Annotated in this window: 50 protein-coding genes, 1 tRNA gene and 2 pseudogenes (1 of these 53 cut by a window edge); 27 read left to right on the top strand and 26 right to left on the bottom strand. The window is 71.5% G+C overall.

Annotated features, from left to right (window positions below; genetic code table 11):
* Positions 1-100 carry the end of a M18 family aminopeptidase gene (locus ACWCPF_RS26730; protein ID WP_451047631.1) on the top strand. 1,199 nt of this gene lie to the left of the window's left edge, so the window shows 100 of its 1,299 coding nt (coding positions 1,200-1,299); its start codon lies beyond the left edge, outside the window; it ends in the stop codon at positions 98-100.
* Between the two features lie 80 nt (positions 101-180).
* Entirely contained in the window at positions 181-429 is a 249-nt protein-coding gene (locus ACWCPF_RS26725) for a DUF6458 family protein (protein ID WP_451047630.1), read from the top strand.
* Between the two features lie 116 nt (positions 430-545).
* Here ACWCPF_RS26725 and ACWCPF_RS26720 read toward each other — a convergent pair whose 3' ends face one another.
* Together ACWCPF_RS26720 and ACWCPF_RS26715 are read right to left on the bottom strand one after the other, a co-directional pair.
* Positions 546-1,109 carry a hypothetical protein gene (locus ACWCPF_RS26720; RefSeq protein WP_451047629.1) on the bottom strand — a complete coding sequence of 188 codons (564 nt, stop codon included), beginning with the start codon at positions 1,107-1,109 and terminating at the stop codon, positions 546-548.
* Between the two features lie 116 nt (positions 1,110-1,225).
* Positions 1,226-1,609: a cupin domain-containing protein gene (locus ACWCPF_RS26715; RefSeq protein ID WP_451047628.1), complete on the bottom strand. Its 384-nt coding sequence runs from the start codon at positions 1,607-1,609 to the stop codon at positions 1,226-1,228.
* Between the two features lie 52 nt (positions 1,610-1,661).
* Between ACWCPF_RS26715 and ACWCPF_RS26710 the strand changes: the two genes are divergently transcribed.
* A complete protein-coding gene (locus tag ACWCPF_RS26710; RefSeq protein WP_451047627.1) occupies positions 1,662-2,663 on the top strand; it encodes a helix-turn-helix domain-containing protein in 1,002 nt (333 codons plus the stop codon).
* Positions 2,660-3,154: an LURP-one-related/scramblase family protein gene (locus tag ACWCPF_RS26705; protein WP_451047626.1), complete on the top strand. Its 495-nt coding sequence runs from the start codon at positions 2,660-2,662 to the stop codon at positions 3,152-3,154. The genes ACWCPF_RS26710 and ACWCPF_RS26705 overlap by 4 nt, the downstream gene beginning before the upstream one ends.
* A gap of 7 nt (positions 3,155-3,161) precedes the next feature.
* Here the strand turns inward: ACWCPF_RS26705 and ACWCPF_RS26700 are convergent, their stop codons facing one another.
* Entirely contained in the window at positions 3,162-3,968 is an 807-nt protein-coding gene (locus ACWCPF_RS26700; protein WP_451047625.1) for a carbon-nitrogen family hydrolase, read from the bottom strand.
* A 232-nt stretch (positions 3,969-4,200) separates the two neighbouring features.
* On the opposite strand from ACWCPF_RS26700, the gene ACWCPF_RS26695 reads away from it, so the two are divergent.
* Positions 4,201-5,025, top strand: a complete 825-nt coding sequence (locus ACWCPF_RS26695; RefSeq protein ID WP_451047624.1) for a maleylpyruvate isomerase family mycothiol-dependent enzyme — start codon at positions 4,201-4,203, stop codon at positions 5,023-5,025.
* A 139-nt stretch (positions 5,026-5,164) separates the two neighbouring features.
* On the opposite strand, the gene ACWCPF_RS26690 is transcribed toward ACWCPF_RS26695, so the two are convergent.
* A complete protein-coding gene (locus ACWCPF_RS26690) occupies positions 5,165-6,070 on the bottom strand; it encodes a D-alanyl-D-alanine carboxypeptidase family protein (RefSeq protein WP_451047623.1) in 906 nt (301 codons plus the stop codon).
* A 223-nt stretch (positions 6,071-6,293) separates the two neighbouring features.
* On the opposite strand from ACWCPF_RS26690, the gene ACWCPF_RS26685 reads away from it, so the two are divergent.
* Together ACWCPF_RS26685 and ACWCPF_RS26680 are read left to right on the top strand one after the other, a co-directional pair.
* On the top strand, positions 6,294-7,001 hold the full coding sequence (locus tag ACWCPF_RS26685) for a GntR family transcriptional regulator (RefSeq protein WP_451047622.1): 708 nt from the start codon (positions 6,294-6,296) through the stop codon (positions 6,999-7,001).
* Between the two features lie 62 nt (positions 7,002-7,063).
* The gene (locus tag ACWCPF_RS26680) at positions 7,064-8,311 is read left to right on the top strand and encodes an MFS transporter (RefSeq protein WP_451047719.1); all 1,248 of its coding nucleotides are present in this window, start codon (positions 7,064-7,066) and stop codon (positions 8,309-8,311) included.
* Positions 8,312-8,446: 135 nt separating this feature from the next.
* Here ACWCPF_RS26680 and ACWCPF_RS26675 read toward each other — a convergent pair whose 3' ends face one another.
* Genes ACWCPF_RS26675 through pdhA (ACWCPF_RS26665) form a run of 3 tightly spaced genes read right to left on the bottom strand, consistent with a single transcriptional unit; the run spans position 8,447 to position 12,165 of the window.
* Positions 8,447-9,967, bottom strand: coding sequence for a dihydrolipoamide acetyltransferase family protein (locus ACWCPF_RS26675; protein WP_451047621.1), 1,521 nt, complete (start codon positions 9,965-9,967; stop codon positions 8,447-8,449).
* 10 nt (positions 9,968-9,977) lie between these two features.
* Positions 9,978-10,970 (bottom strand): alpha-ketoacid dehydrogenase subunit beta, encoded by a 993-nt coding sequence (locus tag ACWCPF_RS26670; RefSeq protein WP_451047620.1) that lies wholly within the window; start codon positions 10,968-10,970, stop codon positions 9,978-9,980.
* Position 10,971: 1 nt separating this feature from the next.
* Positions 10,972-12,165 (bottom strand): pyruvate dehydrogenase (acetyl-transferring) E1 component subunit alpha, encoded by a 1,194-nt coding sequence (gene pdhA, locus ACWCPF_RS26665; RefSeq protein WP_451047619.1) that lies wholly within the window; start codon positions 12,163-12,165, stop codon positions 10,972-10,974.
* A 500-nt stretch (positions 12,166-12,665) separates the two neighbouring features.
* On the opposite strand from pdhA (ACWCPF_RS26665), the pseudogene ACWCPF_RS26660 reads away from it, so the two are divergent.
* A pseudogene (locus tag ACWCPF_RS26660) lies at positions 12,666-13,713 on the top strand (phosphotransferase).
* A gap of 124 nt (positions 13,714-13,837) precedes the next feature.
* On the opposite strand, the gene ACWCPF_RS26655 reads toward ACWCPF_RS26660, so the two are convergent.
* Entirely contained in the window at positions 13,838-15,409 is a 1,572-nt protein-coding gene (locus ACWCPF_RS26655; RefSeq protein ID WP_451047618.1) for a protein kinase domain-containing protein, read from the bottom strand.
* Between the two features lie 361 nt (positions 15,410-15,770).
* On the opposite strand from ACWCPF_RS26655, the gene ACWCPF_RS26650 reads away from it, so the two are divergent.
* On the top strand, positions 15,771-17,414 hold the full coding sequence (locus ACWCPF_RS26650; protein ID WP_451047617.1) for a protein kinase domain-containing protein: 1,644 nt from the start codon (positions 15,771-15,773) through the stop codon (positions 17,412-17,414).
* 92 nt (positions 17,415-17,506) lie between these two features.
* Here the strand turns inward: ACWCPF_RS26650 and ACWCPF_RS26645 are convergent, their stop codons facing one another.
* Positions 17,507-18,052 carry a bacterial proteasome activator family protein gene (locus ACWCPF_RS26645; RefSeq protein ID WP_363166130.1) on the bottom strand — a complete coding sequence of 182 codons (546 nt, stop codon included), beginning with the start codon at positions 18,050-18,052 and terminating at the stop codon, positions 17,507-17,509.
* Between the two features lie 164 nt (positions 18,053-18,216).
* Here ACWCPF_RS26645 and ACWCPF_RS26640 point away from each other — a divergent pair, with 164 nt between their 5' ends.
* A complete protein-coding gene (locus tag ACWCPF_RS26640; RefSeq protein WP_451047616.1) occupies positions 18,217-18,813 on the top strand; it encodes a hypothetical protein in 597 nt (198 codons plus the stop codon).
* On the opposite strand, the gene ACWCPF_RS26635 is transcribed toward ACWCPF_RS26640, so the two are convergent.
* Complete coding sequence (locus tag ACWCPF_RS26635; protein WP_451047615.1) at positions 18,810-19,835, bottom strand: NAD(P)H-quinone oxidoreductase; 1,026 nt, start codon at positions 19,833-19,835, stop codon at positions 18,810-18,812. The genes ACWCPF_RS26640 and ACWCPF_RS26635 overlap by 4 nt on opposite strands.
* Positions 19,836-19,986: 151 nt before the next feature.
* On the opposite strand from ACWCPF_RS26635, the gene ACWCPF_RS26630 reads away from it, so the two are divergent.
* Positions 19,987-20,982 (top strand): ATP-binding cassette domain-containing protein, encoded by a 996-nt coding sequence (locus ACWCPF_RS26630; protein ID WP_451047614.1) that lies wholly within the window; start codon positions 19,987-19,989, stop codon positions 20,980-20,982.
* On the top strand, positions 20,979-21,830 hold the full coding sequence (locus tag ACWCPF_RS26625; RefSeq protein ID WP_451047613.1) for an ABC transporter permease: 852 nt from the start codon (positions 20,979-20,981) through the stop codon (positions 21,828-21,830). Before ACWCPF_RS26630 ends, ACWCPF_RS26625 begins: the two co-directional genes overlap by 4 nt.
* Before the next feature lie 13 nt (positions 21,831-21,843).
* On the opposite strand, the pseudogene ACWCPF_RS26620 reads toward ACWCPF_RS26625, so the two are convergent.
* Positions 21,844-22,542: pseudogene (locus ACWCPF_RS26620) on the bottom strand (potassium channel family protein); the annotation flags it as partial.
* Positions 22,543-22,716: 174 nt separating this feature from the next.
* Here ACWCPF_RS26620 and ACWCPF_RS26615 point away from each other — a divergent pair.
* Positions 22,717-23,835: a potassium channel family protein gene (locus tag ACWCPF_RS26615; RefSeq protein ID WP_451047612.1), complete on the top strand. Its 1,119-nt coding sequence runs from the start codon at positions 22,717-22,719 to the stop codon at positions 23,833-23,835.
* A 63-nt stretch (positions 23,836-23,898) separates the two neighbouring features.
* Here the strand turns inward: ACWCPF_RS26615 and ACWCPF_RS26610 are convergent, their stop codons facing one another.
* The 5 genes from ACWCPF_RS26610 to pdhA (ACWCPF_RS26590) form a co-directional block, all read right to left on the bottom strand.
* On the bottom strand, positions 23,899-25,275 hold the full coding sequence (locus ACWCPF_RS26610) for a molybdopterin molybdotransferase MoeA (RefSeq protein ID WP_451047611.1): 1,377 nt from the start codon (positions 25,273-25,275) through the stop codon (positions 23,899-23,901).
* Positions 25,272-26,228 carry an NTP transferase domain-containing protein gene (locus ACWCPF_RS26605; protein ID WP_451047610.1) on the bottom strand — a complete coding sequence of 319 codons (957 nt, stop codon included), beginning with the start codon at positions 26,226-26,228 and terminating at the stop codon, positions 25,272-25,274. Before ACWCPF_RS26605 ends, ACWCPF_RS26610 begins: the two co-directional genes overlap by 4 nt.
* Before the next feature lie 110 nt (positions 26,229-26,338).
* Complete coding sequence (locus tag ACWCPF_RS26600) at positions 26,339-27,829, bottom strand: dihydrolipoamide acetyltransferase family protein (protein ID WP_451047609.1); 1,491 nt, start codon at positions 27,827-27,829, stop codon at positions 26,339-26,341.
* Positions 27,829-28,833, bottom strand: coding sequence for an alpha-ketoacid dehydrogenase subunit beta (locus ACWCPF_RS26595; protein ID WP_451047608.1), 1,005 nt, complete (start codon positions 28,831-28,833; stop codon positions 27,829-27,831). The genes ACWCPF_RS26600 and ACWCPF_RS26595 overlap by 1 nt, the downstream gene beginning before the upstream one ends.
* Positions 28,830-29,966 (bottom strand): pyruvate dehydrogenase (acetyl-transferring) E1 component subunit alpha, encoded by a 1,137-nt coding sequence (pdhA, locus tag ACWCPF_RS26590; protein ID WP_451047607.1) that lies wholly within the window; start codon positions 29,964-29,966, stop codon positions 28,830-28,832. The genes ACWCPF_RS26595 and pdhA (ACWCPF_RS26590) overlap by 4 nt, the downstream gene beginning before the upstream one ends.
* A 362-nt stretch (positions 29,967-30,328) precedes the next feature.
* Between pdhA (ACWCPF_RS26590) and ACWCPF_RS26585 the strand changes: the two genes are divergently transcribed.
* Positions 30,329-30,784 (top strand): Lrp/AsnC family transcriptional regulator, encoded by a 456-nt coding sequence (locus ACWCPF_RS26585; RefSeq protein ID WP_451047718.1) that lies wholly within the window; start codon positions 30,329-30,331, stop codon positions 30,782-30,784.
* A gap of 11 nt (positions 30,785-30,795) precedes the next feature.
* On the opposite strand, the gene ACWCPF_RS26580 is transcribed toward ACWCPF_RS26585, so the two are convergent.
* Together ACWCPF_RS26580 and ACWCPF_RS26575 are read right to left on the bottom strand one after the other, a co-directional pair.
* A complete protein-coding gene (locus tag ACWCPF_RS26580) occupies positions 30,796-31,398 on the bottom strand; it encodes a TetR/AcrR family transcriptional regulator (protein ID WP_451047606.1) in 603 nt (200 codons plus the stop codon).
* A complete protein-coding gene (locus ACWCPF_RS26575) occupies positions 31,395-32,909 on the bottom strand; it encodes a 3-hydroxyacyl-CoA dehydrogenase (protein ID WP_451047605.1) in 1,515 nt (504 codons plus the stop codon). Before ACWCPF_RS26575 ends, ACWCPF_RS26580 begins: the two co-directional genes overlap by 4 nt.
* Positions 32,910-33,068: 159 nt before the next feature.
* Here ACWCPF_RS26575 and paaN point away from each other — a divergent pair, with 159 nt between their 5' ends.
* Positions 33,069-34,760, top strand: coding sequence for a phenylacetic acid degradation protein PaaN (paaN, locus tag ACWCPF_RS26570; RefSeq protein WP_451047604.1), 1,692 nt, complete (start codon positions 33,069-33,071; stop codon positions 34,758-34,760).
* A gap of 9 nt (positions 34,761-34,769) precedes the next feature.
* Here the strand turns inward: paaN and ACWCPF_RS26565 are convergent, their stop codons facing one another.
* The 3 genes from ACWCPF_RS26565 to ACWCPF_RS26555 are packed head-to-tail and all read right to left on the bottom strand — an operon-like array spanning position 34,770 to position 37,821.
* Complete coding sequence (locus ACWCPF_RS26565; protein ID WP_451047603.1) at positions 34,770-35,600, bottom strand: TrmH family RNA methyltransferase; 831 nt, start codon at positions 35,598-35,600, stop codon at positions 34,770-34,772.
* Positions 35,597-36,811 (bottom strand): HTTM domain-containing protein, encoded by a 1,215-nt coding sequence (locus ACWCPF_RS26560; protein WP_451047602.1) that lies wholly within the window; start codon positions 36,809-36,811, stop codon positions 35,597-35,599. Before ACWCPF_RS26560 ends, ACWCPF_RS26565 begins: the two co-directional genes overlap by 4 nt.
* Positions 36,808-37,821 (bottom strand): DUF5819 family protein, encoded by a 1,014-nt coding sequence (locus ACWCPF_RS26555; protein WP_451047601.1) that lies wholly within the window; start codon positions 37,819-37,821, stop codon positions 36,808-36,810. The genes ACWCPF_RS26560 and ACWCPF_RS26555 overlap by 4 nt, the downstream gene beginning before the upstream one ends.
* A gap of 284 nt (positions 37,822-38,105) precedes the next feature.
* Here ACWCPF_RS26555 and paaA point away from each other — a divergent pair, with 284 nt between their 5' ends.
* From paaA to ACWCPF_RS26525, 6 genes are all read left to right on the top strand, one after another.
* A complete protein-coding gene (gene paaA, locus ACWCPF_RS26550; protein ID WP_451047600.1) occupies positions 38,106-39,119 on the top strand; it encodes a 1,2-phenylacetyl-CoA epoxidase subunit PaaA in 1,014 nt (337 codons plus the stop codon).
* The gene (gene paaB / locus ACWCPF_RS26545) at positions 39,116-39,403 is read left to right on the top strand and encodes a 1,2-phenylacetyl-CoA epoxidase subunit PaaB (RefSeq protein ID WP_054242083.1); all 288 of its coding nucleotides are present in this window, start codon (positions 39,116-39,118) and stop codon (positions 39,401-39,403) included. Before paaA ends, paaB begins: the two co-directional genes overlap by 4 nt.
* Positions 39,400-40,170 carry a 1,2-phenylacetyl-CoA epoxidase subunit PaaC gene (paaC, locus tag ACWCPF_RS26540; RefSeq protein WP_451047599.1) on the top strand — a complete coding sequence of 257 codons (771 nt, stop codon included), beginning with the start codon at positions 39,400-39,402 and terminating at the stop codon, positions 40,168-40,170. Before paaB ends, paaC begins: the two co-directional genes overlap by 4 nt.
* Complete coding sequence (gene paaD, locus ACWCPF_RS26535) at positions 40,164-40,721, top strand: 1,2-phenylacetyl-CoA epoxidase subunit PaaD (RefSeq protein ID WP_451047598.1); 558 nt, start codon at positions 40,164-40,166, stop codon at positions 40,719-40,721. Before paaC ends, paaD begins: the two co-directional genes overlap by 7 nt.
* Positions 40,721-41,782 (top strand): 2Fe-2S iron-sulfur cluster-binding protein, encoded by a 1,062-nt coding sequence (locus tag ACWCPF_RS26530; protein WP_451047597.1) that lies wholly within the window; start codon positions 40,721-40,723, stop codon positions 41,780-41,782. Before paaD ends, ACWCPF_RS26530 begins: the two co-directional genes overlap by 1 nt.
* A gap of 120 nt (positions 41,783-41,902) precedes the next feature.
* Positions 41,903-43,057, top strand: a complete 1,155-nt coding sequence (locus tag ACWCPF_RS26525) for an acyl-CoA dehydrogenase family protein (protein ID WP_451047596.1) — start codon at positions 41,903-41,905, stop codon at positions 43,055-43,057.
* A gap of 50 nt (positions 43,058-43,107) precedes the next feature.
* On the opposite strand, the gene ACWCPF_RS26520 is transcribed toward ACWCPF_RS26525, so the two are convergent.
* The 5 genes from ACWCPF_RS26520 to ACWCPF_RS26500 all read right to left on the bottom strand — a co-directional run bounded on the left by ACWCPF_RS26520 (position 43,108) and on the right by ACWCPF_RS26500 (position 47,612).
* Positions 43,108-43,437: a rhodanese-like domain-containing protein gene (locus ACWCPF_RS26520; protein ID WP_451047717.1), complete on the bottom strand. Its 330-nt coding sequence runs from the start codon at positions 43,435-43,437 to the stop codon at positions 43,108-43,110.
* 97 nt (positions 43,438-43,534) lie between these two features.
* Positions 43,535-44,332: a J domain-containing protein gene (locus ACWCPF_RS26515; protein WP_451047595.1), complete on the bottom strand. Its 798-nt coding sequence runs from the start codon at positions 44,330-44,332 to the stop codon at positions 43,535-43,537.
* Positions 44,333-44,457: 125 nt separating this feature from the next.
* Positions 44,458-45,966 (bottom strand): DUF2252 domain-containing protein, encoded by a 1,509-nt coding sequence (locus ACWCPF_RS26510; protein ID WP_451047594.1) that lies wholly within the window; start codon positions 45,964-45,966, stop codon positions 44,458-44,460.
* Positions 45,967-46,099: 133 nt separating this feature from the next.
* On the bottom strand, positions 46,100-47,284 hold the full coding sequence (locus tag ACWCPF_RS26505; RefSeq protein WP_451047593.1) for a histidine kinase: 1,185 nt from the start codon (positions 47,282-47,284) through the stop codon (positions 46,100-46,102).
* Between the two features lie 241 nt (positions 47,285-47,525).
* Positions 47,526-47,612, bottom strand: a tRNA-Leu gene (locus ACWCPF_RS26500).
* A 411-nt stretch (positions 47,613-48,023) separates the two neighbouring features.
* On the opposite strand from ACWCPF_RS26500, the gene ACWCPF_RS26495 reads away from it, so the two are divergent.
* From ACWCPF_RS26495 to pknB, 6 genes are all read left to right on the top strand, one after another.
* Positions 48,024-48,872 (top strand): FhaA domain-containing protein, encoded by an 849-nt coding sequence (locus tag ACWCPF_RS26495; RefSeq protein WP_451047592.1) that lies wholly within the window; start codon positions 48,024-48,026, stop codon positions 48,870-48,872.
* 10 nt (positions 48,873-48,882) lie between these two features.
* Complete coding sequence (locus ACWCPF_RS26490; RefSeq protein ID WP_451047591.1) at positions 48,883-49,395, top strand: FHA domain-containing protein FhaB/FipA; 513 nt, start codon at positions 48,883-48,885, stop codon at positions 49,393-49,395.
* A gap of 92 nt (positions 49,396-49,487) precedes the next feature.
* Positions 49,488-51,071, top strand: coding sequence for a Stp1/IreP family PP2C-type Ser/Thr phosphatase (locus ACWCPF_RS26485; protein ID WP_451047590.1), 1,584 nt, complete (start codon positions 49,488-49,490; stop codon positions 51,069-51,071).
* A 27-nt stretch (positions 51,072-51,098) separates the two neighbouring features.
* Positions 51,099-52,538 carry an FtsW/RodA/SpoVE family cell cycle protein gene (locus tag ACWCPF_RS26480; RefSeq protein ID WP_451047589.1) on the top strand — a complete coding sequence of 480 codons (1,440 nt, stop codon included), beginning with the start codon at positions 51,099-51,101 and terminating at the stop codon, positions 52,536-52,538.
* Positions 52,535-54,004: a penicillin-binding transpeptidase domain-containing protein gene (locus ACWCPF_RS26475; RefSeq protein ID WP_451047588.1), complete on the top strand. Its 1,470-nt coding sequence runs from the start codon at positions 52,535-52,537 to the stop codon at positions 54,002-54,004. Before ACWCPF_RS26480 ends, ACWCPF_RS26475 begins: the two co-directional genes overlap by 4 nt.
* Before the next feature lie 169 nt (positions 54,005-54,173).
* Positions 54,174-56,153 (top strand): Stk1 family PASTA domain-containing Ser/Thr kinase, encoded by a 1,980-nt coding sequence (gene pknB / locus ACWCPF_RS26470; protein ID WP_451047587.1) that lies wholly within the window; start codon positions 54,174-54,176, stop codon positions 56,151-56,153.
* The last annotated feature ends 143 nt before the right edge of the window (positions 56,154-56,296 follow it).

Genomic DNA, 56,296 nt, shown 5'->3' with positions numbered 1-56,296 from the left:
CGGCGTGGCCATCCTGTCGATGCACAGCGCGCGGGAGTTGTGCGGCGACGCCGACCCGTATCTGCTGGCCAACGCCCTGGTGGCCTTCCTGGAGGGGTAGTTGAGGGGTACTCGGCGCAGGGCGGGGTACCCGGAGGCGGTGGCCGGAACGTCCGGCTCACCGACAGAGAGGCGACTGCCATGGGCCTCGGAGGGTGCATCATCCTCATCGCCGTGGGAGCCATCCTGACGTTCGCGACCGACTGGGACATGCAAGGCGTCAACCTCGACCTGGTCGGCGTCATCCTGATGATCGTCGGCCTGATCGGCGTGACGACGTTCAGCAGCATCGCCCGGCGACGGCGCGTCCTCATGCCGCCCACCGCACCGGTGATCGACGAGGACGCGCGTCGCCGCCGGGACGGCTACAGCGACGGGTACGGCGTCTGACGACGCAACAGGCGGAACGGATCGGGCATCGCCGGGCATTCCAGGACACCGGGTGCGTCGTGCCCTGTGTGAATATCGTGAAGACTTGGGGGCCTTGAGACCGGGCTCAGAACCCGTCAGGACCGCCCCGGCCAGCTGTAGTCGTAGGCCAGGGAGAAGGTCCGGGAGACCCAGTCCCGGATCGGCTCCCCGGGGGCCGGCCGGACGGCCGTGGCGGCGATGTCCGCCCGCACCGCGGCCAGTTCCGAGGAGCAGTCGTCGGCGGCGAGCAGCGCCCCGGCCCGCAGGGTGAGTTCGTGGACCTCCCGGAACGTCCACGCGGGCGCGAATCCCATATGCAGATAGGGGAGATCGTCCGCGCTGTCGCGGCCGATGAGCAGGCGTCCTGTGAAGGCCGTCGGCACGTCCGTCCCCTCGTAGCGCCACGCACCGTCCCGCCGCCGGGGGCGCACACCGTCCAACGGGGGCGGCTTGGCCTCCGACCCGAGGTGGAGTCCCCGCAACGCCAAGCGCCCGTCGACGACGGCGTACTTGCAGATGTGGCCGCGATAGCAACCGGTGTGGAGGGGGCCCGGCTCAAGGCCGTGCTCGGCGGGGTCGAACAGACCTGCGCCGTCGACGGCGGTCACCCAGAACCGTCTTCCGCCGAAGAGCACCTCGTCGGGTTCCTGCGCTGTCATGCCGGCAGGCTACGCGTCCCGGCCCACGGCGAGAACGAGGACGTCCGTCAGGAATCCGGCCGCCGCCCTCGCGTCCACCCCGCCGCCCTGAACGCGCTGCTCACGGCGGTGAAGGGTCAGGCCAGGGCGTGGCCCGTCGTCGCGTCCACATGTGCCGGGACGGCCTCGTGGCGGTCGCCGACCGTTGAGGTGCCGGACGGTTCGAGGACGAGGATCTCCGTCGGCACCGGGGCGTACGGCTTGTGCTCCGTGCCGCGCGGGACCGTGAAGACGCTGCCCTGCGGCAGAACAACCGTCCGCTCGCGAAGCGCTATGTGCAGCTCGCCCGTCAGGACCAGGAAGAACTCGTCCGTGTCGTCGTGGACGTGCCAGAGGTGCTCGCCCTCGACCTTGGCCACGCGGACGTCGTAGTCGTTGACGGTCGTGACGATGCGGGGGCTCCACTGCTGGGTGAAGGACGCGAGGGCGGCGGAGAGCGCGATGGGTTCCATGGGTTCCATGCGCTCATCGTCGGCCGTGACGAGGAAGCCCTGCGAGTGCTAGGAATCGCATATGCCGCAAGGATCCTCGCACCACACCCCGCACAGGGTGGCCGTCATCGTCGACGAGGGGACGAATCCCTTCGAGGTCGGGGTCGCGACCGAACTGTTCGGGCTCCCGAGGCCCGAGCTGGGGCTGTCCGGCCCGCTGTACACGGTGACGCTCTGCGCGCCCACCCCCGCCGTGCGGATGAACCACGGCTTCTTCACCGTCACGGGAGTGCCGGGGCTGGACGCCGTGGACGACGCGGACACCCTCGTCGTGCCCGGCCGTCCCGACAACGTCGTCCCGCGCGGGGACGACGTCCTCGACGCGATCCGCCGCACCCACGCGCGCGGGGCGCGCGTGATGAGCCTGTGCACCGGCAGCTTCGCGCTGGCCGAGGCGGGGCTGCTCGACGGGCGGCGGGCCACGACTCACTGGATGTGGGCCGACCTCTTCCGCACGCTGCACCCGGGCGTACGGCTCGAACCCGACGTCCTCTTCATCGACGAGGGCGACGTCCTGACCGCCGCCGGCAGCGCCGCCGCGCTCGATCTCGGGCTGTACGTCGTGCGGCGCGACCACGGCGTCGAGATCGCGAACGCCGTGTCCCGGCGGCTGGTGTTCGCCGCGCACCGGGACGGCGGGCAGCGGCAGTTCGTGGAACGGCCGCTGCCGGACGTGCCCGACGAATCGCTGGCGCCGCTGCTCGCGTGGGCGCGGACGCGGCTGGGGGAGCCGCTGACGGTGGCCGGGATGGCGGCTCGCGCGGCCGTCTCCTCCGCCACCCTGCACCGACGGTTCCGCGCCCAGCTCGGCACGACACCGCTGGCCTGGCTCACGGGGGAACGGGTGGCGCTCGCCTGCCGGCTGATCGAGCGGGGCGAGGAGCGGCTGGACGTGGTGGCGGCCAGGAGCGGGCTGGGGACGGCCGCGAACCTACGCGCGCGCGTGCGGCGCGAGACGGGACTCAGCCCATCGGCCTATCGACGGCGTTTCGGACCGGCGTCCGGGGAACCCCTGGTCACATGAGATTCCTCGTGCGCGACCGGCTGCTCGGCCTCGGTGACGACTACTGGATCGAGGACGACCGAGGCGACAGGGTGTACCTGGTCGACGGCAAGGCGATGCGGCTGCGGGACACCTTCGAGCTGAAGGACACCCAGGGACGGGTTCTGATCGACATCCGCCAGAAGATGTTCGCCCTGCGGGACACCATGGTGATCGAACGGGACGGCGCACCGCTGGCCACCATCCGGCGCAAGCGGCTGTCGCTGCTGCGCAACCACTATCGGGTCGCCCTGGCGGACGGCCGCACCGAACTCGACGTCAGCGGCAAGATCCTCGACCGCGAGTTCGCGGTCGAGTACGACGGCGACCTCCTGGCCGTCGTCTCCCGGCGCTGGCTGCACGTCCGCGAGACGTACGGCGTCGACGTCGTCCGGGAGGACGCGGATCCGGCACTGCTCATCGCGGTGGCGGTCTGCGTGATCCACCTCGCGGAGAAGGACCGGGGGGAGTAGGGCGGCCTTACAGGCCCTGACGTGTGGGGGTTCGCAGGCCGAGCACCCGGTCCTTGAGGGCCGGGAACTGCTCGCGGGTCGCGGCGACCCTGGCCGGGTCGAACTCCACCCTCAGGACCTCCTCGCCCGGTCCCGCCTGCGCCAGCACCTCGCCCCAGGGATCGACCACGATCGAGTGACCCGCCTGCGGAACTCCGGCGTGCGTGCCGGCCGTTCCACACGCAAGCACGAACGCCTGGTTCTCGACCGCCCGCGCCTGGGCCAGCAGCGTCCAGTGCGCCCGGCGGCGCTCCGGCCAGCCCGCGGGGATCACGAGGGTCTCGGCGCCGGCGTCCACGAGACCGCGGAAGAGTTCGGGGAAACGGAGGTCGTAACAGGTGGCGAGGCCGACGGTCGTCTCGGGAAGGCGGACCGTCACCAGTTCCTCGCCCGCGCCCATCAGCACGGCCTCGCCCTTGTCGAAGCCGAAGCGGTGGATCTTGCGATAGGCGGCGACCCGCTCACCGGAGGGGGAGAAGACGAGAGACGTGTTGTACAGACGGCCCTCCGGGTCCCGCTCCGGGATCGAGCCCGCGTGCAGCCACACGCCCGCGTCGCTCGCGGCCTTGGCCATCGCCTCGTACGTCGGCCCCTCCAGGGGCTCGGCCTCGCTGCCGAACTCCTCATAGGCGAACGCGCCGGTCGTCCACAGTTCCGGCAGCACCACGAGGTCGGCGGCGCCGGCCTGCTCTCGCACCGACGCGGCGACCCTCGACCGCCGCGATTCGACCGATTCGCCCTCTTCTACGGCGATCTGGATCAGAGAGGCGCGCACAGTACCACCGTCCTGGCATTCGAGTAGTCCACACAGGCCTACGATCGTCACACGAAAGCACTGCCGGGGTGCCTCACAGCAGCGTAACTTAGCGTTTCAAAACATCCGCCGACATCCCCCCACACCCGTCCTCCCCCACCCTCCCCCGCCCTCACCGCCGAGAGCAGCCACCTCCCGCTGGCAACGCCGCCACAACCCACCCGAGTACCGACCGCCGAGGGGTCCCGTTTCCGTGAGTCTGCATCCCACCCTCCAGCCCTACGCCGACGCCTGGACCCACTCCATCGAAGCGATATCCGAGCTGGTGCTGCCGCTGGTCGAGGCGGACTGGAACCGCCGGACACCGTGCCCCGGCTGGTCGGTACGCGACATCGTGTCGCATGTCATCGGGCTGGACTGCGAGATGTACGGCGACCCGCGCCCCATCCACACCCTCCCGCGCGACCTGTACCACGTCACCAACGACATCCAGCGCTACATGGAGATGCAGGTCGACGTCCGCCGCCACCACACGGCGCCGGAGATGACGTCCGAGCTGGAGTACACGGTCATCCGCCGCAACCGGCAGCTGCGCAACGAGACGCGCCAGCCCACCCAGGTGGTGCGCGGCCCGCTCGGCACCGAGCTCACGCTCGAGGAGTCCATGCGGGGCCACGCCTTCAACGTGTGGGTGCACGAGCAGGATCTGCGCGCCTCCCTCGGCCGCCCCGGCAACCTCGACTCCCCCGGCGCGCACATCACCCGCGACGCGCTGCTGGCCGCGCTCCCGACGGTCGTCGCCGAGAGGTCCGGCGCCCCGCGCAGCTCCGCGGTCGTCTTCGACGTGCACGGCCCGATCGAGTTCCTGCGCACCATCCGCGTCGACATCAACGGCCGCGGCACCCTGGAGACGGCCCCCGCGCTCGGCCCGGCCGCCGCGTTCACCCTCGACTGGGAGACGTACGTCCGGCTGGCCTGCGGCCGGGTGACGGCGGACGCGGTCGCGGACCGGGTGAAGGCGGAGGGGGAGCCGGAGCTGACGGCGGCGATCCTGCGGAACTTCGCGGTCACGAAGTAGCACGTGCTCACCGTGGGCCGTGGGGGGTGCGGTGGCGAACAGAACGGGCCCGTCGTGAGGATCACGACGGGCCCGTTCTGATCTGGCAAGACCAGCCGACGACCGGTCGACCGACCGGTCAGCGCTGGTCGCCGAGGCGTCAGCCCAGCTTGGCGAAGCCGTAGTTCAGCAGCTTCGTCGCGTCGGTGGCGCGCACCGAGGCCGACGTGGACGCCAGCACCGTGCCCACGACGGTCTTGCCGTTGCGGGTGGCCGCGAAGACGAGGCAGTACTTCGCCTCGGGGCCGGAGCCCGTCTTCAGGCCGATCGCGCCGCTGTAGCTGGTCAGCAGCGTGTTGGTGTTGGTCCAGGCCGCCATGGTGCGGGTGGAACCGGTCTTGGTGATCGTCTTCGCCGTGTACGACTTGGTCTTGACGATCGCGCGGAAGTTCGCGCCCTTCATCGCGTTGATGCCGAGCTTCGTCAGGTCCTGCGCGGTCGAGTAGTTCGCGCCGTTGCCGATGCCGTCGAACGAATCGAAGTGCGTGTTCGTCATGCCCAGGGCCTTCGCCGTGGTGTTCATCTTGCCGAGGAACGACTTCACGCGAGCGGCGCGGGTCGAGCCGGCGCCGAACTTGTCGGCCAGCGCGTACGCGGCGTCGCAGCCGGACGGCAGCATCAGCCCGTAGAGCAGCTGACGGACGGTGACCTGGTCGCCGACGATGAGTCGGGCCGAGGACGCGCCCTTCGCCACGATGTAGTCGCTGTAGGCCTTCTGAATGGTGACCTTGGCGTCCAGGTTCAGGTTCGCCTGGGACAGCACGACCTTGGCGGTCATGATCTTCGTGGTGGAGCCGATGGAAAGCTTGGTGGTTGCAGCCTTGTTGTAAAGGGCGGCGCCGGTCGCGCTGTTGGCCACGAAGCCGGTCTTGGCGGCGATCGTGGGGACCGTGACAGCAGCTTGCGCGGGCGCCGTCGTGAGCGCTCCGGTCGCGAGCACTGCGCCGGCGGTGAAGGCAACGGCTGCGGCCCTGCGGACTCGGATGCCCTTGGTGGCGGTTATCAACTTAAATACCCCGATTACGTCGGAATGTTCCAGCAATGCGGCCGAGTTGGAAAGCAAAAGAAGAAGGGGCCGCATGTGTAAGACACGTAAGTAGCACACAAGGTTGTGCGTCTGCCGGGTCGAATTTCCGACTACTCGCGGAAAGTGTTATCTATCACTCGCCGTTGGTCCCGCATCCTGGACCGATCCCCCGATGCGTACGTGTTGTATCTATCCTGTGGGCATGCAGTCCTCCGCCCCGCCCGTCCCCGCTCCCACTGCCGTGCCCACTCCCGCGCCCGCTCCCGTCGCCATCAAGCAACCGCCCGCCGCCGACCGGGTGTACGCCCACGTCAAACAGGGTGTCCTGGACCGCCGTTACCAGGGCGGCACCCTCCTCACCGAGGGAGAGCTCGCCGAGGCCGTCGGGGTCTCGCGCACCCCGGTGCGGGAGGCGCTGCTGCGGCTGGAGGTGGAGGGGCTGATCAAGCTCTACCCCAAGAAGGGCGCCCTGGTCCTGCCGGTCTCCGCACAGGAGATCGCGGACGTCGTGGAGACCCGGCTGTTGGTGGAGGAGCACGCGGCGCGCAAGGCCGTCCCCGCGTCGGCCGCTCTGATCGAGCGGCTGGAGGAGCTGCTCGCGCAGCAGAAGGAGCAGGCCGCGGCAGGCGACCTGGCCGCCGCCGCCGTGACCGACCGCTGCTTCCACGCGGAGATCGTCCGCAGCGGCGGCAACGAGATCCTGTCAAGGCTCTACGACCAACTCCGCGACCGTCAGCTGCGGATGGGCGTCGCCGTCATGCACTCGCACCCCGACCGGATCGCCAAGACGCTCACCGAGCACGAGGAGATCCTCTCGGCGCTGCGCGCCGGCGACGCCGAGCGGGCCGTCGAGATCGTGCACCGGCACGTCGACTGGTTCTCCCACCTGGCCCGCGGGCAGGTCCGGTGAGCGCCGGCGCCCGCAGCGCGAACTCCACCCTTCCGGGTGACCCTCCCGGCGGACGGCGCGCGATCGCCGTCTGGAGCATCGGCGTCTCGGTCTACTTCGTCGCGGTCATCTTCCGTACCTCGCTGGGCGTGGCCGGTCTCGACGCCGCCGACCGCTTCCATGTCAACGCCTCCGCCCTGTCGACCTTCTCGATCCTCCAGCTCCTCGTCTACGCGGGCATGCAGATACCGGTGGGCCTGCTCGTCGACCGGCTCGGCACGAAGAAGGTGCTGACCATCGGCGTCGTGCTGTTCACGGCCGGCCAGCTCGGCTTCGCCTTCTCCCCCTCCTACGGCACGGCCCTCGCCTCACGCGCGCTGCTCGGCTGCGGGGACGCGATGACGTTCATCAGCGTGCTGCGGCTGGGCTCCCGCTGGTTCCCGGCGCGCCGCGGACCGCTGGTCGCCCAGTGCGCGGGCCTCGCGGGGATGGCGGGCAACCTGGTCTCCACCCTCGTCCTCGCCCGTCTGCTGCACGGCATCGGCTGGACCGCCGCCTTCGCGGGCAGCGCGCTCGTGGGCGTGGTCGTCCTCGTCCTCCTGCTGCTCTTCCTGAAGGACCACCCCGAGGGCCACGAGCCCGAGCCGTTCCCGCACCACGGCGCGGCGTACGTGCGCCGGCAGATCGCCGCGTCCTGGCGGGAGCCCGGCACCCGGCTCGGCCTGTGGGTGCACTTCACCACCCAGTTCCCGGCGATGGTGTTCCTGCTGCTGTGGGGCCTGCCGTTCCTGGTGGAGGCCCAGGGGCTGTCGCGGGCGACGGCCGGCGAACTGCTCACGCTCGTGGTCCTGTGCAACATGGTGGTGGGCCTGGTCTACGGCCAGATCGTCGCCCGCCACCACGAGGCACGGCTTCCGCTGGCCCTGGGCACGGTGGGCGCGACCGCCCTGATCTGGGCGACCACGCTGGTCTACCCCGGCGAGCGCGCGCCGATGTGGCTGCTCGTCACGCTCTGCGCGGTCCTCGGCGCGTGCGGCCCCGCGTCCATGCTCGGCTTCGACTTCGCCCGCCCGGCGAACCCGCCCGAGCGCCAGGGGACCGCGTCCGGCATCACGAACATGGGCGGCTTCGTGGCGTCGATGACGACGCTCTTCGTGGTCGGCGTGCTGCTGGACGCCACCGGCGACAACTACCGGATCGCCTTCTCCTGCGTCTTCGTCCTCCAGGCGCTCGGCGTCAGCCAGATCCTGCGCCTGCGCAAGAAGGCGGCCCGCCGGGAGCGGGAACGCCTGGTCGCCAGCCGGGTGGAGACGATCCACGTACCGGCGTAGCCACGGCGGACGGTTCGCCGCGCACGGCTCGAGGGGGAGGGGACAGCGGCCGCGGACGGCTGAAGGTCGAGAGGGACAGCGGCCGCGGACGGTACGAGGTGACCGTCCGCGGCCGCTGTCGCGGTCGGCGCGCCGCTACCCCCAGGTGATCAGCTTCTTCGGCTGCTCCAGGATCGCCGCCACGTCCGCCAGCACCTTCGAGCCCAGTTCGCCGTCCACCAGCCGGTGGTCGAAGCTCAGCGCCAGCGTCGTGACCTGACGCGGCTTCACCTTGCCCTTGTGGACCCACGGCTGGAGCTTGATCGCGCCGACCGCGAGGATCGCCGACTCGCCGGGGTTGAGGATCGGTGTGCCGGTGTCGACGCCGAAGACGCCGACGTTGGTGATGGTCACCGTGCCGCCCTGCATCGCCGCCGGGGAGGTCTTTCCGTCCCGCGCCGTCGACACCAACTCGCCCAGGGACTCCGCCAGCTGCGGCAGCGTCTTGCGGTCGGCGTCCTTGATGTTCGGGACCAGCAGCCCCCGGGGGGTCGCGGCCGCGATGCCCAGGTTGACGTAGTGCTTGACCACGATCTCCTGCGCCGCCTCGTCCCAGGAGGCGTTGATCTCCGGGTGGCGTCTGATGGCCACCAGCAGCGCCTTGGCGATGATGAGCAGCGGGTTGACTCTGAGGCCGTGCAGGTCCTTGTCCTGCTTGAGCTCCTCGACCAGCTTCAGCGTGCGCGTCACGTCGATCGTCACGAACTCCGTGACATGCGGCGCGGTGAACGCCGAGCCGACCATCGCCGCCGCCGTCGCCTTGCGGACGCCCTTGACCGGGACCCGGGTCTCACGCGCCGTGTCGTACGACGCCGGCGCCTGGGCCGCCGCCACGGACGCGGCCGCGGGGGCCGTGACCTGCGCCTGCACCGCCGGCAACCCCTGCGTCGCCGGCTCGGCCGGCGGAGCGACCGGGGCCGCCGCCGCGTGGACGTCCTCGCGGGTGATGACGCCGTCCGGGCCGGACGGGGCCACCGTGGCGAGGTCGACGCCGAGGTCCTTGGCCAGCTTGCGCACCGGCGGCTTGGCCAGCGGGCGCTCCTTCCCGGCGGGCGCGGCGCCATGGCCGTTCAGCACCGCCGGAACCGGGTCCGGGACCTGCGGGAGCGTGATCTCCGGGCCCTTGCGCGGACGCCGCTTGGTCGAGGAGACGGCCACGCCGTACCCGACGAGCACCGGCTGGCGGCCGGAACCGGCGGGCTTCTCCGCCGCGGGCTGCTGCTCCGGGGCCGCCGGGGCCGTCGGTGGCTGTGGTGCCTGCGGTGACGTCTGCGGCTGGGTCGGCGGGTGGGCGGGGGCCTGCGCCGGCAGCTCGGCGACCGGGTTGCCGGATGCGCCGGACGGGCCGCCCGCCCCGCCCACGACGTCCACCGCGATGATCGACATGCCCACGTCGACCGTGGTGCCCTCGGGGAAGTGCAGCGCGCGCACCACCCCGTCATAGGGGATGGGCAGCTCGACGGCGGCCTTGGCCGTCTCGACCTCGCACACCACCTGGCCGTCCGTCACCGTGTCGCCGGGCTGGACGTACCACTTGAGGATCTCGGCCTCGGTGAGCCCCTCGCCCACGTCGGGCATCTTGAACTCGCGTACGGACGCTTCCGTCATCGTCGTCACGACCCTCTCCTCAGTACGCCAGGGCACGGTCGACGGCGTCGAGCACCCGGTCCAGGCCAGGCAGGTACTCCTCCTCCAGGCGCGCCGGCGGGTACGGGGCGTGATAGCCGCCGACCCGCAGGACCGGTGCCTCCAGGTGGTAGAAGCAGCGCTCGGTGATCCGGGCGGCGATCTCCGCGCCCGAGCCGAAGAACACCGGCGCCTCATGGACGACGACCAGACGGCGGGTCTTCTCGACCGATGCCTGGATCGAGTCGAAGTCCAGCGGAGACACCGAGCGCAGGTCCATGACCTCCAGGTTCTTGCCCTCCTCGGCGGCCGCGGCGGCGACCTCCTGGCAGAGCTTCACCATCGGGCCGTAGGCGACCAGGGTCAGGTCGGTGCCCTCGCGGACCACCTTGGCCTTGTGCAGCGGGCCGGGGATCGCCTCGGTGTCGACCGCGGCCTTGTCCCAGTAGCGCCGCTTGGGCTCGAAGAAGATCACCGGGTCGTCGCTCTGGATGGCCTGCTGCATCATCCAGTACGCGTCCGACGCGTTGGACGGAGAGACGATCTTCAGGCCCGACACATGCGCGAAGAGCGCTTCGGGCGACTCGGAGTGGTGCTCGACCGCGCCGATTCCGCCGCCGTAGGGGATGCGGACGACGACCGGGAGCTTGACCTTGCCCAGCGAGCGCGCGTGCATCTTGGCGAGCTGGGTGACGATCTGGTCGTAGGCCGGGAAGACGAAGCCGTCGAACTGGATCTCCACCACCGGGCGGTAGCCGCGCAGGGCCAGTCCGATCGCGGTGCCGACGATGCCCGACTCCGCGAGCGGGGTGTCGATGACGCGGCTCTCGCCGAAGTCCTTCTGCAGACCGTCGGTGACCCGGAAGACGCCGCCGAGCTTGCCGACGTCCTCTCCCATGATCAGGACCTTGGGGTCCGCCTCCAGGGCGCGGCGCAGCGACTCGTTGATCGCCTTGGCCAGGGCCAGGTTCCTGGACGTCACGCTCTCCGCCATGTCAGTTTCCCCCCTCGTCCGCGAACGACGCCTGGTAGGCGGCGAACTGGGCCCGCTCCTCGTCGACGAGCGCGTGCCCGTCCGCGTACACGTTCTCGAAGATGGCGAAACGGTCCGGGTCCGGCATGGCACGGACCGCTTCGCGCACTCGTCTGCCCAACGCCTCGCTCTCCGCGTCGAGTTCCGCGAAGAATCCCTCGTCCGTGTGGTTTGAGGCTTCGAGGTGGCGGCGAAGGCGCAGGATCGGGTCCTTCGCCTCCCACGCCTCGCGCTCCTCGTCGGCCCGGTACTTCGTCGGGTCGTCGGAGGTGGTGTGGGCGCCCATGCGGTACGTGTACGCCTCGACGAGGGTGGGGCCCTCGCCGTTGCGGGCCCGCTCCAGCGCCCACCTGGTGACCGCGAGGCAGGCCAGGACGTCGTTGCCGTCGACGCGGACGCCCGGGAAGCCGTAGCCCTGCGCGCGCTGGTAGAGCGGGACGCGGGTCTGCTTCTCGGTGGGCTCGGAGATCGCCCACTGGTTGTTCTGGCAGAAGAACACCACCGGGGCGTTGTAGACCGCGGAGAAGGTGAACGATTCGGCGACGTCGCCCTGGCTGGAGGCGCCGTCGCCGAAGTAGGCGATCACCGCGCTGTCCGCGCCGTCCTTGGCGACGCCCATCGCGTAGCCCGTCGCGTGCAGCGTCTGGGAGCCGATGACGATGGTGTAGAGGTGGAAGTTGTTGCCGTTGGGGTCCCAGCCGCCGTTGTTCACGCCGCGGAACATGCCGAGCAGGTTGGTCGGGTCGACTCCGCGGCACCAGGCGACGCCGTGCTCGCGGTAGGTCGGGAAGACGTAGTCGTCGTCACGCAGGGCCCGGCCGGAGCCGATCTGGGCGGCCTCCTGGCCGAGCAGCGAAGCCCACAGACCCAGTTCGCCCTGGCGCTGCAAGGAGGTGGCCTCGGCGTCGAAACGACGGGTGAGCACCATGTCGCGGTACAGGCCGCGGAGGTCTTCGGGGGTGACGTCGGCGACGTACTCGGCGTACTCGGCGTGTTTGTTGTGCTTGACCCGCTTGCCCTCCGGCGTCAGCAGCTGCACGAGCTCGGGCTCGGCGCTCTTGCCGGGTGCGGTGCGGGTGCGCTCGGTGCCGGTGGCGCCGGCCTTGCCTCCTGCGCTGCGTCGCGGCTTACGCGCGGCAGTGCTCTCCACGGTCACGTGCGTGCTCCTCCGTCGGTCCGGCCCCCGGGGTTGCCGGGTGGCCAGTGCGGCCTACCTGTTCCGACACCCGTGCACGGGGTGGGTGCCACTCGGCCGGAACAGGCGTGACAGGTGCTCCGGCGAGCGCCCTGCAGTCATCACGTTACCCAGTGCGCCACATTTCTGTGCAACCCCCCCTGACCTGCGTTTTTGCTTGGATTTCCAAGTAAATCGGCAAAGTCGGGAAGGCACCTGGTCACAGCCTTGCAGGAGGCCGGAGCAACGGCACGTTATCCCGGCCACCCCGGCCACGGGAAGAGTCGGGCCACGGGCGGGTCGCCGGGCGGTGCACCGGGGCGTGCGAGGCGGCCGACGACCGTCGGCGACCGTCCATGACCCCGGTTGACCTTCGATGACTCACCCTGACCTTTGGTGACCGTCTGTGACAACACGCAGCTCACAGCCTCGCATCGTGCCCTAGCATCGGGCGCGTTCCGCGCTCCTGTGTACCACCCCCCATGCCCCACACGCCCCCTCTGAGCGCCCTGCTCCGTCGTTACACCGCCGGCGCAGCGCTCGCCTGCGAACCCGTCGAGGAGGGACTGCTGAACCGCGGCTACCGGCTGCACACCACCCGAGGCCGCTACTCCGGGCGAAGTCGGCTGCGGTTCGGCAGCGCCCTGAAGGGGCGCGGGGAACTGCGCGACCGGCCACGACGGCGCCGCAGCGGAACGACGGCACATCGCGGCACTTTCAGCGGAGCGCTCAGGCGTCCCGGTCGCTCCCCCGCTGCCCGGCCACGACGGACGCACCGTCGCCGTCGTCGGCGGCCACGCCTACGCCCTCCACCCCTGGACCGACGGCCGCCACCGGCACGGCGCCCAGCTCACCCCCGGCCAGTGCGGCCGTCTGGGGGCGCTGCTGGGCGTGGTGCACGCCGGACCGGAGCACGTGATGCCCTCAGGGGGCGCGGAACCCGTACCCCCGGCGCACGAACGGGAGCGCACCACCCCTGCCGACACCTTCGCGCTGATCGACGACCTCCTCGCGCGCGTGCGTCGGCACCGCCCCGCCGACTCCTTCGACGAACTCGCCCGCCACCGCCTCCTGGAGCGGCGCACGCTGCTGGAACGCCACGCGGACCGGCGTCCCCCGCACACCGGCCCGGTCGGCTGGGTGCACGGGGACTTCCACCCGTTCAACCTGCTCTACCGCGGGGACGCCCCCGCCGCCATCGTCGACTGGGACCGGCTCGGCGTGCAGCCCCGCGCGGAGGAAGCCGTCCGCGCCGCCGCCATCTTCTTCGTCCGGCCCGACGGCGCCCTCGACCTGCCGAAGACGAGGGCGTACGCACGCGCGTACCGACGCGCGGCCGGCGCCACGCCCTCCGAACTCGCGGCGGCCGTGCACCGCGTGTGGTGGGAGCGGCTCAACGACTTCTGGATGCTGCGCCGGCACTACGAGCGCGGCAACACCCGCGCGGACTCCCAGTTCCCGGCCGCCTCGGCCCTCGCGGTGTGGTGGACACGCGAGTACGACGCGGTGTGCGGGGCGTTCGCGGACTGAGCGGAGTGCGCGAGGTGCGCGGACTCACCGGGCCGGAAACGCCACGCGCGCGTGGAGCCCGGTGTCGGGCCCACGCGCGCGTGGAAGAGAACTGACGGTCGTGAACCTGGTGGAACGAAGCGGGTCAGCCGCCGCCGAGGCCGGTGCCGAGGGTGGTGGTGCCCTCCGTGCCGCCCGTCGGGTCCCCGGTCGGTTCGCCCGTCTCGGTCTCCGGGTCGGTCGGCTCGTCCGACGGCTGGGTCTCCGTCTCCTCGTCCGTGGGCGAGCTGGTGACCGACTCCGAGGGGCTGGACGACGGCGTCCAGGACGGCGTGGTGGACGGCGTCCAGTTCGATCCGGAGCCCGAGCCGGTGCCGTCGTCCGTGTTCTCGTCCGTGGACGTCTCGCTCTCCTCGTCGCTCGGCGACGGACTGGGCGAGAGCGAGGCCGTCGGCGAGGCGGACGGCGACTTCGGGGTCTCGTTGTCGCTGCTGTCCTTCCCCTGGTCGTTCAGGGCGAGCGCGACGCCCGCGGCGATGGCGATCACCGCGAAGACGGCGAGTATCCACAGCTTGCCGCTGCCGCTGCCCTTGTTGCCGTGGCCCTCGAAGCCGCCGTCGTCACCGCCGCCGTAGCCGGTGGGCAGGATCGGCTGCGGGATCTGCGAGGTGCTGGAGCCGTCGGCGCCGTGCGGCAGCACGGTCGTGTGCGCGAAGCCGCCCGCGGGCGTGCCCCGGCCGTCGTGCGCGCCGACCGGACCGGTGTTCCAGGTGCCGGTGTGGGCGCCCTGGTCGTACAGCATCTGCAGCCCGTACTGGATGAGGCCGCGCATCTCCTCGGCCGTCTGGAACCGGTCGTCGGGGTCCTTGGCCAGGGAGCGCATGACGAGGCCGTCGAGCTCCGGCGGGCACTCGCCGCCCGAGGTCTGCGACGGCGGCACCGGAATGTCCTGCACATGCTGGTAGACCACCGACAGCGGCGTCTCGCCGGTGAACGGCGGCCGCAGCGCGAGCAGTTCGTACAGCAGACAGCCCGTCGCGTACAGGTCGGAGCGGTGGTCGACGGCCTTGCCGAGCGCCTGCTCCGGGGAGAGGTACTGCGGCGTGCCCATGACCATGCCGGTCTGCGTCATCGTCGTGGACGCGCCGTGCAGGGCGCGCGCGATGCCGAAGTCCATCACCTTGACAGCGCCGTTGTGCGTGATGATCACGTTCGCCGGCTTGATGTCGCGGTGCACGATGCCGTGCTGGTGCGAGTAGGCGAGCGCCTCCAGGACGCCGGAGACGATGATCAGGGCCTGCTCGGGCCCGGGCGCCTCGGCGTTGAGGAGCAGATCGCGGATCGTGCGCCCCTCGACGATCTCCATCACGATGTACGGCACGCTCAGGCCGCCCACGAAGTCCTCGCCCGAGTCGTACACGGCGACGATCGCATGGTGGTTGAGCCCCGCCACCGATTGGGCCTCGCGGGTGAAGCGGGCCTTGGAGGTCGGGTCCTCCGCGAGGTCGGCGCGCAGCAGTTTCACCGCGACCGTGCGCCCGAGACGTACGTCCTCGGCCGCGAACACCTCGGCCATGCCGCCTCGGCCCAGTCTGTGGGTGAGCCGATACCGGCCGTCTCCGACCAACCCGCCGTTGCCCCAGTTCTCCGGCGCATCTGACATACCGCCGCCAGTCGCCTCGGGGTCGGACGGGCCCTGAGCGCGCTGCTGTGCCATCAGTCCTCGCCGTCGTTTCTGCCCGCGGTGCGCGCGGTGTTGTTACGGTCTCCGTCGGCCACGCTACAGCCTCTGCGCAAGCCTCCGGTCCGGGACGATCCCCGAAGCGATGCCCGGGGCGGGCCCGGGCGCCGGTCCTGGACGGACCGGCCTTGGAATCAGCACTCCGTACCGGCGTGCAAATTCCGTGTACCGGCCGTACGGCACCTGTAACGCTTCCGCGACGCTTCTTTCTCGTAGGGTCACGGAACGGGCACCGAGCTTGACGTGTCAGTGCCCTGCGGCAGACTTGGCCGGGAATAGCACTTTCGATCAACGACAGTCGACGGCGCCTGAAGGCGGCCTACGGGGGACGCAGAAGATGAGCCAGGACGGCGCGCAGGGCCGGTACGCGGGGCGGGCGCTGGCCGGCGGCCGCTATCAGCTGCGCGACTTGCTCGGCGAGGGCGGCATGGCCTCGGTGCACCTCGCCTACGACGCCGTGCTCGACCGTCAGGTCGCGGTGAAGACCCTGCACACCGAACTCGGCCGTGAGCAGGCCTTCCGCGAGCGCTTCCGGCGCGAGGCCCAGGCCGTGGCCAAGCTCACGCACACCAACATCGTCTCCGTCTTCGACACGGGCGAGGACGAGGTGGAGGGCCTGACCACCCCGTACATCGTCATGGAGTACATCGAGGGCCGCCCGCTCGGCTCGGTGCTCGACGAGGACGTGCGGCAGCAGGGCGCGATGCCCGTCGACAAGGCGCTGAAGATCACCGCGGACGTGCTGGCGGCGCTGGAGATCAGCCACGAGATGGGCCTCGTCCACCGCGACATCAAGCCCGGCAACGTGATGATGACCAAGCGCGGCGTGGTCAAGGTCATGGACTTCGGCATCGCGCGCGCGATGCAGTCCGGCGTCACCTCGATGACGCAGACCGGCATGGTCGTCGGCACCCCGCAGTACCTCTCGCCCGAACAGGCGCTGGGCCGCGGTGTGGACGCGCGCTCGGACCTGTACTCGGTCGGCATCATGCTGTTCCAACTCGTCACCGGACGGCTGCCCTTCGAGGCGGATTCGCCGCTTGCGATCGCGTACGCGCACGTGCAGGAGGAGCCGGTGGCGCCCTCCTCCATCAACCGGGCGCTGCCGCCGGCCGTGGACGCGCTCGTCGCCCGCGCGCTGAAGAAGAACCCGAACGAGCGTTTCCCGACCGCCGTCGCCATGCGCGACGAATGCCTGCGCGTCGCCGCCTCCTTCCAGCCGGCCCCGCCGAGCATCGTCCCGGGCGCGCCGACGTCGAGCGGTGCGGGCGTCGGCTCCGCGGTGTTCCCGCCGGTCGGCCAGAGCACCCCGGCGCCGCCGCACCCGGGCGTCCAGACGCCCTACCAGCCCGCGCCGACCCCGAACCCGTACGGCACGCCCCCGACCCCGAACCCGTCCTACGGCTATCCGCAGCAGGGCGGCGGCTACCGGACGCCCGCTCCGGCCTACGGCCACCAGCAGGGGCCGCACACTCCGCCCGCGTACAACCTCAGCCCGCAGCCGTTGACCACGGTCTCGGCGGGCGGCGGCCGGAAGAACGGCAACGCGGTGCTGGCCGGCTCGGCCGTCGTCGCCGTGGTGGCGGTCGGCGGCCTCATCACCGCCCTGATGATGAACGGCGGCAGCGACGACGACGCCAAGGGCGGTACGACCAGTTCGTCGCCGTCGGCGACGAAGGCGGCGGACTACCGCGGGCCGGACACCTCGAAGACCATCGAGTCGACGGAGTGCTCCGAGCCGCAGGAGTCGTACAACGACCCGGACAAAATCCAGGTGCCGAACTTCAAGTTCAAGTACATCGCCTCGGTCAAGGAGTGCTTCCAGGCCGCGGGCTGGAAGATGAAGATCACGAAGGTCGACGAGAACACCTACGGCGACGGCGCGGTCATGGAGCAGTTCCCCTCCGCCGGGACGGACGTCGACCCGGCGGAGATGCCCGAGATCGAGCTGAAGGTGTCCTCGGGCAACCCGGCGTCCTGACGTCGCGCACTGGGAAAAGTCGCATCGGACATGTCGAAGGGGCCCGGCGTTTCGGACGCCGGGCCCCTGTTGCTTGGTCGCTCCCGTGGGTTCTACAGGTACGGGCCGCCCGAACGGCCGCCCGTGCGCGGGTCGTCCGCGCCCTCGTGGCCGACGCCCGGCGGCAGCGCGCGGCGCATCTGCTCCAACTGGGCCCGCGCGGCCATCTGCTGAGCGAAGAGCGTGGTCTGGATGCCGTGGAAAAGGCCCTCCAGCCAGCCGACCAACTGGGCCTGCGCGATGCGCAGTTCCGCGTCGCTCGGCGTCGAGTCCTCGTTGAACGGCAGTGACAGCCGCTCCAGCTCCTCGACCAGCTCCGGCGCCAGGCCGTCCTCCAGTTCCTTCACCGAACTCGAGTGGATCTCCTTCAGCCGGACCCGGCTCGCCTCGTCCAGGGGAGCCGCGCGCACCTCCTCGAGCAGCTGCTTGATCATGCTGCCGATCCGCATGACCTTCGCCGGTTGCTCGACCATGTCGGTCACCGGGATCTCACGGGAGTCCTCGTCAGCGTCGACGCCGCCGAGCGCCATGCCGTCCTGACCTACGACCAGGATCTTCTGGGCGTTCTCCGGCGACCTTTCGTTCCTCGGCATCTCCATGCCGCCATTCTCTCGCACGTCCCCACCTCATCACCCTGGTGCCCCCCTCGAAGGCTGATCCACCGTTTCCGTTCGGCGGAGTCCGGAATGCGGTGACTGATCCCTGATGTGAGGCTTATTGCGTTCTTTTCTTGGCGACTGGACACCGGGAGGGGGTCACGAGCGTGACTCCATGGCAGCGGGTGAAGTGCGCGACACGGGTGTGCGTGGGGGTGGGCGTGGTCGCGACGAGCGTGACGGGCGCGCTGGCGCTGCCCCACGGGAGCGCGAGCGCCACACCGTACGCGGCTGCGTCGACGTCTGCGGCCGCGGCCGTGGCGGCGTACGCCCGCCCCACACCCACCTCCTCCGCCTCGCCCTCCGCCTCCTCCCCGGAGCCCGACCGGGCGGGCAGCCGCGCGGGCGAGGGACGGCAGCGGCCCGGACGGGTGAACGACGAGGAAGAAGACCCGGGGACGCGGGACGCGGAGGCCGAGGACCCGGCCGGCGAGGACACCGCGGGTGAGGACCCGGACGGGGTGAGCGGCGACACGGAGGCCGCCGACAGCGACCAGGCCGACGACACCGACGCGTCCGCGTCACCCGCCGCCGTCGCCCCCGTGACCTCGGACGCGCCGCCGGACGCCGTACGACAGGCGGCCACCCAGAGCGAGCGGGCCGACGGACCCGTGCTGCAGATCCTGCCGCTCGGCAGCGGCCTCGTCCTCATCGGCCTGGGCATCGCCCTGGCGCTGGCCGCCCTGCGCCTGCGCCGCTCCTAGGACCTGTCGTCATGCCTGTCCTCATGCCCGTCCTCATGCCTCTGCGGGGCCGTGAGCAGCACCTTGCCGACATGGCCGCTCTCCTCGACGACCCGGTGGGCGGCCGCCGCGTCGCTCATCGGGAGTTCCCGGTCGACGACCGGCCGTACCCGACCCGCGGCGATCAGGGGCCAGACGTGCTCACGGACGGCCGCCACGATGGCCGCCTTCTCCCCCAGGGGGCGGGCCCGCAGCGAGGTCGCGCTGATGGCGGCCCGCTTGCCGAGCAGCGCGCCGATGTTCAGCTCGGCCTTGACGCCGCCCTGCATGCCGATGATCGCCAGCCGGCCGTTGACGGCGAGCGCCTGGACATTGCGGTCCAGGTACTTCGCGCCCATGTTGTCGAGGATGACGTCCGCGCCGGCGCCGCCCGTGGCCTGCCGCAGCTCGGCGACGAAGTCCTGCTCCCGGTAGTTGATCAGGATGTCCGCGCCCAGCTCGGCGCACCGGTCCAGCTTCTCCCGGGTGCCCGCGGTGACGGCGACCCGCGCGCCGGCGGCCTTGGCCAGCTGGATCGCCATGGTGCCGATGCCGCTGGAGCCGCCGTGCACCAGCAGCGTCTCACCGGGACGAAGGTGGGCGATCATGAAGACGTTCGACCAGACCGTGCTGGTCACCTCGGGGAGCGCGGCGGCCCGGGTCAGGTCGACGCCCTCGGGCACGGGCAGCAGCTGACCGGCCGGGACGGCGACCTTCTCGGCGTATCCGCCGCCCGCGAGCAGCGCGCACACCTCGTCGCCGACCGTCCAGCCGGAGACGCCGGGGCCGATCTCGGCGATCCGGCCGGAGCACTCCAGACCGGGGTAGCGGGAGGCGCCGGGCGGCGGGTCGTAGAAGCCCTGCCGTTGCAGGATGTCCGCGCGGTTCACGGCCCCGGCCACCACCTCGACCAGGACCTCGCCCTCGCCGGGCACCGGATCGGGGACCTCGTCCCACACCAGCGCCTCGGGACCACCAGGTTCGGGAATCGTGATCGCATGCATGAAGGGGACGCTACCCCTCGTCGCGCTGCTCCTCGTCGCGCCGCCTCCGGCCGCGGGCCCGCGGCCAAAAAAGGATGCGATCACCGATGAGTTCCGGCCAAGGTAAAGGTCTCCCCATGCGTAACCCACGTGCGCGGAAGGACACCCCACCATGAGCCAGCACACGTCCGGCCTGGCCATCGAGACCGCGGGACTGGTGAAGACGTTCGGTGAGACCCGGGCCGTCGACGGCGTCGACCTCGCCGTCCCGGCCGGCACGGTCTACGGCGTCCTCGGCCCCAACGGCGCCGGCAAGACGACGACCGTGAAGATGCTCGCCACCCTGCTGCGGCCCGACGCCGGCGAGGCACACGTCTTCGGCCACGACGTCGTGCGCGAGGCCGACGAGGTCCGCGGCCGTGTCAGCCTCACCGGCCAGTACGCCTCGGTGGACGAGGACCTCACCGGCACCGAGAACCTGGTCCTGCTGGGCCGTCTCCTCGGCCACGACAAGAAGGCCGCACGGGTGCGTTCCGGGCAGCTGCTGGAGGCCTTCGGGCTGACCGAGGCCGGTGCGAAACAGGTCAAGCACTACTCGGGCGGCATGCGGCGGCGCATTGACATCGCCGCGTCCATCCTGAACACCCCCGACCTGCTCTTCCTCGACGAGCCGACGACCGGGCTCGACCCGCGCAGCCGCAACCAGGTGTGGGACATCGTGCGCGCGGTCGTCGCCCAGGGCACCACCGTGCTGCTGACCACGCAGTATCTGGACGAGGCCGACCAGCTGGCGTCCCGGATCGCCGTCATCGACCGCGGCCGGGTGATCGCCGAGGGCACGAAGGGCGAGCTCAAGGCGTCCGTCGGGGCCGGCTCCGTCCATCTGCGGCTGCGGGACGCGGAGCAGCGGCCCGCGGCGGCCGAGGTGCTGCGGCGGACCCTGGACGCGACGGTGCAGCTGGACCCCGACCCGGTCGCCCTCACGGCCCGCGTCGGGACGGCGACCAGTGGCATCGCCGCCGAGCAGGCCGCCCGGGCGCTCGGCGAGCTGGCCCGCTCGGGAGTCGTCGTGGACAACTTCTCGCTGGGGCAGCCCAGCCTGGACGAGGTGTTCCTCGCCCTCACCGGACACGACACGCATCGCCCGAAGGACGAGGTGGCGGCATGAGCACCACGACGACGACCACGGAAGCCCAGGACCTGGCCCCCGTTCGCACCGAGTCGCTCGCCGCGCTGCTGATCGCGGGGGAGCGACCGCCGCGCCCGAGCGCCTGGTCGGCCTCCCTCACCTTCGGCTGGCGGGCGATCCTCAAGATCAAGCACGTCCCGGAGCAGCTCTTCGACGTCACCGCGTTCCCGATCATGATGGTGCTGATGTACACGTACCTGTTCGGGGGCGCTCTCGCCGGGTCCCCGGAGGAGTACATCCAGTTCCTGCTGCCGGGCATCCTGGTGATGTCGGTCGTGATGATCACGATGTACACGGGTGTCTCGGTGAACACCGACATCGAGAAGGGCGTCTTCGACCGCTTCCGGTCGCTGCCGATCTGGCGGCCCTCGACGATGGTCGGCTATCTGCTCGGCGACGCCCTGCGCTACACGATCGCGTCCGTCGTGATGCTCACCGTGGGCATGCTGCTCGGCTACCGGCCGGACGGCGGCGTCGCGGGCGTCGTCGCCGGGATCGCCCTGCTGGTCGTCTTTTCGTTCGCGTTCTCGTGGATCTGGACGATGTTCGGGCTGCTGCTGCGCACCGAGAAGTCGGTGATGGGCGTCAGCATGATGGTGATCTTCCCGCTCACCTTCCTGTCCAACGTGTTCGTCGACCCCAGCACCATGCCGGGCTGGTTGCAGGCGTTCGTCAACAACAGCCCGGTGACCCATCTGTCGTCGGCGGTGCGGGGATTGATGGCCGGCGACTGGCCGGGCGTCGAGGTCGCCTGGTCGCTGGGCTGGTCGGCGCTGTTCGTGCTGGTCTTCGGTCCGGTGACGATGCGGCTCTACAACCGTAAGTAACGGGTGGGGGCGTTCAGGCCGGCGGGAGGGGCGGGACACCGGGCATGCCGGGCGTCCCGAGGGCGGGGCGTGCGCTGGGCGGGCCCATCCGCACGATGGTGACCAGTCGGTCCGTCGCCTCCAGCACGCCGATCGCCGGGTCGTCGTAGGCGAGGACGCGATGACCTCGGACGACGCTCACCACCAGGTCGGCCGTCTCGCGCGGGCCACGGCCCGTCTCGGCCTTGGTGACGGGCCGTTCGACGAGGTCGAGCCCGTCGCCCTGCTGGATGAGGTCCTCCATGACCTTGCCCGCCGCCGGGCTGAGCACGGACAGGCCCAGGAGCCGGCCGGCCGCACCGGCGCTGGTGATGACCTCGTCGGCGCCGGACTGCTTGAGCAGCGGTGCGTTCTCCTCCTCGCGAGCCGCCGCCACGATCTTCGCCCGCGGGTTGAGCTGGCGGGCCGTCAGCGCCACCAGGACGGCCGTGTCGTCGCGCTCGGTCGCGATGACGATCCGCCCCGCCCGCTGCACCTCGGCCCGCCGCAGCACATCGCTGCGCGTCGCGTCCCCGACCACGGCCTCGTAGCCCTCGGCCAGCGCCGCGTCGACGGCCTTCGCACTCGGGTCGATCACCACGACCTGCTCCTTGCGCAGGCCCGAGGTGCAGGCGGTCCGGATCGCGGACCGCCCCTTCGTGCCGAAGCCGACGACGACAGTGTGGTCACGCAAGAGGACCTCCGGGATCATGGACCGTTCGGGACCCATGGACAGTCGGGAACTCATGGACGGTTGGGGACTCGTGGACAGTTGGGGACTCATGGAGACGTGTTGCTTCATGACGGACGCCGACCCGCCGGGAACCATGGTGCCCGCCGATCGAATGACCACCACAGGGGGCACACGATGAAGGACCAGGAACGACAGCCCGCCGGTCCGGCCCGGCTCTCCCTCTTCAGATCCCTCTGGTACCGCTCGCGCACCGAGGCCCGGGACGACGCCGAGGCGGGCCGCTCCATCACGATGCCCGTGCACATCAGTGTGCCCCCGCTCCAGCAGGTGCTGCGACGCCTCGCCATGGGCCTGCTGGTGCTGGCCGTCACCACCCTGATCGTCTACGCCGACCACGACGGGTACAACGACAACTCGGACGGCACGGTCAGCCTCCTCGACGCCGCCTACTACGCCACCGTCACCCTCTCCACCACCGGCTACGGCGACATCACCCCGGTCAGCGACATGGCCCGGCTCATCAACATCCTGGTCATCACGCCGCTGCGCGTGGTGTTCCTGATCATCCTGGTCGGCACCACCCTGGAGGTGCTGACCGAGCGCACCCGCCAGCAGGTCCGCATCCACCGCTGGCGGGCCCGCATCAGCAACCACATCGTGGTCGTCGGCTACGGCACGAAGGGCCGGCACGCCGTGCAGACCCTCGTCGGGCAGGGCGTCTCCAAGGACCGGATCGTGATCGTGGACGCACAGCGCAAGTCCGCGAACCTGGCCGGCGACGACGGGCTGGTCGCCGTGACCGGGGACGCCACCCGCTCGGAGACGCTCCTCAAGGCCGAGGTCCAGAACGCCTCCCGGGTGATCGTCGCCCCGCAACGCGACGACACGGCAGCCCTGGTCACCCTCACCGCCCGCCAGCTGAACCGGCGCGCCACGATCGTGACCGCCGCCCGGGAGGACGAGAACGTGCCGCTGCTCAAGCAGAGCGGCGCGGACACCGTGATCACCAGCTCCAGCTCCGCCGGCCGGCTGCTCGGCGTCTCGATGGTCAGCCCGACCGTGGCCAGGACCCTGGAGGACCTGATGACCCTCGGCAGCGGACTGGACCTCATCGAGCGCCCGATCACCAAGGCGGAGATCGGGATGACGCCACGAGCCTGCGCGGACCTGGTCGTCGCCGTGGTCCGCGGCAAGGAACTCCTGGACTACGCGGATCCCCGACTCACCAGCCTGCGTCCGGGAGATCACGTCATCACGGTGAGCCGGGCCGTGCCGCCCAGCGATCAGGCGTGACGCTGTTTCACGTGAAACAACGCCTGCTTCAGGTGGTGTTTCACGTGAAACACGGCGCATGTTTCACGTGAAACATGCGCCGACCCCGGCGGTCGCCCACGGCAGGTCGAGAAGCTCGGCCTCCTGACCTGCCCGCGCGCCGCCCGGCGGAACGACAGCGAGGGCGTCGGCGGCGGCGATACCCCGGAGCATGGCCGGCCCGTTGTAGTGCAGCGGCCCGGCGCGGTCGCCCCGCAGGACGACCGGGACCAGCCGCGTGTCGTAGGGGTGCCCGTGCACCGTCTCCCGCAGCGGCAGCGCATACGACTCGATAGCGGGCCGGGCGGCGAGCGTGCGCAGCAGGGGCTCGGCGAGGGTGAGCAGGCCGGAGACGGCAGCCAGCGGATTGCCGGGCAGCCCCACGAGATGCTGGTCGTCCTTGATACGGGCCAGCAGCATGGGGTGCCCCGGCCGCACCTTGACCCCGTCGACGAGGAGTTCCGCGCCGATGCGGCGCAGCGTGGGGTGGACGTGGTCGACGGGGCCGGAGGCGGTGCCCCCGGTGGTGACGATCAGATCGGCGCGGGATGAGGTGATGGCCTTGTGCAGGACCTTCGCGTCGTCACGCAGCCTGCGGACGGCGGTGACCTCCGCGCCCAGCGCCCGCAGCCAGGGGGGCAGCATCGGGCCGAGCGCGTCCCGGATGAGGCCGTCGTGCGGGCGGCCCTCGGTGAGCAGTTCGTCGCCCAGGACGAGCACCTCGACCCGGGGCCGGGGAACGACGGCCAGCGTGTCGTACCCGGCGGCCGCGGCCAGGCCGAGGACGGCCGGAGTCACCACGGCTCCGGCGAGCAGCAACTGGTCGCCGGAGCGGCACTCCTGACCCCGCGGGCGGATGTCCTGGCCGTGCTGCATCTCGCGGGTCGGGTGCAGTCGGCCGTTGTCGTCGGTGCGACCGTGCTCGCTGCGCAGTACCGCGGTGGTGTCCGGGGGGATCCGGGCGCCGGTGGCGATCCGGACGGCCTCGCCGTCGCCGAGCGGTGCGTGTGCGGCGCTCCCGGCCAGCACGCCTTCGTCCCGCACGTGCCAGGGGCCGGGGCCTGCGACCGCCCATCCGTCCATCGCCGAGGTGTCGAAGGAGGGCAGGTCGGTGAGGGCGGTCAGCGGGGCGGCCAGGACGAGGCCGAGGGCGGCGTCGAGGGTGACGGAGACGGGGGCGCGGCGGGCGGCGGCGGACCGTGCGGCGCGGGCGGCGATCCTCCGCGCCTCGGGCCAGGGGGTGGCCTGGTGGCGGTGTTCGTCGGCGGCGGCCGCCCGGGGCCCGGCCTGCGGGGCGGGGGAGGACTGCGTGCCGTTGCCGTCGCGCTGCGCGGGGCCGTTGCGGTCCTTCACGAGAGCGAGCGCCTCCTCGACGTCGAAGTCCTCGGCATCGAGGCCCTGCCGGCTGCCGCGGGGCGTCATCCGGCGTCCGGCCCGGAGCCGCCGGCCTTGTCCTGCTCGGCCGTTACCTCGCCGGGCTTGTCCTGCTCGGCCTCCTCCGCCCAGCGCAGCGCCAGCGCGGCGGCCTTGCGGGAGGCCTCGGCGACCGCCTCCGGGCCGCCCTGGGCCTGGGCGGCCGCGTAGCCCACCAGGAAGGTGGTCAGCGGGGCCGCGGGCCGGGCCACCCCGTGGGCGGCGTCGCGCGCAAGGTCGAGGAGGAGGCCGGTGTCGACATCGAGGTCGATGCCCAGCTCGTCCTTGACTGCGGAAATCCATTCATCCAACACGTGGCCATGCTCCCTGATACGTGCCCTGGCAGTGGCGATGTCGTCCCAGGTGTCGCAGTCGAAGGACCCGACCGGGTCGGGGACGCGGGTGAGGTCGAGCCCGGCGGTCAGCCGGCGCAGCGGCAGCCCGACGAGGCCGCCTTGATCTGCGGTGAGCGCCGCCAGTTCGCGGCGCAGGGCGGCGGTACGGTACACCGCGACGAGCGGCTGGTCGCGGCCGTCCGCGTCGGTGAGCAGCGCTCCCTCGGCCGCGTCGGAGCGCAGGGTGGTCAGCAGCCGCCGTACGGTGCCCGCGGCGAGGAACGGCAGATCGGCGGAGAGGACGAGGACGTCCTCCGCGGTGGTGTGGCGCAGCCCCGCCTCGAGCGCGGCGACGGGGCCTCCGCCGGGCGGGTCCTCGCGCGCCCAGCGCACCGCGCGGGCGGTGCGGCGGGGGTCGGCGACGACGACGGTGGTCCGCGCGTCGGCGCAGGCGCCCAGCACCCGGTCCAGCAGCGCGCGCCCGCCCACCCGCACGCCCGGCTTGTCGGCGCCCCCGAGCCGACGGGCGCCGCCACCGGCGAGCACGACGGCGTCGTAGGCGGCACCGGCGGAGGCGTCATCGGCGGCGGCGTGTTCGACGATGGCGGCGGGCTCGTTCGAGGTCACCCCCCGAGTATGCGGTCCGTGCCGGGGATGCGTGCCCCCTGGATCACGAGGGAACGCATGGATCACCAGGGAACGCCCGGATCACGGGGAACGCGGAAGCCCGCCCGCGTTCACAGCGTGCGCAGCAGCACCGCCGGCTGCTCCACACAGTCCGCGACATAGCGCAGGAAGCCCCCGGCCGTGCCGCCGTCGCACACCCGATGGTCGAAGGTCAGCGAGAGCTGGACGACCTGGCGCACGGCAAGCTCGCCCTCGTGCACCCACGGCTTGGGGACGATCCGGCCGACGCCGAGCATGGCCGCCTCGGGGTGGTTGATGATCGGCGTGGAGCCGTCGACGCCGAACACTCCGTAGTTGTTCAGCGTGAAGGTGCCGCCGGTCAACTCCCCCGGGGTGAGGCGTCCTTCGCGGCCGGCCTCGGTGAGCCGGGCGAGCTCCGCGGTGAGCCCCTCCGCGTCCCGGGCGTGCGCGTCCCGGACGACGGGCACGAGGAGTCCCCGCCCGGTCTGGGCGGCGAAGCCGAGGTGGACGTGGTCGAACTGGACGACCTCCCGGGCCGCACTGTCGACGCTCGAATTGAGCTCGGGGAACCGGGCCAGGGCCGCGGTGCAGATACGGGCCAGCAGCGCGAGCAGGGAGATCTTCGGCCCGCCCGCCGCGTTCATGGCGGCCCGGGTGCGCATCAGCTCCGTCGCGTCCGCGTCCACCCAGCAGGTCGCGTCGGGAATCTCGCGCCGGCTGCGGGAGAGCTTGTCGGCGACGGCGCCGCGGACGCCCTTGAGGGGGATCCGGCGACTCCCGACGAGCGCGGAAGACGTGGCGGCGGGCTGTGTCGGTTGGGTGTGCTGGACGGGCCGGACCGGCTGAGCAGGCTGGGCGGGCTGAGCCGGCTGGGCGACACAGCTGTCGGCTGTGCCTGCCCGCAGCGCGTTCTCGACGTCCACGCGCAGGATCAGCCCGTCGCGTCCGGTGCCCGTGAGATCCCGGAGGTCCAGGCCGTTCTCGCGGGCGAGGCGACGGACGAGCGGGGAGATCACCGGGACGGGCCCACCGGCGGCCACCGAGGTCACCACCGCTGCCGCTGCCGCCGTTGCCGCCCTCGCCGCCGGACCCGCCGGACCCACCGGACCCACCGGATCCGCCGGTGCCGTCGGCCGCTGCACCCGACGCCTGCGCGCGGGCGCCTCCGCCGTGCCGTATCCGACCAACACGTTGCCCGAGCCGGAACCGGAACCGGAACGTGAGCCCGAGGCCGAGCCCTCGGTCGGGCCTGCGGGGCCTGCGGGGCCTGCGGGGCCCGCGGGGCCCGCGGTGCCTGCCGGGTCGGCCGGGCCGAGCGCGTCGCCGGAGGCGGGCGCGCCGACCGCGACCGTGATCAGCGGGGCGCCCACGGGCAGTTCCGAGCTCTCCTCGCCGAAGCGGGCGGTGACCACGCCGCCGTACGGGCAGGGCACCTCGACCATCGCCTTGGCCGTCTCGACCTCGACCACCGGCTGGTCCACGGCGACGACATCGCCGACCTGGACCAGCCAGCGCACGATCGTCGCCTCGGTGAGTCCCTCGCCGAGATCGGGCAGCTTGAACTCCAGCACCTGTGCCATCAGTTGTCGGCCTCCCACTGCAACCTCGCCACCGCGTCCAGGATCCGGTCGACGCCGGGCAGGTGGTGGCGCTCCAGCATCGGCGGCGGGTACGGGAGGTCGAACCCGGCGACGCGCAGCACCGGTGCCTCCAGGTGGTGGAAGCAGCGCTCCGTGACGCGGGCCGCGATCTCTCCGCCCGGACCGCCGAAGGAGCCCGACTCATGGACGACGACCGCCCGGCCGGTCCGCCGTACCGAGGCGCACACCGTGTCGTCGTCGAACGGCACCAGGGAGCGCAGGTCGACGACTTCGAGATCCCAGCCCTCGGCGCGCCCCGCCTCGGCGGCTTCGAGGCAGACCGGCACCGACGGCCCGTACGTGATCAGTGTGGCGCTCCTCCCCGGGCGGCGCACCACTGCGCGGCCTATCGGTTCAACGGTCTGCGGGTCCTCGGGGTTCCAGGAGTCCTTGGACCAGTACAGCCGCTTGGGTTCGAGGAAGACGACGGGGTCGTCGGAGGCGATGGCGGCGCGCAGCAGACCGTAGGCGTCGGCGACCGTGGCGGGCGCGACGACATGGAGGCCCGGGGTCGCCATGTAGTAGGCCTCGGACGAGTCGCTGTGGTGCTCGACGCCGCCGATGCCGCCGCCGTAGGGCACGCGGACGGTGATCGGCAGTGGCATCCGGCCGCGGGTGCGGTTGCGCATCCGGGCGACATGGCTGATGAGCTGCTCGAACGCCGGGTAGGCGAAGGCGTCGAACTGCATCTCGACGACCGGCCGCAGGCCGTACATGGCCATGCCGACGGCGGTGCCGAGGATGCCGGCCTCGGCGAGCGGGGTGTCGGTGCAGCGGGCCTCGCCGAACTCCTTCGCCAGTCCGTCGGTGACGCGGAAGACGCCGCCGAGGGTGCCGACGTCCTCGCCCAGGACGTGCACGGACGGGTCGGCGGCCATCGCGTCCCGCAGCGCGCGCGTGAGGGCCTGGGCCATGGTGGCGGGCTTGAGGGCGACGGTCGTCATCGGTGCGCGCCTTCCTGCTCCGCGTCGAGCTCCGCGCGCAGCAGCGCCCGCTGCTCGCGCAGTTGGGAGGTGGGTTCGGCGTACACGTGGGCGAACAGGTCCATGGGGTCGAGGGCCGGGTCCTGGTTCATCCGGGCGCGCAGGTCCGCGGCCATCGTTTCGGCGGCGTCCCGCGCGGATCTCTTCACGTCCTCGTCGAGCAGTCCGCGCGCGGTGAGTTCGCGCTCCAGCAGCTCGATCGGGTCGTGTTCGCGCCAGGTCTGCACCTCGGCGTCGCCGCGGTAGCGGCTGGCGTCGTCGGCGTTGGTGTGCGCCTCGATGCGGTAGGTGACCGCCTCGACGAGCGTCGGGCCGCCGCCCTCGCGCGCGCGGCGCACGGCGTCGGCCAGCACCTCGTGCACGGCGGCCGCGTCGTTGCCGTCGACCAGTCGGCCCGGCATGCCGTACCCGACGGCCTTGTGGGCCAGCGAGGGGGCGGCGGTCTGCTTGGCGAGCGGGACGGAGATCGCGAAGCCGTTGTTCTGCACGAAGAAGACCACCGGAGCCTGCCAGACGGCGGCGAAGTTCAGCGCCTCGTGGAAGTCGCCCTCGCTGGTGCCGCCGTCGCCGACCATGGCGAGCGCGACCACGTCGTCGCCCTTGAGGCGGGCGGCGTGCGCGAGGCCGACGGCGTGCGGGAGCTGGGTGGCGAGCGGGGTGCACAGGGGCGCGACCCGGTGCTCGTAGGGGTCGTAGCCGGTGTGCCGGTCGCCGCGCAGCAGGGTGAGGGCCTCGACGGGGTCCACGCCGCGTGCGACGACGGCGAGGGTGTCGCGGTAGCTGGGGAAGAGCCAGTCGCGCTCCTCCAGGACGAGCGCGGCGGCGATCTCGCACGCCTCCTGGCCGGTGCTGGAGGGGTAGACCGCGAGTCTGCCCTGCTTGGTGAGGGCGGTGGCCTGGACGTTGTAGCGGCGGCCGCGCACCAGCTGGGCGTAGAGCCGGTGCAGCAGCTCCGGGTCGGCCTGTGCGGCCGCGTCGGTGCCGAGGACGCGGTACGGCTCCGCGTCGGGCAGCAGCGGCGCGGGGTCGGTACGGGGCTGCCAGGCGGGTGGCGGCGTGGGGCGGTACGTGCCCCGCTGCTCCATGACCGTCATGACGGCACCTCCTCGTGGGAGCGGCTACGGGAGACGCGTCGGGCTGTGACGCGCCTCACCTACCGATTGTTCGGTCGTCGGCACATTTTGGCTACAGGCCCCCTCAGGCTGTGGACAAACGGTTCTCCACAGCCTGAGATGGACGCAGTACGTCCATGACGGGAAGGTGGGGGGACATGGCACCTGAACAAATGGCCGAAGGGCCGGAGCACGGTGCCCCGCTTCCCACGACCAGCCCGGAGCCGACCGGCCCACAGCCGACCAGCCCGCAGCCGAGCGGCCCGCAGCGGCCGGGCGGTCACGCACAGCCGGGCAGCGCGCCCCCGCCCCACAGTGCCCAGCCCTCGCCGCACAGCGCTCCGCTGTCGCCGCCGCGCCCGCTGGACGCCATCGATCAGGACATTCTGCAGATGCTCCAGGCGGACGGCCGGGCCTCGATACGGTCGGTCGCCGAACGCGTCCACGTCTCGCGCGCAAACGCTTACGCGCGGATCAACCGGCTCATCGAGGACGGCGTCATCCGCGGCTTCGGCGCCCGGGTCGACCACGAGCGCGCGGGCCAGGGCACGAGCGCGTACATCACGCTGAAGATCGTCCAGAACTCCTGGCGGACGGTGCGCGAGCAGCTCACGCAGCTGCCCGGCGCCTCCCACATCGCCCTCGTGGGCGGCGATTTCGACGTCCTGCTCCTGGTGCACACGCCCGACAACAGAGCGCTGCGCGAGGTCGTGCTGACCCGCCTCCAGGCGATCCCGGAGGTGCTCAGCACGCGCACGCTGCTCGTGTTCGAGGAGGAGGACCTGGAGCCGCAGGGCTGAGCCCCCGGGCCCTAGGAAGCCGCTTGGGGGGCCGTCCGCAGCCCCTCGAAGACCAGCCGCGCCACCGCGTCGGCCACCTCGCTCTCGACCATGCCCCGGCCGCCGGGCCGGTACCACTCGACGATCGAGTTGATCATCCCGAAGACCAGCCGCGTCGCGAGCCGCACCTCCACGTCTCCGCGTATGTCCCCGTCGGCGGCGGCCGCCTGCAGCAGCTCGGCGACCCGGTGGTCGAAGTCCCGGCGGCGCTCCAGCGCCCACCGCTCGGTGTCGGTGTTGCCGCGCACGCGCAGCAGCAGCGTGACGTAGGGCAGTTCGCCGATGAGCACCTCGACCATGCGCCGCACGACGTACTCCAGGCGCTGCGAGGCGCGCCCCACGCACGCGTGCTCCTCGTCGAGGATCCCGAAGAGGCCGTCCAGGGCCCGGCTGACGGCCCGCCGCAGCAGTTCCTCCTTGCCGGCGACATGGTGGTAGATCGACGACTTGGAGATGCCGGCGGCCTTGGAGAGGTGCTCCATGGAGGTGCCGTCGTAGCCGCGCTCGTTGAAGATCTGGACGGCGACCGAGAGCAGGGTCTCCGGGGTGTACGTGTCGCGCTTGGCGGTGGTCACGAGGCGCCCTCCCGCTTCTCGGTGGCATAGGAGTGCCGGTAGAGCGCGAGGGACGGCGCGTAGCGGCCGGAGGGGTCGCGGTCGTGCAGGTCGTCCAGGAGGGCACAGGCCCAGGTGCGCCCGAGCCTGCGGCTCCACTCGAAGGGGCCCAGGGGGTAGTTCACGCCCAGGCGCATCGCGGTGTCGACGTCCTCCTCGGTGGCGACGCCCTTGGCCACGGCGTCGTGCGCGAGGTCGACGATCCGCGCGACCGTACGGGCGACGATCATGCCCGGGACGTCGCCGATGACGCTGACGTCCTTGCCGAGCGCCTGGAACAGCCCGATCGCCTCGGACATCGTCTGGGTGGAGGTGTCCTGGGATGCGGACAGGGCGATGCGGGTGGCCTTGCGGTAGTCGAGGGCGAGGTCGAAGTAGACGACGTCCCGGAACTCCACGGAGGTCTGGCCGTCGGCGAGGGCGAGCTGCCCCCCGCCGGGCAGGACCAGGCGGGTGCCGTGGTCCTCTTCCTCCTCGCGGACCTGGACGCCCGCCTCACGGATCAGCGCGAGCAGCTCCGACGCGGGGCCCAGGTTGCCCTCGGCGACGACGTACGCGGGCCGCTGGGCCGGCTCCGCGGTGTGCGGCTCGGCGGGCTCGGCGTCGTCCCGGTGGTCGTACCAGCCCTGGCCGGACTTGCGGCCGAGGCGGCCCGACTCGACCAGGCGGCGCTGGGCCAGCGAGGGCGTGAACCGCACGTCCTGGAAGAAGGACCGCCATACGGAGTGCGTGACCGCCTCGTTGACGTCCTGTCCGATCAGGTCGGTCAGCTCGAAGGCGCCCATCCGGAAGCCGCCCGACTCGCGCAGGATCGCGTCGATGGTGGCCGGGTCGGCGCCCTGCGCCTCGTAGACGGCGAACGCCTCGGCGTAGAAGGGCCGCGCGATGCGGTTGACGATGAAGCCGGGGGTGTCGGCGCAGGCGACCGGCGTCTTCCCCCAAGAGCGGGCGGTCTCGTACGCGCGCGTGGCCGAGGTGACGTCGGTGGCGTACCCGGAGACGACCTCGACCAGCGGCAGCAGCGGCGCCGGGTTGAAGAAGTGCAGGCCGACGAACCGGCCCGGGTTGCGCAGGGCGCCCGCGACGGCGGTCACCGACAGGGACGAGGTGTTGGTGGCGAGCAGACAGTCCTCGCCGACCACGTCCTCCAGCTGCCGGAACAGCTCCTGCTTGACCGCCAGGTCCTCGACGACGGCCTCGACGACCAGGGAGCAGTCCGCGAGGTCGGCGAGGCGCTCCGCGGCCGTCAGGCGGGCCCGGGCCTCGTCCCGGTCGGTGGCGGCGAGGCGGTCCTTGGCGACGAGCCGGTCGAGCCGGGCGCCGATCGCGGCGGCCGCCTCACGGGCGCGACCGGGGACGGCGTCGTAGAGCCGCACGGGGTGGCCCGCTACCAGCGCGACCTGGGCGATGCCCTGGCCCATGGTGCCGGTGCCGACGACGGCCACGGGGCTGTTGAGGTCGTTTGCTGTCATGTGCGCGATCCTCCCGCACGGGGTTCTCCACAGATGCGGCAGGCCCCCTTGTCCCGACCGATCGTTCGGTTACTCTAACTCTGACTGGTGGTGCATGCCCAGGTTTCCACCAGGTCATGGGCTCGAAGAAGAGTTCTCACGACGAGGAGTTGGTCCCGCATGGCCGCCGAACTGTCCGTGCCCGCCCTGATCGCCCAGCACCGGCCCACCCTCGACCAGGCCCTGGAAGCGATCCGCACCCGCGCGTACTGGTCCCCGCACCCCGAACACCCCAAGGCCTACGGGGAGAACGGCAGCCTGGATGCGGCGGCGGGCAAGGCCGCCTTCGACGCCGTCCTGAACACCCGGCTCGACCTCGGCCAGCCCGGCACCGACGACTGGGTGGGCGGCGAGGTCTCGCCCTACGGCGTCGAGCTGGGCGTCACGTACCCGCACGCGGACGTGGACACCCTGCTGCCCGCGATGGCGGCCGGACAGCGCGCCTGGCGGGACGCGGGCGCGGAGACCCGCGCGGTGGTCTGCGTGGAGATCCTCAAGCGGATCAGCGACCGGACCCACGAGTTCGCGCACGCGGTCATGCACACCTCCGGCCAGGCCTTCATGATGGCGTTCCAGGCGGGCGGCCCGCACGCACAGGACCGCGGCCTGGAGGCGGTGGCGTACGCGTACGCGGAGCAGGTGCGCACACCCGGCACGGCGGAGTGGACCAAGCCCCAGGGCAAGCGCGACCCGCTGGCACTGACCAAAACCTTCACGCCGGTCCCGCGCGGCACGGCGCTGGTCATCGGCTGCAACACCTTCCCCACGTGGAACGGCTACCCGGGCCTGTTCGCCTCCCTCGCCACCGGCAACGCGGTCCTGGTCAAGCCCCACCCGCGCGCGGTGCTGCCGCTCGCGCTGACCGTGGGCGTCGCGCGCGAGGTGCTCGGCGCGGCCGGCTTCGACCCGAACCTGGTGGCCCTGGCCGCCGAGCGGCCCGGCGAGGGCATCGCCAAGACGCTGGCCACCCGCCCCGAGATCAGGATCGTCGACTACACCGGGTCGACCGCCTTCGGCGACTGGCTGGAGGCCAACGCCCGCCAGGCGCAGGTCTACACCGAGAAGGCCGGCGTCAACACGGTGATCGTGGACTCCACCGCGAACTACAAGGGCATGCTCGCCAACCTGGCGTTCTCGCTGTCCCTGTACAGCGGCCAGATGTGCACCACCCCGCAGAACCTGCTGATCCCCCGCGCGGGCATCCGCACCGACGAGGGCCTCAAGAGCTTCGACGAGGTCGTCGCCGACCTGGCCCGCTCGGTCGACGGCCTCCTCGGCGACGACACGCGCGCGAACGCGCTGCTCGGCGCGATCGTCAACCCGGACGTCAAGGCCCGCCTGGAGGCCGCGGCGGGCCTCGGCGAGGTCGCCCTCGCCTCCCGCGAGGTGAGCAACCCGGAGTTCCCGGACGCGATCGTGCGCACCCCGGTCATCGTCAAGCTGGACGGCGCGAAGCCGGACGACGAGGCCGCCTACATGAGCGAGTGCTTCGGCCCGGTCTCCTTCGCCGTCGCGGTCGACTCGGCGGCCGACGCGGTCGCCCTGCTGCGGCGCACGGTGCGCGAGAAGGGCGCGATGACGGTCGGCGCGTACACCACCGACGAGGAGGTCGGGCAGGCGATCCAGGAGGTCTGTCTGGAGGAGTCCGCGCAGCTGTCCCTCAACCTCACCGGCGGGGTGTACGTCAACCAGACGGCCGCGTTCTCCGACTTCCACGGCTCGGGCGGCAACCCGGCGGCCAACGCGGCCCTCACCGACGGCGCGTTCGTCGCGAACCGCTTCCGCGTGGTGGAGGTCCGCCGGGAGGCGTAGGCACAGGCGCTACGCGGGTGCGCCCCCGGTGGCGCTCCAGTGGTACAGCGTCATGGCCACACTGGTCGCGAGGTTGTAGCTGGAGACCTGGGGGCGCATCGGCAGCGCGAGGAGATGGTCGGCACGCGCGCGTAGCCCGGCGGAGAGCCCGCTGCGCTCCGAGCCGAACGCGAGGAGGGCGTCGTCCGGGAGCTTGACGCCCCGGATGTCGTCGCCCTCCGGGTCGAGGGCGAACAGCGGGCCGGGCGGCAGTTCGTCGACCGTCAGCCGCTCCACGGCGGTCGCGAAGTGCAGCCCCGCCCCGCCGCGCACGACGGTCGGATGCCAGGGGTCGAGCGTGCCGGTCGTGACCACCCCGGTCGCCCCGAAGCCCGCCGCGAGCCGGATCACGGCCCCCGCGTTGCCCAGGTTGCGCGGGTCGTCGAGGACGACGACGGGAGTGGCCCGGGGCAGGTGCCCGAGCCGCTCCAGGTTGGCCGCGCGGGAGGGCCGTACGGCCAGCGCGGCGACGCCGGTGGGATGCGGGCGCGGCACCAGGGACGCGTACGTCGCCTCCGGGACCTCCGTCACCAGCCCGTGCAGCGACTCGCGTACGTCGGGGGCGAGTTCGTCGGCGAGGGCGAGCGTCGCCCGCCGGTCGACGGCGACCGCGACCAGGACGTCGGCCCCGAAGCGCACGGCGTGCTTGAGGGCGTGGAAGCCGTCGAGCAGGACGGCGTCGTCGGCGTACCGACGCCACCGGCCGAGCGGATCGAGCGCGTGGAGCCCGTCGAGCCCGTCGGACGGATCGGGCCGCACGGGCCGCTCGGGCTCGGAACCGGCGGTCGCGGGGTCGGTCATGCGGTGAACCCTACGCGGGTCGGCTCGGGCGCCTTCTCGCCCGGCGGCGGCCCCGCCGCGGCCGGGCGCCCGCCGCCGCGGAGCAGCCGTCCACGCGCGCGCGTGGCCCAGCCGCCCAGCCGGTGCAGGAACGGGGTCGGCAGGAAGACGGCGTCCGTCGCGATCATCGCCAGCGAGAAGAACGGCAGTCCGAGGACCACGGCGATCACCGCGTGCTCGGCCATCATCAGGGCCAGCAGAACGTTCTTGAGCCGCCGGTTGAACAGGGTGAACGGGAACGCGACCTGCACGATGACGGTCCCGTAGGTCGCGAGCAGCACCATCGTGCCGCTGGCGGCCAGCAGGTCGGCGAGGGCGGGCCAGGGCGAGAAGTAGTCCAGGTGCAGCGGGTAGTAGACGGCGGTGCCGTCCTGCCAGCGCGAGCCCTGGATCTTGTACCAGCCGGCCGTCGCGTAGATCAGACAGGCCTCGACCATGATCACGACCAGGGCGCCGTTGTGCAGGATGTTGCCGATCACCTCGAACAGGATCCGGGGCTCCGGCGACTTCCCGAGCCGTCCGACGGCCCACCACAGGCCCTGCACGACCCAGGCCGCCCACAGCAGCACGGGAATGGTGGCCTCGCTGTGGAAACGGCCCGCCACGGTCACCGTCACCAGCACGAACCCGGATGCGGCCCACAGCACGGGACCGACCCGGTCCGTTATCCGCTCGCCACGCGCGCGTGCCTCCCGCTCCCGCCGTGCCCGCCGCGCGTCCAGCGACCACACCTGACCGCAGCGCATGAACACCAGGTAGATCGACGTCAGGTGCACGACGTTGTCGCCGCCGTCGCCCATGAAGACGCTGCGGTTCTGCAGCGAGAGCACGCCGACCATGAACAGCACCGACATCGTGCGCGTGCGCCAGCCGAGCAGCAGCGCCACGCCGGCGAGCAGTCCGAGCGCGTAGACGGTCTGGAACCAGGCCTGTCCGTCCGACCACATCAGGGCCGTGAACGCCCCGTTGGTGTCGATCAGCTGCCGGGCCAGCTCCCAGTCCCAGGGGCTGTCGGGGCCGTACAGCTCCTGGCGGTGGGGGAACTCGCGCAGCAGGAACAGCAGCCAAGTAGCGCTGAAGCCGATCCGGACGACGGCGCTCTGGTACGGCGCGAGCGCCGACCCGGTGACACGGGCGATGGCGGCGGACACCGTCAGGGAGAACCGGTTCACCTCGCGCCTCCCTCGGCCTCGCCGGCCTCACCGGTCTCACCGGTGTCACCGGTCGGCACCGACCACCAGGACAGCTCGCGGTACACCGGGCTCATCGACACCTTCTCGGTGCTCCACTTCGGCGGGGTCACATTGGTGGTCTGCGAGCGGATCTGGATCCGCTCGACGACGCCGTCGTCGCCGGCCACGCCGCCCCGCTCCAGCCGCATCACCACGATGTGGCGCAGATACGTCTCGGACAGAGCGCCGCGAAGGCCGACGGCACGGTTCTCGTTGTTGTGCGTGGCGGTGAAGAAGTCCCAGGCACGACGCAGCTCGTTCTGCTGCGTGTGGCTCGGCAGCAGATTGCCGTCGATGGCCCGGCCGTCCTGCGCGGACAGGTCGAACCAGCCGGTGGTCCGCGACCCGCCGTCCACGGTGCGGACCTGTGCGCGGACCTGGACGGCGATGTTCTGCTGCAACGGGTTCGGCGCGAACAGCTTCCAGTTCTGTTCGAACTCCGGGTACACCCAGTCGTCGATCGCCCCGCCGTGCGCCTTGGTGACCGTGTTCTGCGGTGCGACGTGCAGAAACACCATCCCCACATGCACACAGACGGCTACGGCGACGACGGCGAGGGCCAGCGCGGCGCCGATCTGATAGCGCGGGGAGAGCGCGGCCACACCGGTCCGGGGCTCGGTGTGGTGAGGATCGGCCGCGAGGACGGGAGCGGCGGGCTCTGCACGGGGGCCCTCGGGACCATCGGAACCGTCGGCAGCGTCGGCGGCCATGGCGGCGACGACGCCGTCGGCCCGCGAACCGGGTTCGGAGCTCGGGAGCTCCGCCCGGGGCCGGGGAACGACGTCGCCGGCAAGGACGTCCGCCTGGGACGGCGTCTGCGCCGTGGCCTTCGCCCCTGTCTCCGCCCCTGTCTCCGCCCCCGCCGCCGCCTCGCCCGCTACCTCTGTCTCCGCCTCCCCTGACGTGTTGCGCCCCCGTGGAGCGCCAGAGCCTCCGTCGTACGCGTCCATTCCGCCCCGTTCCCCGATCCCGGTCGTCTTCGCGCTGCGTCGCGCAATCGCGAACGGTACTCAGCCTCACCCGTTCGGCGCAGCCCTCCCCCCGCTTCGTCCCGGGACGGGCCGGGGCCCGGGCGGTTGTCCACAGGGACGCCCGCAGGTTATCCACAGCGGTTGACACCTTACGACGGCCGTCCCACCATGGAATCGGACGGACCGAACGATCGGTCGGGAGATGGCTCCGGGAGAGCCGTGGCCGAGGCATCCAGCCGAGGCCCGAGGTCAAGGGGGACCGCATGGCGACAGCAGCCGCGCACCAGACGGCCCGCACACAGGGGCACAGCGCACAGGGCGGCGGTGTCGAAGGCGACGCCGCGTACGAGCGTGACTTCGACGCCACCGTGGCCGCGGACGAGCGCATCGAGCCACGCGACTGGATGCCCGACGCCTACCGCGCGACGCTGGTGCGCCAGATCGCCCAGCACGCCCACTCCGAGATCATCGGCATGCAGCCGGAGGCCAACTGGATCACCCGCGCCCCCTCCCTGCGCCGCAAGGCCATCCTGATGGCGAAGGTCCAGGACGAAGCGGGGCACGGGCTCTACCTGTACAGCGCGGCCGAAACCCTCGGCACCGGCCGCGACGAACTGCTCGACAAGCTCCACACCGGCCGCCAGAAGTACTCCTCGATCTTCAACTACCCCACGCTGACCTGGGCGGACGTCGGCGCGATCGGCTGGCTGGTGGACGGCGCGGCGATCACCAACCAGGTCCCCCTGTGCCGCTGCTCCTACGGCCCGTACGCGCGCGCGATGGTCCGCATCTGCAAGGAGGAGTCCTTCCACCAGCGCCAGGGGTACGAGCTGCTGCTGTCCCTCAGCCGCGGCACCCCGGAGCAGCACGCGATGGCGCAGGACGCGGTGGACCGCTGGTGGTGGCCCTCGCTCATGATGTTCGGCCCGCCCGACGACGAGTCCGCGCACTCCGCGCAGTCGATGGCCTGGAAGATCAAGCGCCACTCGAACGACGAACTGCGCCGGCGCTTCGTCGACATCTGCGTCCCCCAGGCGGAGTCCCTCGGCCTGACGCTCCCCGACCCCGAGCTGAAGTGGAACGAGGAGAGCGGGCACCACGACTTCGGCCCGATCGACTGGACCGAGTTCAAGCAGGTCCTCAAGGGCAACGGCCCCTGCAACGAGGAACGGATAACCCAGCGCAGGCGCGCACACGACGAAGGCTCGTGGGTCCGGGAGGCGGCCGCGGCCTACGCGGACAAACACAGCGGCGAGACAGGAGCGACACGAGCATGACGAACACCGACTGGCCCCTGTGGGAGGTCTTCGTGCGCTCCCGGCGCGGCCTCTCCCACACCCACGCCGGCAGTCTGCACGCGCCGGACGCCGAGTTCGCCCTGCGCAACGCGCGCGACCTGTACACCCGCCGCGGCGAGGGCGTCTCGATCTGGGTCGTGCCGTCCTCTGCGATCACGGCCTCCTCGCCCGACGAGAAGGACCCGTTCTTCGAGCCGTCCGCCGACAAGCCGTACCGGCACCCGACGTTCTACGAGATCCCGGAGGGGGTGAAGCACCTGTGAAGCCGCCCGCGACCACGACGACCACCGCCACCGCCACTGCCACTGCCACTGCCACGACGGCCGTCACGACGGCCGCCCTCGCCCTGGGCGACGACGCCCTCGTGCTCTCCCACCGCCTGGGGGAGTGGATGGGCCACGCGCCCGTGCTGGAGGAGGAGGTCGCCCTCGCCAACATCGCCCTCGATCTGCTGGGCCAGGCCCGGATCCTGCTGTCGATGGCCGGCGACGAGGACGAACTCGCGTACCTGCGCGAGGAACGCGCCTTCCGCAACGTCCAGTTGGTCGAACAGCCCAACGGCGACTTCGCCCACACCATCGCCCGCCAGCTGTACTTCTCCACCTACCAGCACCTCCTGTACGACCGACTGGCGACCGCGGAGGGCCCGTTCACGGGGCTCGCGGCGAAGGCCGTCAAGGAGGTCGCCTACCACCGCGACCACGCCGAGCAGTGGACACTGCGGCTCGGCGACGGCACCGAGGTCAGCCACGAGCGGATGCAGCGGGCCTGCACCGCACTGTGGCGGTTCACCGGAGAGCTGTTCCGCCCGGTGGACGGCCTCGACCTCGACCGGGCCGCCCTGGAGGCAGCCTGGCTGGAATCGGTGGGGCACGTACTGGGGCGGGCCGGCCTGACCGTGCCCGAGGGATCCCGCACCGGGGCCTGGCAGGCCGGCGCGGGCCGTGAGTGCCTGCACACCGAGTCGTTCGGCCGGATGCTCGCCGAGATGCAGCACCTGCACCGCAGCCACCCGGGGGCGTCATGGTGACCGCCACCGCCCTGGAGGCGGAGCTGCTGGAGATCGCCGGCGCGGTCCCCGACCCCGAGCTGCCGGTGCTCACCCTCCAGGAGCTGGGCGTGGTGCGGGCCGTGCGCGTGCTCGGGACACAGGCCGTGGAGGTCGAGCTGACCCCGACGTACACCGGCTGTCCGGCGGTGGAGGCGATGTCCGTGGACATCGAGCGCGCGCTGCACGCGCACGGGATACGCGAGGTGACAGTACGCCGGGTACTGTCCCCCGCCTGGTCGACCGACGACATCACGGACGAAGGACGCCGCAAGCTCCACCGGTTCGGCATCGCCCCGCCCCGGACGGTACGGGACACCGGCCCCGTCGCCCTGGCCCTCGGCCCGACCAGAACCCTCGCCCCGGAACCGGGCCCGACCCGCACCCCCGCCCCGGAACCCGACCCGGTGCGCTGCCCGCACTGCGGCTCCGCCGACACCGAGCTGCTCAGCCGCTTCTCCTCCACCGCCTGCAAGGCGCTGCGGCGCTGCCTGGCCTGCCGTGAACCCTTCGACCACTTCAAGGAGTTGTGATGGCCCGCTTCCACCCGCTCCAGGTGGCCGCGGCGGACCGGCTCACCGACGACTCCGTCGCCCTCACCCTCACGGTCCCCGAAGGACTGCGCGAGGAGTACCGGCACGCGCCCGGACAGCACCTCGCACTGCGCCGCGTGGCCGACGGGACCGAGGTCCGGCGGACGTACTCGATCTGCTCGCCCGCCCCCGACCCGGCCGGAGAGGGACCCCGCACGCTCCGGGTGGGCGTCCGGCTGGTCGACGGCGGAGCCTTCTCGACCTACGCCCTCAAGGAGATCGACGTCGGCGACGAGCTGGAGGTGATGACCCCGGCCGGCCGCTTCACCCTCGACCCCGCGCCCGGGCTGTACGCGGCGATCGTCGGCGGCAGCGGCATCACCCCGGTGCTGTCGATCGTCGCCACGCTGCTGGCCCGCGAGCCCGCCGCCCGGTTCTGCCTCATACGCAGCGACCGGACGGCCGCCTCGACGATGTTCCTGGAGGAGGTCGCCGACCTCAAGGACCGGTATCCCGAGCGGCTGCAGCTGGTCACCGTGCTCTCCCGCGAGGAGCAGCAGGCGGGCCTGCCGTCGGGCCGGCTGGACCGGGAGCGGCTGACCGCTCTGCTGCCCTCGCTGCTCCCGGTGGAGAGGGTGGCGGGCTGGTTCCTGTGCGGCCCCTTCGGGCTGGTGCAGGGCGCGGAGCAGGCACTGCGCGGGCTCGGGGTCGCGCGCTCCCGGATCCACGAGGAGATCTTCCACGTGGACGACGCGCCCGCGCCGGCACGCACCGCGGCCCCCGCCCACAGCACCGTGACCGCCCGGCTCGACGGCCGCGGCGGCAGCTGGCCCGTGCGGGACGGGGAGTCGGTCCTGGAGACGGTGCTGCGCAACCGGCCCGACGCGCCCTACGCCTGCAAGGGCGGGGTCTGCGGGACCTGCCGGGCCTTCCTGGTCTCCGGCGAGGTCCGCATGGACCGCAACTTCGCGCTGGAGCCGGAGGAGACGGACTCCGGATACGTACTGGCCTGCCAGTCGCACCCGCTGACGGAGGCGGTGGAGGTGGACTTCGACCGGTGAGGCGACAGGTTGAGGGTGCATCGGGCGGGCGGTGAGGAGTGACCGCCCGGTTCCCTTCTTCTAGAACCTGTTCTATCTTGACGCTCCGTCAGATCAGCTGACCCGTCGGGAGGACAGGCCGTGGACTTCACCTTCACCGAGGAGCAGCAGGCCGCGGCCGAAGCGGCGCGGGGGGTGTTCGCCGGGGTCGCCCCCGACGGCGTGCCGAGCCCCGCGCTCACCAGAGGCGGCGCCGTGGCCGACGACTTCGACCGGGCGCTGTGGGCCAGGCTCGCCGCCGCGGACCTGCTGAGCCTGCTGCTCGACGAGGAGTTCGGCGGCGCCGGGCTCGACGCGGTCGGGCTCTGTCTGGTGCTGCGCGAATCGGCGAAGGTGCTGGCGCGGGTGCCGTTGCTGGAGAACAGCGCGGCCGCGGCCGCCGTACAGGCGTACGGGAGCCCGGAGTTGAAGTCGGCACTGCTCGCGCGGTCCGGGCGGGGCGAGACCGTCCTGACCGTCGCCGCCAACGGCCGCACCGGCCACGACCCGGCCGAACTCGCCGTGACCGCCCGGCAGGACGGCACCGGCGACGGCGACGGCGACGAGTGGGTGCTGGACGGCGTGCAGACGGCGGTGTCGTGGGCGTACGAGGCCGACTTCGTCGTCGTCCCGGCACGCACCGGGGACGACCGGAGCGTTCTCGCCGTCGTGCCCCGCGAGCACGAGGGAGTCGTGCTCGCCGAGCAGATCTCCACGACCGGCGAACGGCTCGGCGAACTGCGCCTCGAATCGGCGCGCATCGCCGCCCCGAACGTCATCACCGCCGACGGCGCCTGGGAATGGCTGCGCGCCCTGCTCACCACGGGGACCTGCGCGCTCGCGCTCGGTCTGGGCGAGCGCGTGCTGGGCATGACCAGCGACTACGCCGGCAAGCGGGAGCAGTTCGGGCACCCGATCGCCACGTTCCAGGCCGTCGCCGTGCAGGCCGCCGACCGCTACATCGACCTGCGCGCGATGGAGGTCACCCTGTGGCAGGCCGCCTGGCGGATCGCCTCCGGCGCCCCGGGCGCGCTGCCAACCTCCGGTGACGTGGCCGTGGCCAAGATCTGGGCCTCCGAGGGCGTACGGCGGACCGTGCAGACCGCCCAGCATCTGCACGGAGGCTTCGGCGCCGACGTCGACTACCCGCTGCACCGGTACCACGCCTGGGCCAAGCACCTCGAACTGTCGCTGGGCCCGGCCGCCGCGCACGAGGAGGCCCTGGGCGACCTGCTGGCCGCCCATCACCTCGGCTGACCCGCACCGGCACAGGCCGTCGGCAAGACCCCGGGCTCGGGGGCCCGGGCTTACAGCACGAAGCCCGGCTTGCCCTCGGCCGTGACGACCGGGCGGCCCGCGGCCGCCCAGATCTGCATACCGCCGTCGACGTTCACGGCGTCGATGCCCTGCTGCACGAGGTACATCGTGACCTGGGCGGACCGACCGCCGGACCGGCAGATCACATGGACCCGTCCGTCCTGCGGAGCCGCCTCGGTCAGCTCGCCGTAGCGTCCGACGAACTCGCTGATGGGGATGTGCAGGGCCCCTTCGGCGTGACCCGCCTGCCACTCGTCGTCCTCGCGGACGTCCAGCAGGAAGTCGCCGTCCTTGAGGTCCGCGACCTCGACCGTGGGCACACCAGCTCCAAAACTCATGCCCCGACGCTACCCGACAGCACGTACCGGACGACGGGGCCGGCCACCGGGCCGGCCCGCCGGGCCACGGACCGGCCCGCTAACCCACCAGCTCGGCCAGCTCCGCCTCGCGTGCGGCGACGTCGGCGAGAAGCTTGTCGGCGATCTCGTCCAGGAGGTTGTCGGGGTCGTCCTGGGCCATCCGGAGCATCGAGCCGATCGCGCTGTCCTCCAGCTCCCGGGCGACCAGCGCCAGCATCTCCTTGCGCTCGGCGAGCCACTCCAGGCGGGCGTAGAGCTCCTCGCTGGGGCTCGGGGCGCGCTCCGCGGGCACCGGACCGGCCGCCCACTCCTCGGCCAGCTCGCGCAGCAGAACCTCGTCGCCCCGCGCGTAGGCCGCGTTGACGCGGGTGATGAACTCCTCGCGCCGGGCCCGCTCGGCGTTCTCCTGAGCCAGGTCGGGGTGGGCCTTGCGGGCCAGCTCGCGGTACAGCTTGCGGGCCTCCTCGCTGGGCCGCACCCGCTGCGGAGGCTGGACGGTCTGGTCCGTGAGCATCGCGGCGGCCTCCGGGAACAGCCCTTCGCCGTCCATCCAGCCGTGGAACAGCTCCTCGACCCCGGGCATCGGCAGCACCCGGGCCCGCGCCTCGGCGGCCTTGCGCACATCCTCGGGGTCACCGGTGCGGGCGGCCTTGGCCTCGGCGATCTGCGCGTCCAGTTCGTCGAGCCGGGCGTACATCGGACCGAGTTTCTGGTGGTGGAGCCGCGAGAAGTTCTCGACCTCGACGCGGAAGGTCTCCACCGCGATCTCGAACTCGATCAACGCCTGCTCGGCGGCCCGCACGGCCTGCTCCAGCCGCGCCTCGGGCCGGGGCTGCTCAGCTTCGGGGGTCGTCACCCGACCAGCCTAGGCCAACGATCCCCCCGCCACGTCGACCCACCCTCCACAGCAGCCCCGGCCCCTCACCCGATACGCCTCGGATCCCCCCTCAGAGCCGCGTCGGACGCGCCTCGGATTCCGCCTCACACCCCGGTCTCCGCGGCGATCCGTCCCGCCCGTACCGCGGCGACCAGGTCCGTGTGGTCCGCCTCGGTGCGGTCGGCGTAGGCGACGGCGAACGCGGCGATCGCGTCGTCGAGTTCCTCGTTCTTGCCGCAGTAGCCGGCGACGAAGCGGGGGTCGGCGCTGTGGGAGTGGGCGCGGGCCAGCAGCGCGCCCGTCATACGGCCGTAGTCGTCGATCTGGTCGGCCGCGAGCTCCGCCGGGTCGACGCTGCCCTTGCGGTTGCGGAACTGCCGTACCTGGAAGGGGCGTCCGTCGACGGTGGTCCAGCCCAGCAGTATGTCGCTGACGACCTGCATGCGCTTCTGGCCGAGGACCACCCGGCGGCCCTCGTGGTCCACCTCCGGCGCCGCGAAACCGGCGGTCAGCAGATGCGGGACGAGGGCCGAGGCGCGGGCCTCCTTCACCTGGAGGATCAGCGACTCGCCCCGGTGGTCGAGCAGCAGCACCACATACGACCGCGCCCCGACACTGCCCGTGCCGACGATGCGGAAGGCGACGTCGTGCACCGCGTGGCGGGCCAGCAGCGGGAGGCGGTCCTCGGACAGGGTCGTCAGGTACTGCTCCAGGGACGCGGCCACCAGCGCGGCCTCGGCGTCCGGGACCCGGCGCAGCACGGGCGGCGCGTCGACGAAGCGGCGGCCGCCGTTCTCCGTCGGCTCGGTCGACTTCGCCGCGAACCGTCCGCTGGTGTTGGCCCGCGCCTTCTCCGAGACCCGTTCCAGGGTGCCCAGCAGGTCGTGGGCGTCGGTGTGGGAGACCAGCTCCTCGTCGGCGATGGCGTTCCACGCGTCCAGCACCGGAAGTCTGGCCAGCAGCCGCATGGTGCGCCGGTAGGAGCCGGCCGCGCCGTGCGCCGCCCTGCGGCAGGTGTCCTCGTCCGCGCCGGCCTCCCGGCCCGCGAGCACCAGGGAGGCGGCGAGGCGCTTGAGGTCCCACTCCCAGGGGCCGTCGACCGTCTCGTCGAAGTCGTTCAGGTCGATGACCAGTCCGCCTCGGGCGTCGCCGTAGAGGCCGAAGTTGGCCGCGTGGGCGTCGCCGCAGATCTGGGCGCGGATCCCGGTCATGGGCGTGCGGGCCAGGTCGTACCCCATGAGCCCGGCCGAGCCGCGCAGGAACGCGAACGGCGTGGCCGCCATCCGGCCGACCCTTATCGGCGCCAGCTCCGCGATGCGGCCCCGGTTGGACTCCTCGACCACCGTCACCGCGTCCGGCCGCGAGGCGTCCAGTTCGAGCGCGGCGTGCGCCGCACGCGGCACCCGGCCCCGCAGCGCCCTGCCGGCCTCCTTCGGCGCCCCGAGCACAGCCCCCGCACCGGCGGCCCCAGCGCCCGCACCCTCACCCGCGCCGAAGCCCGACCGCTCGCCCGACCGCTCGACGGGCCACTCCGCGAACCCAGGCACCCGGGGAAGCCTGCGCGCTCCACCCGCCTCGGCCCCTGTCCCTGCCACACCGGCCTCGGTCACCACGACCGCCTCCCCCGCACACGTCCGTCCGTCGGCTCGGCGAGCCGATCATCAACTCGTGCCGACCGTACCGCCGCCGAGCGGGCCCCGTCAGACCCTGTGGACGGCATGTTTCACGTGAAACAGGCCCTCGCCCTCACCACACGCACGGCAGCTCCACAGTGATCGCGGTCGGCCCCCCGACCGGACTACTCACGCTCACCGCACCGTCCAACGCGGCGACCCGTCGCCGGATCCCCAGCAGGCCGGACCCTTCACCCTCGTCCGCGCCGCCGAGACCCTCGTCCCGCACCACCGCCCGCAGCCCGTTCCGCAGCCGCACCAGCTCGACGTCGGCCCGCGGTGAACCGCTGTGCTTGGCCACGTTGGTGAGCGCCTCCGCCACCGCGAAATAGGCGGCCGCCTCCACAGCCGCGGGCGCCCGATGCCCACCGGCGGCGCCCCCGTCTTCGAGTCCCTCCACCCGAACCGTCACCTCCAGCCCGCTGCCGGCGGCCAGCGCCCGGACGGCGCCCGTGAGTCCGCGGTCGGTGAGGATCGGCGGATGGATGCCCCGCACGACATGCCGTAGCTCGGTCAGCGCCTGTTCGGCCTGGTCCTGCGCGTCCGCCATGAGGGTGCGCGCGGCGTCCGGGTCACGGTCGAAAGCCCGCTGGGCGAGCCCGATCCGCATGGACAGGGCGACCAGACGGGCCTGGGCGCCATCGTGCAGATCGCGTTCGATGCGGCGCAGTTCGGCGCCGTGCGCGGCGATCGCGTCGGCGCGGGTCTCGGTCAGCGCCCGGACCCGGGCGGCGAGCCGCGCCTTCGGGGACGGCCGGAGCAGGGCCCCCGACCAGCGGGCTTCGAGATCGGCGAGCCGGACGACGAGCGGCAGGACGACCGCGTCCCGGCGCAGCAGCCCGCACCGCACCCCGTCGACGACCAGCGCCGCAGGCCACAGCGGCAGCGCGAGCAGCACCAGCCAGCCGTAGACGTAGTGGGCGACCATCCACCGCAGATCGGCGAGGGTGCCGGGGTCGCGGACGGCCGTCCGGACGCGCTCGCGCAGCGATCCGGTGAGCGGCTCGTACGCCTCGGGGATCTCGCGGCCCGTCCAGCCCGCGACCTGATGGCGCTTGGCCCCGGCGATCCGGCGGATCAGCAGCACCGCCTCGGGCAGCAGCCACGCGCCGACGACGGTGAGCGTGCCGATGGCCGCGATGAGCAGCACGGTGACGAACAGATACGTGCCGAAGGTCATCACCGCGGCGAGGGCCAGCCGGCCCGTCGCCCGTCCCGCCTGCCGGATCATCGTCGTCGGCCGGATCGTTTGCGCCATGCACCCCACGCTAGGTCGCGCCCCGCCCGAACGCGGTGTAGCCCGCTACACCACCGGTCACGGCACCGTTCGCCGCACGCGCCGCCACCGGCCGCGACCCTGAGATGTTCCTCACAAGCTGTGATCAACCATGGCCTGTACTCGCCTGTACTCGGCGACTGTCTGTCAGACCGGAGAAATGTCTGTCAGACCGGAGAAACGCGGAAGCCCCTCAGGTCCGAGGACCTGAGGGGCTTCCGGCTGGTGCGCGAGGGGGGAGTTGAACCCCCACGCCCTTGCGGGCACTGGAACCTGAATCCAGCGCGTCTGCCTATTCCGCCACCCGCGCATTGGGTGTGTCTTCCGGCTTGTTGGCCTTGCGGCCCTGCGCCTTCCGACACGCAGAACATTAGCACGCGGTCCAGGGTGCGTTCACATCCCTTGTTCGGGGGCAGGGAGCAGGTGGGAGGCCTTCGGCAACCTTCTTCGGTCTCGGCGATGACTGGTTCACGTATCAACCTCGTACTAGAGGCGGCCGTCTCCCCAGGAGCCGGACAAGGACCACAGTCAGGTGCGGGACACTGGTCCACGGCCGCCTCTACGATCCTGGGCAGAAGCACATGCGCAAGAGGGCGTCGACATCCGTCGGCGGGGCCGACAGGGGGAACCAGCCGATTCCCCGGCGCGTGGATACGATCAGTAAGCAGTACCAGGTAAGCAGCACGGCACGGGACGGCAGCCACTACGGAGGAGGTGCCCCATGGGAGTCCTGAAGAAATTCGAGCAGCGTCTCGAGGGTCTGGTCAACGGCACCTTCGCCAAGGTCTTCAAGTCCGAGGTCCAGCCCGTGGAGATCGCCGGTGCGCTCCAGCGCGAGTGCGACAACAACGCCACGATCTGGAACCGTGACCGCACGGTCGTCCCCAACGACTTCATCGTGGAGCTGAGCACGCCGGACTTCGAGCGGCTCAGCCCCTACTCCGGCCAGCTCGGCGACGAGCTCGCGGGCATGGTGCGCGACTACGCCAAGCAGCAGCGCTACACCTTCATGGGACCGATCAAGGTCAACCTGGAGAAGGCGGACGACCTCGACACCGGCCTGTACCGGGTGCGCAGCCGTACGCTCGCCTCCACCAGCAGCCAGGCGCCGGAGCAGGCGCCCGCCGCCGGCGGCCGACAGCGGCCCGCCGGACCCGGCGGGCCAGCCGCGCCGCCGCCCATGCCTGCCGGACCGCCGCCCGGCGGCGCCCCCGGCGCCCGTCCCGGCGGCTACGGCTACCCGCCCGCGGCCGGCGGTGGTCTGGCCGGGGCTCCGCAGCCCGGGTCGCGCACCCGCCACTGGATCGAGATCAACGGCACCCGCCACCAGATCTCCCGCGGAACGCTCGTACTGGGCCGCAGCACCGAGGCCGACGTGCGGATCGACGACCCCGGCGTCTCCCGCCGGCACTGCGAGATCCGGACCGGTTCGCCCTCGACGATCCAGGATCTCGGCTCCACCAACGGCATCGTGGTGGACGGGCAGCACACCACCCGCGCTACGCTCCGCGACGGCTCGCGGATCGTCGTGGGCAGCACCACCATCATTTATCGGCAAGCCGAAGGGTGAAGCGGGGGCAATGTCAGAGCTGACCCTCACGGTCATGCGGCTGGGTTTTCTGGCCGTACTGTGGCTGTTCGTGATCGTGGCCGTGCAGGTCATCCGCAGCGACCTGTTCGGTACACGGGTCACCCAGCGCGGTTCGCGCCGGGAGGCCGGGCGCGCGCAGCAGCAGGCGCAGCGCCAGGCGCCCCCGCAGCAGCGCCAGCAGCCCGCCGCCGGCCGCACACGCCGTAACGCACCTACCAAGCTGGTCGTGTCCGAGGGCACCCTGACCGGCACGACCGTCGCGCTCCAGGGCCAGACGATCACGCTGGGCCGGGCGCACGACAGCACGATCGTGCTGGACGACGACTACGCCTCCAGCCGCCATGCCAGGATCTACCCGGACCGCGACGGCCAGTGGATCGTCGAGGACCTGGGCTCCACCAACGGCACGTACCTCGACCGATCGCGGCTGACGACTCCCACACCGATCCCGCTGGGCGCGCCGATCCGTATCGGCAAGACCGTCATCGAGTTGCGGAAGTAGTGCTACATCATGACTGAGCGCGAGCGGAGCGAGCACGCGGCGGCGGCCGACACCCAGGGCCCCGTTGTGCTCCCGACCGGAGGGTGGGCAGTGTGGCTCGACACGACCGGCTGTACCCGGGGCCGACGGGCGAGGTGCGCATGAGTCTGTCACTGCGCTTCGCCGCCGGATCGCACAAGGGCATGATCCGGGAGGGCAACGAGGACTCCGGTTACGCCGGGCCGCGTCTGCTCGCCATCGCGGACGGCATGGGCGGCGCCGCCGCCGGTGAGGTCGCCTCGTCCGAGGCCATCTCCACCATCGTCGCCCTCGACGACGACGTCCCCGGCTCCGACGTCCTCACCTCGCTCGGCACCGCCGTGCAGCGCGCCAACGACCAACTGCGCGCCCTGGTCGAGGAGGACCCCCAGCTCGAAGGCATGGGCACCACGCTCACCGCCCTGCTGTGGACCGGCCAGCGCCTCGGCCTCGTGCACGTCGGCGACTCGCGCGCGTACCTGCTGCGCGACGGCGTCCTGACCCAGATCACCCAGGACCACACCTGGGTGCAGCGCCTCGTCGACGAGGGCCGCATCACCGAGGAAGAGGCCACCACCCACCCGCAGCGCTCCCTGCTGATGCGCGCGCTGGGCAGCGGCGAGCACGTCGAGCCCGACCTCTCCATCCGTGAAGTCCGCGCCGGCGACCGCTACCTGATCTGCTCCGACGGTCTGTCCGGGGTCGTGTCCCACCAGACGCTGGAAGACACCCTCGCCAGCTACCAGGGCCCCCAGGAGACCGTGCAGGAGCTGATCCAGCTCGCGCTGCGCGGCGGCGGCCCCGACAACATCACCGTGATCGTGGCGGACGTCCTCGACCTGGACACCGGCGACACCCTCGCCGGGCAGCTGTCCGACGTCCCGGTCGTGGTCGGCGCGGTCGCCGAGAACCAGCTCCAGCTGCACGACAACGGCATCATGCAGACCCCGGCCGGCCGGGCCTCGGGCCTCGGCCGCCGGCAGCAGGGGCAGGGCGGGGGCGGCGAGTTCGGGCCGCCCGGCTCCGGCGGCGACGTCACCGGCTTCATCGCCACAGACGGCTTCGGCGACTACACCGACGACGACTTCGTCAAGCCGCGCGGCGGCCGCAAGTGGCTGAAGAGATCCTTCTACAGCGTGCTCACGCTCGCCGTCATCGGCGGCGGCCTGTACGGCGGCTGGCGCTGGACGCAGACGCAGTACTACGTCGGCACCAAGGGCGAGCACGTCGCGCTGTACCGGGGCATCAGCCAGGACCTGGCCTGGGTGTCCCTGTCGAAGGTCGAGAAGGACCACCCCGAGATCGAACTCAAGTACCTCCCGGAGTACCAGCAGAAGCTGGTCGAGGCGACGATCGCCGAGGGCAGCCTGTCGACTGCCCAGAAGAAGATCGACGAGCTGGCCGTCCAGGCCTCCGCCTGCAAGAAGCAGGAGGGCACCGGGACAGCGAGCACGACCGGCTCCACGACCGGCCAGAAGACCGGCGAGGGCGAGGCAGGCGACAGCACGGGAACCACGCCCGCGTCTCTCACGTCCAAGGCATCGCCGAGCCCCTCGGCATCCGCGTCCCCGTCCGTACCCGCGACCGCCACTCCCACCCCCGGCCCCAGCCTTTCGGAGGAAGAGCAGAAGGTCGTCTCGCGGTGCGGTGAGCAGTAGGCAAGCCGTGAGAGGCCCCGTCACACGATGAGCAGTACTACCAACTCGCCGACGCATCACACGTCCACGATCGGCTCGATCGGTACGCCGAGCCGGCGCAACACCGAGCTCGCGCTGCTGGTGTTCGCCGTCGCCATCCCGGTCTTCGCCTACGCCAACGCGGGCCTGGCCCTCAAGGAGTCGGTGCCGTCCGGCCTCCTGAAGTACGGGCTGGGCCTCGGGCTGCTGGCCGGCGTCGCCCATGTCGTCGTCCGCAAGTTCGCGCCGTACGCGGACCCGCTGCTGCTGCCGCTGGCCACCCTGCTGAACGGGCTCGGACTGGTCGCCATCTGGCGGCTGGACCAGTCGAAGTTTCTGCAGAACGCCGAGCAGGCCGGCACGGCCGCGCCACGGCAGCTGCTGTACACGGCGATGGGCATCGCCCTGTTCATCGCGGTGCTGATCTTCCTCAAGGACCACCGCGTCCTGCAGCGCTACACCTACATCTCCATGGTCGGCGCGATCTTCCTGCTGCTGCTCCCGCTGGTGCCGGGCCTCGGCCAGAACATCTACGGCGCCAAGATCTGGATCTCGGTCGCCGGCTTCTCCATCCAGCCAGGTGAGTTCGCCAAAATCGTGCTGGCGATCTTCTTCGCCGGCTTTCTGATGGTGAAGCGCGACGCGCTGGCACTGGCCAGCCGCCGGGTGCTCGGTCTGTATCTGCCGCGCGGCCGCGACCTCGGCCCGATCATCGTCGTCTGGTTCATCTCGATCCTGATCCTGGTCTTCGAGACGGACCTCGGCACCTCGCTGCTGTTCTTCGGAATGTTCGTCATCATGCTGTACGTCGCCACCGAGCGGACCAGCTGGATCGTCTTCGGTCTGCTGATGTCCGCCGTCGGCGCGGTCGGCGTGGCCCAGTTCGAGAGCCACGTCCAGCAGCGTGTCCAGGCCTGGCTCGACCCGATGGGCGAGTACAAGCTCTCCCAGGACGGCGTCATCGGCCACTCCGAGCAGGCCATGCAGGCCCTGTGGGCGTTCGGCTCCGGCGGCACCCTCGGCACCGGCTGGGGCCAGGGCCACTCCGAGCTGATCAAGTTCGCCGCCAACTCCGACTTCATCCTCGCCACCTTCGGCGAGGAACTGGGCCTGGCCGGCGTCATGGCGCTGCTGCTGCTGTACGGGCTGATCGCCGAGCGCGGTGTGCGCACCGCCCTCGCCGCCCGCGACCCGTTCGGCAAGCTCCTCGCCATCGGCCTCTCCGGTGCCTTCTCGCTCCAGGTCTTCGTGGTCGCCGGCGGTGTCATGGGCCTCATCCCGCTCACCGGTATGACGATGCCCTTCCTGGCGTACGGCGGTTCCTCCGTCATCGCCAACTGGGCGTTGATCGGCATCCTGATCAGAATCAGCGACACCGCGCGCCGCCCGGCGCCCGCGCCCGCCTCCAACCCCGACGCCGAGATGACCCAGGTGGTCCGCCCGTCATGAACAAGCCCCTGCGCCGGATCGCGATCTTCTGCGGCCTCCTGATCCTCACCCTGCTGCTGCGGGACAACTACCTGCAGTACGTCATGGCGGACAGCCTCGCCAGCGACACCAAGAACCGCCGCGTCAACATCACGCGCTACTCGACGCCGCGCGGCGACATCATCGTCGGCGACGAGGCCATCACCGGTTCGGTGGAGACCACCGGCGACTACAAGTACAAGCGCACCTGGACCAACGGCGCGATGTGGGCGCCGGTCACCGGCTTCTCCTCGCAGGCCTTCGGCGCCAACCAGCTGGAGAAGCTGGAGGACGGCATCCTCAGCGGCAACGACGACCGGCTCTTCTTCCGCAACACCCTGGACATGATCACGGGCAAGGACAAGGAGGGCGGCAGCGTCGTCACCACCCTCAACGCCGCCGCGCAGAAGGCCGCCTACGAGGGCCTGGGCAGCAAGAAGGGCGCGGTCGCCGCGATCGAGCCGGCCACCGGCAGGATCCTGGCGCTGGTCTCCACGCCGTCGTACGACCCGTCGAAGTTCGCCGGATCCTCCGACGCGGACGCCGAGGCCTGGAACGCGGTCCAGAAGAAGAACAACGCCGACGACCCGATGCTCAACCGCGCGCTGCGCGAGACCTACCCGCCGGGTTCCACGTTCAAGGTCGTCACGGCCGCAGCGGCGCTGGAGAACGGCGAGGTCTCCGACATCGACGAGAAGACCGACACCCCGGATCCGTACAAGCTGCCGGAGTCGTCCAGCAAGCTCACCAACGAGCACGGCGACTGCAAGAACGCCACCCTGCGCTACGCGCTCATGGTGTCCTGCAACACCGTCTTCGCGAAGATGGCCGACAACGTCGGCAACGAGAAGATGATCGAGCAGGCGGAGAAGTTCGGCTTCAACGAGGCGGAGCTGGACACCCCGGTGCGCGCCGCGGAGAGCGTCTACCCCAAGGACAACCGGCCGCAGAACGCCCAGGACGGCATCGGCCAGGCCTCCAACCGCGCCACCCCGCTCCAGATGGCCATGGTCGCCGCGGCGGTCGCCAACGACGGCAAGCTGATGAAGCCGTACATGGTCGACCAGCTGAAGGCCGCCAACCTGGACACCATCGAGACGACCGAGCCGCAGCAGCTGTCGCAGGCCGTCTCGTCCAAGACCGCGCAGGCCCTCCAGGAGATGATGAAGACGGTCGTCGAGGACGCGCAGGGCACCGGCGGCAAGGCCAAGATCAAGGGCGTCACCGTCGGCGGCAAGACCGGTACCGCACAGCACGGCCTCAACAACAGTGAGAAGCCGTACGCCTGGTTCATCTCGTACGCGCAGCTGTCCGACGACAGCGCGCCGGTGGCTGTCGCCGTCGTCGTCGAGGACGGCGCGGCCAACCGCGGCGACATCACCGGCGGCGGTCTCGCCGGTCCGATCGCAAGGGACGTGATGAAGGCAGTCATCGACAGCAAGAAGTGACCCCCATCACGTCGCCTACACATCGGTGCACGTTGCGATACCGGTCCTGTATCGGGTGACGGGCTTGGCCAGGTCACACACCGCCGTCCGGGTACCGTAAGCCCGGACGACAGCCTCCGACCGCACACGTGTGCCGGTCGGGACCGACGGAGAGGGCTGGTAGGTAGCTATGGAAGAGCCGCGTCGCCTCGGCGGCCGGTACGAGCTGGGTCACGTGCTCGGCCGTGGTGGCATGGCGGAGGTCTATTTCGCGCATGACACCCGCCTCGGCCGCGCCGTGGCGGTGAAGACGCTGCGCGTGGACCTCGCGCGCGACCCTTCCTTCCAGGCCCGGTTCCGCCGGGAGGCCCAGTCTGCCGCCTCGCTCAACCACCCCGCGATCGTCGCGGTCTACGACACGGGCGAGGACTACATCGACGGGGTCTCGATCCCGTACATCGTCATGGAGTACGTCGAGGGCTCCACGCTCCGTGAGCTGCTCCACTCCGGCCGCAAGCTGCTGCCGGAGCGGACGCTGGAGATGACCATCGGCATCCTCCAGGCCCTGGAGTACTCGCACAGAGCCGGCATCGTCCACCGCGACATCAAGCCGGCGAACGTCATGCTGACGCGCAACGGCCAGGTCAAGGTCATGGACTTCGGCATCGCCCGCGCCATGGGCGACTCCGGCATGACGATGACGCAGACGTCGGCCGTGATCGGCACCGCTCAGTACCTCTCGCCCGAACAGGCGAAGGGCGAGCAGGTCGACGCGCGCTCCGACCTGTACTCCACGGGCTGTCTGCTCTACGAACTGCTGACGGTACGGCCGCCGTTCGTCGGGGACTCCCCGGTCGCGGTGGCCTACCAGCACGTACGGGAGGAACCGCAGCCCCCGAGCGTCTTCGACCCCGAGATCACCCCCGAGATGGACGCCATCGTCCTGAAGGCGCTGGTCAAGGACCCCAACTACCGCTACCAGTCGGCCGACGAGATGCGCCTCGACATCGAGGCCTGCCTCGACGGTCAGCCGGTCGCGGCCACGGCGGCGATGGGCTCGGTCGGCTACGCCGGCTACGGCGGTTTCGGGGACGACCAGGCGACCACGGCCATGCGCTCCGCGGACGCCGGCGCCACCTCGATGCTGCCGCCCATGAACCCGGACGACGGCGGCTTCGGCTACGACGACCGTCCCGACCGGCGGCGCCAGAACCAGAAGAAGTCCAACGCCTCGACGATCCTGCTGGTCGTGGCCGCGGCGCTGGTGCTGGTGGGCGCGATCCTGATCGGCAAGTGGGTCTTCGACGGCGACGCCGCCGCGGACCAGGCTTTCGCGGTCCCGAACTTCGTGAACAAGTCGCAGGCCGAGGCCAAGACCATGGCCGAGAACGTCGACCTGAACGCGGTCTTCACCGAGAAGGCCTGCGAGAACTCCGCCAAGGGCAACATCTGCTCGCAGGACCCGACGTTCGGAAAGACCGTCAACAAGGGCGACACCGTCAACCTCGTGGTGTCGACGGGCGCGCCGAAGGTGGCGGTGCCGAACGTGATCGACAAGGACGTCGAGACCGCGACGAAACAGCTTGAGGACAAGGGCTTCCAGGTCGAGACAAAGCAGACGACGTCCTCGCAGGACGCAGGTACCGTCCTCAGCCAGGACCCTGACCCGGCCACGGAGTTGGAGAAGGGCTCCACAGTCACCCTCGAGATCGCCAAGGCCGAGGAGAAGGCCACCGTGCCGGACGTCTCCGGCAAGAGCTGTGACGACGCCAAGGCGCAGATGGCGCAGAACGACCTGAAGGGCACCTGTGTCGAGGTCGACACCCAGGACCAGAACGCGGTCGGCAAGACCATCCAGACCGTCCCGTCGATCGGCTCCCAGGCCGACAAGGGCTCCACGGTCCAGATCCAGATCGGCAAGAGCAACCAGACCCAGGTTCCGTCGAACCTCCAGGGCCTGAGCCTGAAGGACGCCAAGCAGGCGCTGCAGAACGCGGGTCTGAACGTCGGCAACATCACCGGCTCACAGGACGACAACGCCCAGGTCATCAGCTCGAACCCGGCACCCGGCAGCACGGTCAACCGGGGCCAGACGGTCGACCTGATCGCCATAGGGAACGGCGGCAACAACGGCGGCAACGGCGACAACGACGGCAACCCGTTCGACTGACGCCGAAGAACGCAGGACACCGCAGAACGCAGAACAACGCAGAAGTGCAGGGGCCCCGCCGGTCGTGACCGGCGGGGCTCCCGCCCTCACCACCGTCCGTCAGCCGCTCGCCGAGATGGCGGCGACGGCCCTCCGGCTGCTGG

Source organism: Streptomyces sp. NPDC001858, assembly GCF_053594615.1.
This window is presented reverse-complemented; position numbering and strand designations above follow the sequence as displayed.

What these genes read in the sequence shown, in the direction of transcription:
- paaB (WP_054242083.1), top strand. Translation starts at nt 39,116, where the DNA reads ATGACGAACACCGACTGGCCCCTGTGGGAGGTCTTCGTGCGCTCCCGG.
- ACWCPF_RS26530 (WP_451047597.1), top strand. Translation starts at nt 40,721, where the DNA reads ATGGCCCGCTTCCACCCGCTCCAGGTGGCCGCGGCGGACCGGCTCACC.
- ACWCPF_RS26625 (WP_451047613.1), top strand. Translation starts at nt 20,979, where the DNA reads ATGAGCACCACGACGACGACCACGGAAGCCCAGGACCTGGCCCCCGTT.
- ACWCPF_RS26595 (WP_451047608.1), bottom strand. Translation starts at nt 28,833, where the DNA reads ATGACGACCGTCGCCCTCAAGCCCGCCACCATGGCCCAGGCCCTCACG.
- ACWCPF_RS26480 (WP_451047589.1), top strand. Translation starts at nt 51,099, where the DNA reads ATGAGCAGTACTACCAACTCGCCGACGCATCACACGTCCACGATCGGC.
- ACWCPF_RS26720 (WP_451047629.1), bottom strand. Translation starts at nt 1,109, where the DNA reads ATGACAGCGCAGGAACCCGACGAGGTGCTCTTCGGCGGAAGACGGTTC.
- ACWCPF_RS26490 (WP_451047591.1), top strand. Translation starts at nt 48,883, where the DNA reads ATGTCAGAGCTGACCCTCACGGTCATGCGGCTGGGTTTTCTGGCCGTA.
- ACWCPF_RS26725 (WP_451047630.1), top strand. Translation starts at nt 181, where the DNA reads ATGGGCCTCGGAGGGTGCATCATCCTCATCGCCGTGGGAGCCATCCTG.
- paaD (WP_451047598.1), top strand. Translation starts at nt 40,164, where the DNA reads ATGGTGACCGCCACCGCCCTGGAGGCGGAGCTGCTGGAGATCGCCGGC.
- pknB (WP_451047587.1), top strand. Translation starts at nt 54,174, where the DNA reads ATGGAAGAGCCGCGTCGCCTCGGCGGCCGGTACGAGCTGGGTCACGTG.
- ACWCPF_RS26575 (WP_451047605.1), bottom strand. Translation starts at nt 32,909, where the DNA reads ATGACAGCAAACGACCTCAACAGCCCCGTGGCCGTCGTCGGCACCGGC.
- ACWCPF_RS26715 (WP_451047628.1), bottom strand. Translation starts at nt 1,609, where the DNA reads ATGGAACCCATGGAACCCATCGCGCTCTCCGCCGCCCTCGCGTCCTTC.
- ACWCPF_RS26645 (WP_363166130.1), bottom strand. Translation starts at nt 18,052, where the DNA reads ATGGAGATGCCGAGGAACGAAAGGTCGCCGGAGAACGCCCAGAAGATC.
- ACWCPF_RS26615 (WP_451047612.1), top strand. Translation starts at nt 22,717, where the DNA reads ATGAAGGACCAGGAACGACAGCCCGCCGGTCCGGCCCGGCTCTCCCTC.
- ACWCPF_RS26635 (WP_451047615.1), bottom strand. Translation starts at nt 19,835, where the DNA reads ATGCATGCGATCACGATTCCCGAACCTGGTGGTCCCGAGGCGCTGGTG.
- ACWCPF_RS26685 (WP_451047622.1), top strand. Translation starts at nt 6,294, where the DNA reads ATGCAGTCCTCCGCCCCGCCCGTCCCCGCTCCCACTGCCGTGCCCACT.
- ACWCPF_RS26630 (WP_451047614.1), top strand. Translation starts at nt 19,987, where the DNA reads ATGAGCCAGCACACGTCCGGCCTGGCCATCGAGACCGCGGGACTGGTG.
- ACWCPF_RS26655 (WP_451047618.1), bottom strand. Translation starts at nt 15,409, where the DNA reads ATGGCACAGCAGCGCGCTCAGGGCCCGTCCGACCCCGAGGCGACTGGC.
- ACWCPF_RS26705 (WP_451047626.1), top strand. Translation starts at nt 2,660, where the DNA reads ATGAGATTCCTCGTGCGCGACCGGCTGCTCGGCCTCGGTGACGACTAC.
- paaA (WP_451047600.1), top strand. Translation starts at nt 38,106, where the DNA reads ATGGCGACAGCAGCCGCGCACCAGACGGCCCGCACACAGGGGCACAGC.
- ACWCPF_RS26555 (WP_451047601.1), bottom strand. Translation starts at nt 37,821, where the DNA reads ATGGACGCGTACGACGGAGGCTCTGGCGCTCCACGGGGGCGCAACACG.
- ACWCPF_RS26650 (WP_451047617.1), top strand. Translation starts at nt 15,771, where the DNA reads ATGAGCCAGGACGGCGCGCAGGGCCGGTACGCGGGGCGGGCGCTGGCC.
- ACWCPF_RS26505 (WP_451047593.1), bottom strand. Translation starts at nt 47,284, where the DNA reads ATGGCGCAAACGATCCGGCCGACGACGATGATCCGGCAGGCGGGACGG.
- paaN (WP_451047604.1), top strand. Translation starts at nt 33,069, where the DNA reads ATGGCCGCCGAACTGTCCGTGCCCGCCCTGATCGCCCAGCACCGGCCC.
- ACWCPF_RS26475 (WP_451047588.1), top strand. Translation starts at nt 52,535, where the DNA reads ATGAACAAGCCCCTGCGCCGGATCGCGATCTTCTGCGGCCTCCTGATC.
- ACWCPF_RS26710 (WP_451047627.1), top strand. Translation starts at nt 1,662, where the DNA reads ATGCCGCAAGGATCCTCGCACCACACCCCGCACAGGGTGGCCGTCATC.
- ACWCPF_RS26495 (WP_451047592.1), top strand. Translation starts at nt 48,024, where the DNA reads ATGGGAGTCCTGAAGAAATTCGAGCAGCGTCTCGAGGGTCTGGTCAAC.
- ACWCPF_RS26670 (WP_451047620.1), bottom strand. Translation starts at nt 10,970, where the DNA reads ATGGCGGAGAGCGTGACGTCCAGGAACCTGGCCCTGGCCAAGGCGATC.
- ACWCPF_RS26610 (WP_451047611.1), bottom strand. Translation starts at nt 25,275, where the DNA reads ATGACGCCCCGCGGCAGCCGGCAGGGCCTCGATGCCGAGGACTTCGAC.
- ACWCPF_RS26565 (WP_451047603.1), bottom strand. Translation starts at nt 35,600, where the DNA reads ATGACCGACCCCGCGACCGCCGGTTCCGAGCCCGAGCGGCCCGTGCGG.
- ACWCPF_RS26600 (WP_451047609.1), bottom strand. Translation starts at nt 27,829, where the DNA reads ATGGCACAGGTGCTGGAGTTCAAGCTGCCCGATCTCGGCGAGGGACTC.
- pdhA (WP_451047607.1), bottom strand. Translation starts at nt 29,966, where the DNA reads ATGACGGTCATGGAGCAGCGGGGCACGTACCGCCCCACGCCGCCACCC.